Genomic DNA, 57671 nt, shown 5'->3' with positions numbered 1-57671 from the left:
ATCCTTTATGATGGCACCGCCTATACCCGTTCCAATCACGATAACAGCTACATCTTTTTTCCCTTTGGCAGCACCTTTCCACACTTCAGCCAAGCCTACACAATTTGCATCATTCTCTATTTCCGTTTTATAACCTGTTTCTTTTTCTATCAGATGCTTTATATTTGGACCATGGATATAGGGAATAGCGCTCCCACCTCCAACAGTACCTTCATCGGTAACTGAACCTGGCGAACTAATAGCGATACCTTCTATACTTTTATTTGAATGTTCCTGAGCTTTTTCTTTGATAAAGGATAACATGGCTTCTAATGTAGATGGTGTTTGCACAATATTTTTGTAAAGAATATCACCATCTGAATTTAATAGTCCATATTTAATATTAGTTCCACCAATGTCGAAAGCAAGAATATTTTTCATGTTCTTGTGCCACCTTTAAAATCATTCATTAGTACATTTTAAATTAGATTTAAAAGCCATTCTCTTTAGCTACATTGCTAAACCATTGGCCACTCTTCTTAAGAGATCGCTCTTGCGTTTCTAAATCTACACGGTAAAGGCCGTAACGGTTTTTATAAGCATTTAACCAGGACCAGTTATCCATAAATGTCCATACATGATACCCAAAACAATTAGACCCTTCGCTGATTCCTTTATAGAGCCATTTTAAATGTTCTTTATAAAATTCAATACGGTAATCATCTTGAATCATACCTGTTTCATCGAGAAATCTTTCCTCATTTTCAACACCCATACCATTTTCAGCCACATACCATGGTATATTTCCATAGTTATCTTTTATATTCATCGCAATATCGTAAAGGCCTTTTTCATAAATTTCCCATCCACGGTATGGATTCATACGACGTTCAGGCCATATATAAGGTACAAAGAACATTTCTGGTAAAACTTTATCTGACGTATACTCACTTTCCCTCTCTTTGACCCGTCGCGGTTGATAATAATTCACACCTAAAAAATCCACCGTATTATTTCTAATAAGTTCGATGTCTTTTTTGTCTGTTTGAGGAAGTAATTCATAGTCACGAAGGAGTTCAATTAGCTCCTCAGGATAGATCCCATGAACAGATGGATCTAAGAAGCTACGATTGAAAAGTAAGTCAGCAATCTGGCTCGCCTTCAAATCTCCTTCTGATTCACTGCGCGGATAAGATGGGGTTAAATTTAAAATAATCCCAATCTCGCCGCCTTGATTTAATTCATGATAAGCTTGAATTGTTTTTGCGCTTGCTAGCATTGAATTATAAGCGACAACTACTGCTCGTTTCATATCTACTACACAAGGATAATGAAAATGGTTTAAATAACCCATTTCCACTGGAACAATTGGTTCATTAAATGTTGTCCATTTTTTAATTTTATGTCCAAATAATTTAAAGGCAGTTTCCGCATAATATTTAAATGCTTCTACTACCTCTAGGTTTTCCCATCCACCTTTGTTTTGCATGTTTAAGGGCATATCAAAATGATACAAATTCACAATTGATTCAATGTCATTTTTTTGAAGTTCATCAAACATGTCGTTATAGAAGTCAACTGCTTCTTGATTAACATGGACCCCATCTGGGATAAGTCTAGACCAAGAAATTGATGGTCGAAATGAATTAAAATGAACATCTTTCATGCGTTTAATATCTGCTTTATAATGCTGGTAAAAAGTAGAGGTATCTTGAGGGCCTACACCTTTATGAAATCGTTCAGGTTCTATTTCATACCAATAATCCCAAATGTTTTTAGCTTTTCCACCAGAATTAGCGGCTCCTTCGGTTTGTGTTGCTGAGGCCGCTGCACCCCATTTGAAATTGTCAGGAAACATATAACTTTTTGTCATTCTCTCACACCTCAATCCTTCTAATAAACCACAATTACTTTATTAATGACCCTGTAAGTAAGCATGCTCGGTTTCTATCCACTTACTTACATTTTCTCTATACATACTAATATACTGCGAATAAATCATATCAATTAAAATAAGCAAAGGAATTTGGCCAGAAACTTGTCCTGCACCACTAGAATTTTTTATATTTGATGTTAGTAGCGTAACATCAGCTAATTCATTTATCTCCTCCGATTGATTCGAAGTAATGATAATGATGAAAACTCCCTTTTCTTTCAAGTCTTTTAATGATTGAATCACATGTTGATTTTCTCCACGTAACGACAAATAAATAAGTAAATTTTCGCCAGTTAGCAAAGAGGAAATCATTTCAATGGAATCATAATCTTGTACAACTTCTACATATTTTCCTATTCTTGTAAAACGGAACTTAAAGTCCTCTCCTGCAATAGCACTTAAACCTAAACCAAATATATGAATGATTTGATGGTCTTTGATATGTTTACAAACAGTTTTAATATCCTCTATCTCAAGCCTTTCATCTATTTCATTAATCAACTCTTTATATCGAAATTGTAAATTAGACGTGACACTACTACTGTCATCTGAATAATTTTCTAACTTTTTTCGATAAAAATACATTAATTCTTTATAGTTTTCAAAGCCTAATTTTTTACTAAATCGTGTAACAGAAGCAGAGGACACATTTATTTTTTGAGCGAGAGCCGATTGTTTAAGTGGCGGTTTGCCATTTAAAAAATAATCGGCTATCTGCTCATCTGCTGCTGTGAATTTTAATTTAGAACTTTCAATGATAAGAAAGAGATCACTGTTTATCAATGGTTATCACCCATTTACATTTCATTTCGTTTCAATAACTTCAGATCAATTAAAATTGGATAAAAATTGTCTTAATTTCTTTAGGTTTAAATTCGCCTAACTCTATGGTATTACTTTGAGTGAGGGGATTCTCATTTCTATTTTCAACCATATTTGTAAATGTCCAGCTCATTTGTTTCTGAGAATTGATTTCACCAGCATTTTGAATGTTTTCGTCAGTAGGATTGAAATATCGTATAATAAATCCTTTTCCATCTCTAGATTTGTTAAACGAGCTATAGACGACTTTTTTCACCTTCGTCCCGTCTAATAAGGATACATCATTGGGGACTTGCTCATTTAAAGGTTGCATGACGAAATACTTTAAAGTAGTTGTAAATTGGTTTAGTGATTGTTGTTGATAGAATGGGACACTTACTGCGTATTGATGATAATGATGGAAAGCGTCAGCCTTCGAGAAATCTTTACCCACTGTGATAGAAAACTTAAATTTAAGATTTTGTTGTAGTTGACTATCTGGTGCCTCAATATACTTAAATTGGTTCCCTGAAGCTACACCAGGTCTTCTCACTAAATCAGGCTTTCCTAAATAACCTACCGCACGAAACAGGGTGAGTGCAAGCTTTTTATGGTCTGTACCAATAACCTCATATTCTTTAACTCCTTTGGAAAATGCAGTAATACTTTTCTGTTCATCATGGATATTAACGAAATTCAACATTGGATAAATTCCTGTAGGTTCCTCTTTCCAACCTTTTTCCTGCCAAGTTTTTAGGTTTGGATCAACGACAGGACGATGAATCGTTCCAAACGGAGAATCTGCAATACTTTCTTCTGTTTGTATATCTCCATTAATAATAAGACGCATACGATGATCCAATGCTCTATTCTCCATATCTAAATGAACATCAATAGCTTTCTCATCCTTTTTTAAAGAAATACTACAAATATATGGAATTTCAGCATGATATTCATCATTCGTACGTTCCTCTTGATTAAATGGTACATGGAACGTACCAGTGAGATAGAAAGTGCTTTCTAGTTCCCCTTGTAGAGACTTGGTAACACCTTCGGAAAAATCTAAAGAAATAACTTTGTCTTGTAATGGTGGAGAATAATCATAGTTATCCCCATCATCTCCCGAATCTTCTACAGATAGGAAATCATTAAACCATCTATCTTCTACCTTGTCATACAGATTGATTTTTCCATTTTCATAAACTATTTTATAATAGTTATTTTCAATCTGACTTTCGGTTTCTTTTACATTTTCATCTCGTTGCTTAACAGAACCCTTTTCTCCTTCAACTATATCTATAACTTCATAACCTAGTGGAGCTAAGTCTAGTTGAACCACTATCTCTTTTTCAAAATAATAGGATTCTGATGAAGGGTCCACCGCTTTACGAATTGGATCGTTTGAATGTTTTTCGGTATTAATAATTTCATAAAATACTTCTTTTCCTTTATGGTAAATAGCAAAGTCCGGTTGTTTCAATGAAACTTTTAATCGGAAAGCCTGTTTCCGTCTTACAGGCAATGTATTAAATACGGTTATTTGATTATCCTTTATATCTTTTCTTGATTCGCTAATCTTTCTTGTTAAATAATCGACAAGTGAATAAGAAAGTTGATCCGCATCGAGTAGACGTTGCAAAATTGCCTGGTTTGTCTTATCACTATTACATGCACCAGCACTGTCATGAGCATGATTCCGTAAAGCAATTTTCCAAATCCTATCGACCAAATCTTGTTTATATGGAACACCAACTTGGTCAGCAATAGCTAACAAGGGCTCCACTTGATAGATTAATCTCCGTTCAACTTTATCGTTTAGATATTTATGATCATATCTAGAAGAATAAATAGAACGATGGATTTTGGATACTTCTGCATTGAGAAGTTCACCCTGAACCGTCGGCAAATCTTGATTTTCATTTTTAATTTCCTCAAACAAGTAATCATAATTACTTTCTATTAATCGATCATCTGTTAAGTTATTGTTATATTTATTAATTCGTTCTTTTAAATTGAAGTCAACATACCTTTGATCCCCACCTACTGGTAAAGCGATATGGGAAGCTGTCGTATCTTTTTTTATTTGGTTCATAAGTGCCTCACTATCATCTGTTTCAATAAGTTGAACCCCTACAAAATATCCATCTTTTATGTTGTAAGCTAAGACACTGCTACCATCCTCAGACTCCCAAAAAAATTCGCGTTGTTGACGCTTGTCAGATGATAGACCTCTCCAAAACACAGCTTTATCTATTCCCATTTGTGAAAATATTTTAGGCATGTCAATCGACTGTCCGAACGCGTCGGGAATATATCCTAAACGGTCTGCTCCACCTAACGAATCACCTAGTTCCAACCCGATCTGTAAATTACGGACAAGTGATTCACCTCGAATAATCATTTGATCTGATTGAGTATACCAAGGCCCTACTTTTAATCTACCTTCTTTAATGAGAGCCATAAGTCGTTCTTTTTTATCTGGATTTACTTCTAAATAATCTTCAACAATGCTCATTTGTCCATCTAGCATATAATAATCTAAAACGTTCTTTTCCAAAGCTTCAATCACTTCATCTACGTGATAACAAAGTTGTATGAATGACTCATTACTTGTAAAGTACCACTCATAGTCCCAATGTGTATGTGCGATTACATGAATCTTTTTCATTTAACACCCTACCTAAAATCATTCTCATATTTTAATTACTTAGCTTTTCTTTAATCAATTGATACATCTGTTCTTTTGATGAAGCATTTAGAATATCATTCACAAAATTTTCATCAATAAGCGCTCGAGAAATCGTACTCAATGCTCTTAGATGGTCATCATTCTTCCCTTCAGGAATCGCCAACGCAAATGCTATATGAACAGGTTTATCGTCCATTGACTCCCATTCAATTGGCTGATCAAATTTCATTAGGAATAGTGCTGGTTTTTTAACTGTTTTATTTTTACAATGCGGAATGGCTATTCCATCTTTAAAACCAGTGGTGACTTCTTTTTCTCTTTTTTTCAAGCCTTTATAATACGCTTTTGCAGATTTAACAACACTCGCTTCCTCAGCAAAAGAGGCAATGAATTGTAATGCTTCGTCTTTTGTTTTTACATCAGAATTAAACTCTATTTGACTTATATCGAAAATTTCATTTATCATTTTTTATTCCACCTTTTTCTTAGTGAATCCTATAATTAATGCCGTTACAAGAACCCCCATCAAAACACTAAAAATCCAAGTAATAAATGGTATAGGTTGCTCAATATAACCTACAAAAGTTCCTAACGGTGAACCAATTCCACCATAAAACTTAATCCCTAATCCTGCAGCAAGTCCACCAGCGACTGCTGAACCCGCAACAAATGCAGGAATCATTCGAATAGGATCTTGAGCGCCAAATGGTATTGCCCCCTCTGTTACACCAACAATGCCCATTCCAAACGCACTGTTTGCAGAGACCTTTTCTGTTGGCGAGAATTTGTTCTTAAATAAGATAGATGCTAACCAAATTCCAAGAGGTGCAACAGAAATAGCGGCTTGTGTTGCTGTTTGAGGAACAAAATTCGCCCCTTCAATTCCATATTTAGCCACCGTGTCAGTAAATACTGCCGTACCAAAGACAAGAGCTGTTTTATTAAGTGGTCCTCCTAAATCAAAACCGACCATCGCTCCTATAATAACACCAACAATAACAGGTGCTGCAGCATAATTTTCATTTAACGTCGTTAGACCTTCATACAAGAAATCCATCATAGACGCCATCGGATTTCCTATACCGTAAAACACTAATAATGTTATTATTAAGGTACTTACAAAAGGAATCAGCATTATCGGAACAATGGGTTGAATCAATTTTGGATAAGGAATCTTTTTAAGTAGGTTTACCAAATATCCTGCAGCAAAAGCAACAAGAATCGCCGCTAAAAATCCTCCTCCAGCTTCTCCACCAAGTAATTCAGCATCATTAGCAATATAGGTTCCTATCATTGCAGCGGCAATAGCCGGCTTTCCTGCAATAGAGTTTGCAACAAATCCTGCAAAAAGCGGTATCATTAATAAGAATCCAACTTGCCCAACCTCAAACAGGTTAGACATTAATCCGCCCATTGCCGTAGATGTATCAAAACCCCACTCAATAATACGTCCTGCTTCATCCCGCTGGAAAGCATATACGTTTGCGATTGCTAAGATGAGACCAGAAGCAATGACCATAGGAATCATGTAGGAGATACCTGCCATGATATGTTGGAAAAAGCCACCTTCTTTAGTGTTTCCCATCTTTGCTACTCCAGCCTTCGCACCTTTTTCACCGTAAACAGTTGCGTCATTTAAAGCGTTTTCAATCACTTCATTAGAATTTTTAATCGCTTCAGATGCCCTAACACGCATGACTCGTTTTCCGTTAAATCGAGACATATCAATATTTATTTCAACAGCTAAAATAACTACATCAGCTTCTTCAATTTCTTGGTCTGTCAAACCATTTTCAACACCGATAGAACCTTGTGTTTCTATCTTTACCTGATACCCTTTTTCTTCCGCCGCTTTCTCAAGGGATTCAGCAGCCATATAAGTGTGCGCTATTCCAGCCGAGCAGGCTGTAACCCCGACAATTTTCTTTTGTGACATAGGTAGTCCACCTTTCAAATTTTGCCTTATGATTGTTGTTTTACTGCGTATAATGCTATTAATTCTTTAATTTGTATCCTTACAAATCAACTTTTCATAAGTTTTTATAATAAATCAGCTATTCCTAATCAATTATTATTATATTCCCCTATACTTTTCTTGTAAATACTTTCATTCAAGTCGGGTTCAACTATCAATAAACCTCCTCTTTAATGAAAATAATTTCATTAACTTGGACGGAAGACTGGATTTTTATGTCAATCTATAGGACATGTTCATTCATGGCTTCCGGAAAGATAATTAAACAAGAAGGACAATCAACCACGAATGAGAAAAATAGGGATAAAGAAACTATTCTTAAATATATTAGGAAAACATATCCACAAAAAAAGAGGGATTAACACTTAAACAATTATCTGAGAAAGCAAACATCGATGACAAACACCTAGCTCATTTACTTTAAGAATTACTAATATAGATTATTCTTTTTATAGGAATTTTTAAAAACGGTTATGATAATCTTTTTCGATCATCACAACCGTTCTTTCATCGGAGACTGAATATGTCCATATTGTACAAACATATAGTGGTATAGCGGGGTTTATCCACCCAGGAGGCCAACACATGACTCTATGTTTCAAATGTTAAAATAGCGTTAATTGAGTCATCCCATTACCTCACGAAATAAAGTCTTACTCATGTTTTCTTGACTCACTCCTTAGCAAAACAAACCCCAATTAGAGCTATTTCAGTAACTCACTAATTGGGGTTTGTTTTAAGTCACTATAGATTTTTATAAGACTAGTAGATTGGGAGACTCGATGTATTTAATTAAAACACTTAAAAATTCTGCTGCGTCAGCCCCGTCTAAAATTTGATGATCGAATGTTAAACTGAACGGAATTTTCTTCTCTAAGACAACTTCTTGATCATCATTTAAGGTTAATTCTTCTTGTAATGCTCCCACTCCAAGTATGCCAGATTCAGGTGCGTTGAGTATAGGGGTAAAGTATTCTATGCCTGTTGCACCCATATTAGTTATAGTAAATGTGGAGCCTGACAATAAATCACCGCTAGCTGTACCTTCTCTTGCATGAGTGGAGACAGATTTAATATCTTTTGCAAGATTTCCTATGGTCTTTTGATGAGCATTTTTTACAACAGGGACTACAAGCCCTTCCTCTAATGAACTGGCGATCCCTAAATGGACCTCATCATATTCAATAAGTTCTCCGTCATTATAAGTAGAGTTCATCTTCTTATAATCTTGTAACGCTAGAACAGTCGCTCGAGCAATTAACACGGTAATTGTTAATCTAATATCCAAATCTGTTTCTTCAATGTCATTCCGTAATTTTTTTTGCATCGCTATTATTTTGTCAGCACTGGCTTTTCGGTGTAACGTTAACTGTGCTGAATTTGCTAAGCTCTCACGCATGTTTTTGGCAATCGCTTTACGCATAGAAGGAAGTCCTTCCCCAATTGATTCAACAGGCGTGCCATAGGCTTGGGCTGAACCCGCCGCTTGCTTTTCTTTTGCATAATCATAACCCTGGTTTTCAACCCGCTGAATATCTAACTTAGTAATCCGATTGTTTCCGCCTGACCCTTTGATCAACTCAATTTCTAAGTTTTTATCACCGGCCATTTTTCTCGCCAATGGTGTGATAAAAATTTGTTCAGCTGATGAATCTTTTGTAATTTGTTTAGATTCCGACTCATAAGATACTGTTTTTTCTTTTAGATTTGAATCCGGTTCTGCTGTATTTTCTATATTATCATCTTGATCTTCTATAGGTTCCTCAGTGGTACCCGATGGATCTTCGCCTTCCTCCCCAATGACTCCAATCACTTCACCAACTTGTGCTTCGTCTCCAGCTTTTATAACTTGGGAGAGTAAAACACCTGAACTTGGAGCCTCGACATCTTGTGTTAGTTTTTCCGAACTGATTGTTAAAACGGGATCACCTGCTTTAACAGTTTCACCAACCTCATTATGCCATTCTTCTATTGTCCCCTCTGTCATGGTCATTCCTAATTTTGGCATTACAATATTTTCACTCATAACATGGTCACCTCCTACATTAATAAACTACTTTTTCAAATCAAAAATTAACTCGTCTGCTACATCCAGAACTTTGCTGGCATCAGGGATATACGCTTGTTCAAGATTCCTTGCAAAAGGAACTGGTGTATTCGGTGCACAAACGGTTTTAATAGGACCATCTAAATAATCAAACGCCTTATCTGCAACAACTGATGCAATATCAGTTGCAGTGTTGTTATGTGGATTAGCTTCATCCATGACGACTAATCTACCAGTCTTTTTAACTGATTCGATAACAGTTTCTTGATCCCAAGGTGCCACCGTACGTAAATCAATTACTTCAACAGAAACGTTTTCTTTTTCTAATTGTTCTGCGACTTCCTCTGCTACTTGCACCATTTTGCCAATTGCAACGATCGATAAATCATGACCTTCTCTTGCTACTCTGGCTTTACCAATTTCCACCGTATAATACTCTTCAGGTACTTCTCCTTTTATTCCATAGATTGCTTTGTCTTCTGAGAATACAACGAGGTTATCTTCTTCAACTGCTGCTAACATTAATCCTTTTGCATCGTAAGGATTCGAAGGTACGACAACCTTAACACCTGGTATAGCACCGAACATCCCGTACAATGTTTGGGAATGTTGAGCTGCAGCACCCACTCCAGCCCCATGAACCGTCCGAACAGTTAAAGGTATTTTAGCCTTTCCTCCAAACATATAACGCATTTTTGCACCTTGGTTTAAAATTGGATCTAAAACAAACCCAACGAAATCATTAAACATTAATTCTGAAATGGGACGTAACCCTGTAGCTGCAGCACCAACAGCCGTACTGAAATATCCATGCTCAGCGATTGGTGTGTCAATCACTCGTTCTCTACCATATTTTCCAACTAAACCTTTCGATAATCCAAACACCCCACCAAAGGCATCTTCATGGACTCCATCATCTTGGACCAGGTGATCGACGTCCGCCCCTCCGGCAACATCCGTTCCTATTAATATTACTTTATCATCTTTATCCATAGCCATATCCATCGCTTCAGTAATGGCATTCATATAAGAGATTTTTCTCATCGTCATTCATTCCTCCTTTTTTATGCGAAAACATCTTCATGTAAAGATTCGAGATCAGGTAATGGACTAGACCCAGCAAATTCAACTGCCGTTTTTATTGTTTTAACTGCTTGTTCTTCAATTTCATCTGCTTGTTTTTTGGTTAACCAACCTTTTTCTATTGCCTTTTCTCTAAACTCTGGAATCGGATCGCGGTCTCTATTCATATCATCATCGGATTTATACTTTTCTTCATCCCCTTCGAAATGACCATAATGACGATAAGTGTCGCATTCAATCAATGTTGGGCCTTCACCTTTTTTTGCTCGCTCGATTGCTTCTCGAGTAGCATCATAAACTTCAGTCACTTTCATACCATCGACACGGACCCCGGGCATATCATAAACGACTGCTCGTTCTGAAATTGTTTCAGATGCACTCGCATAAGAATGAGGGGTTCCTTCACCAAATTGGTTATTTTCACAAACAAAGACAACTGGTAAATCAAGAATTGAAGCTAAATTTAATCCTTCATGAAACACACCTTCGTTAGCGGCTCCGTCACCGAAAAAGCAAACAGCAACATGCTCTTGCTTTAATGTTTTAATCGTCAATGCAGCACCTGAAGCAAGGCCAAAGCCACCACCGACAATCCCGTTGGCTCCTAGCATCCCTTTTTCCACGTCTGCAACGTGCATTGAACCACCTTTACCGCCGCCAAGACCATCTTTTTTCCCCATAATTTCTGCCATCATTCTTTTAATATCACACCCTTTGGCAATGGCATGTCCATGACCCCGGTGAGTACTCGTAATATAGTCACCATCATCTAACAGAGCCATAACACCCGTCGCCACTGCCTCTTCTCCTGCATATAAGTGTACAAACCCAGGGATTTCCCCTTTTGCAAAAATGCGGCGAACTTCTTCTTCAAAATGACGAATCTCATTCATTTTTTGATAAATCCACAAAGCTTTTTCTTTATTCATCATTACTCCTCCTTTTTTACATATGGATCGCTTGATCATATAATGTGTTAGCGCCTTCACCAATAATTTCGGACATGGTAGGATGGGGCCAAATGGTATTAGCAAGTTCCGTTACTGTTCCTTCAGCATGTTTCACCCCTGCAATACTGCCAATTAACTCCGTAGCATTGTCACCTACCACGACCGCTCCTAAAATTTCCTGATACTTTTTCTCGGAGATGATTTTTAGGAATCCAATCGCTTCATCATCAGCAAGTGCTTTACCATTACTACTCAAATTACTGTAAGATATTTGGACATCATAACCAGCTTCTTTAGCCGTTGTTTCATCCATTCCAATGGAAGCGATTTCAGGAAAGGTGTAGACACATCTAGGAATTTCCGTTTGATTTACGTGTTTTTTAACGCCGTCCATCGCCTGTACTGCAGCTATACCTTCTGCAATCGCTGCATGGGCCAACTGATATCCACCAATCAGATCACCTACAGCATATACATGAGAATGACTTGTCTCATAAAAATGATTAACTTTTACAAAACGATTTGATTCATCCATCGCCAAATTCATATCTTGAGCCAACTTCACAACAGGTTTTCTTCCAGTTGCAACCAACAAGGCGTCAAAAGAAACGACCTTATCACGAGCAAGCAGAATTTTCCCTTGTTTAACTTCATTAATTTCGGCACCTGAAAAGATCTCAATACCCTGTTTTATCATTTGATCTTTCACTGTTTTACGGGCTTCAGGATCTTCAGTCAGCAATATATCGTTTGCGACTTCGATAATGGTGACTTTCGTTCCTAATACAGCCATTGCAGTGGCCAGTTCAACAGATATCACACCCCCACCGATGATACATAATGTGTCAGGCTGATTCTTCATATTAAAGAATGTATCCGTTGTCATAAAATCGGTAGCTTCTAAACCTTTAATCTTAGGAACAAAAGGTTTGCTGCCTGTTGCTAACAAGATGTCGCTGCCTTTAATCTTTTTATCACCTATTTTAACTATCAAATCATCAGCGATTTCTGCTTCGCCTTGATAAAAAGTAACTTTATTTTTCTTTAAGAGAAAGTCTATTCCAGATGTTAATGTTTTAACTACATTGTTTTTTTGGCCCATTAATTGTTCAAAGTCCACTGAGATACTTGATGTTTTAAAGCCCCACTGTTGTGATTTTTTGAAAGTTTCCATCGTTTTCCCAAAGTGTAATAACGCCTTAGATGGAATACAACCTACGTTTAAGCAGGTACCTCCTGTTCTATCTTTTTCAACAATTGCAACGTTTTTTCCTAATTGCGCTGCTCTTATAGCGGAAGCATATCCGCCGGGTCCAGCACCAATGACTATGACATCATATTTCTTCAACTGACCATCCCCTTTCTTCATTCACTTGTACAGGTACCTTTCAATTATTCAGTCTATCCCTCCTTTATTCTTTCTACCATTACTCATGCAAAAAACATGCCAACTTTTAAAAGCATTAAAAAAACGATATTGACAAGGCCAATATCGTGAGAGTAAATATATGATTCTCATTTTATTGCAAAGTTTCTCAAAGTGTTTCACAAATGATATTTCTTCATTTTACGGTATAAAGTCGCCCGTGACATCCCTAATTCTTCAGCAGCAGCTGACACATTACCTGCTCGTCGAGTCAATTTCTCCTTAATTTTTTGTAATTCAAGCTGTTCTGTAAAACTATATGTCTCATCTTCACTTTGATGCTCAGAATGAGAATCTATCACAGAAGTAAGGGCTTCCAATTCTTGATAAGATGGAACCTCATTTTCATAAAGAATTTCACACCGTTTTAGAGCATTGTACAACTCCCGTACATTCCCTTTCCACTCGGCTTTTTCAAAAACCTCCTCTAGACGGTGTTGCCAATTTGGGAACCAATCATTTTTTCTGAAATAATCATGAATCATATATTTAATATCTTCCGAACGTTTCCGTAGCGGTGGAATAGTGATTGGAAAAACATAAATACGATAAAATAAGTCTTCTCGAAATTTCCCCTGTTTTACTAATTCTCGAATGTCTTGATTCGATGCTGTAATAATCCGAAAATCGAGAGGAATGGCCTTTTTACCACCTATACGAACCACAGATTTTTCTTGTAAAACACGGAGTAATTGAACCTGCATCGATTTGGGCATTTCTTCTATCTCATCTAGAAATAATGTACCACCATCCGCTAGCTCCAATTTCCCCTTGTTTCCTTGATGATTTGCTCCAGTAAATGCTCCTGCTTCATATCCAAATAATTCACTTTCCATTAAACTTTCCGGAACTGCACCACAGTTAATCGATAAAAAAGGCCCCTTCATGTGACGACTATTATCATGAATAGCATGGGCAATTACTTCTTTACCTGAGCCAGTTTCACCAAATAAATGAACAGCCGTATTTCTTGAAGCAACTTTATCCACCAAATCAAGAACATGTTGAAAAGAGGAGCTCGTACCTTTAATCCCTTTAAAATAAATTCCATTTTTCTTTTCAGGTATTTTGACGGATACTTGATATCCGATTATTCTTTTATTTTTTAAAATAGGAATATGTGGTTGTGTCTTCGTTAAATTTGTTTCACGAGATAGATTAGTGATATGACGATTTATATAATTTTTATATTCAGGAAGTAGTTTATTGGGGAGATGACAGATGATTCCATTAAACGTACATAAAATGCTATCCTCATTTTGATTAGCTTTACTTTTCTTCATAAATTCAATGTCTTGTTCAATTTGCTTTTTCCAAGACAATGATATAGATTCTGTTGCAAGCTGTACACAAGCTAAAATATAATCATAGTTAATGGAGCGATATAAACTAGAAATATTAAAAGCACCAATAACCTCATTATTCTGATCAAAGATAGGAGCTGCTGTACAATTCCATGATTGTGATGCTTTGGAATAATGTTCATAACCTTTAACGGAAATAGGTTTTTGTAAACGTAATGCAAGTCCAATGGCATTGGTACCCACATGACTTTCAACCCACTTAGCGCCCTCAGTTAGGTTAATTTTATTTGCCTCATAACTCACCGTTCTTTCACCTTGTTCAAATAAAATATACCCGTTTCTATCTGTGATTGTTGTCATATAACGCCAACCCTTTAAAAAATCCGTCAGCTGCTTAATATGTGGCTTCGCTAATTGTAATAATAATTCATTTTCCTTCAACTTTTGTTCAAAGATTGAAGTATCGAGGATTTCATTAGCAATTCCATTAAATGGGTCAACTTCTTTTTTCCTACAAAAGTGCCATGAAGCTATAATTTCCTCTTTCAAGTCATTATTCTTAGTCACCGACTCATTTTCAAGAAAATACTCCCACACCTGTTTGGAATCTACATCTTGTCTCAACACAATTCACTCCCAATCTGTTCAAATATTTTAACTTATAATTTTATTATAGATATTTGTGCTTCCTAATGTAAAGAAATTAATTTACTTAATCTGGGGCGGAGTCTTGAGACAATTTTTATCGACCAACCCTTCAATTTCACCTCCACAACGAATGGTTGCAGGATTTTCTATAGGTGAAAGAGTTTGTGTTCCTAAATAATAAGTAATCTATCAATCATACTTGCATTAGAAATCTGATATATTATACTATTTATGATATATTTATAGAATCTGGGAGGAAGTTTTAATGGAGTGTCCTTTTATTAATAGGCATACGTAAAGCAAATAACTACGAGCGAATAATAGGTGTCATTATCCAAGAAACTTTTTAAAAATTCCGTTCTTAAATGAAAAGCAAATCGTTTCTGAAACACATCCTAACGTGTCTTATGAACAACTGCCCTTACATATAGGTAGAAAAGTGGATGTTCTTTTATAACGAGAGGATCCTAAAGAAGCCCTTATAGATACATTTGTTCAATGCGGATCAATTTTTACTTTAATGGGAAGTTTTTAATTCTCTCCATAATTTACTAAGTATTGCAGTTTATGTGGTAGTTTTTTAGGTTGATTTAATAATGCACAGAATGATTCTAAGTCGTTCGTATTTTAAAATTTATGGTAAATAATTATATTTTCCAATCAGAACTTATATTAAACTTGTCCGTTTTGGAGGAGGTATACTAATTGAGTTCCAATGTTAAAGTCGACCTTAAAGATTACCTACGAATAATACAAAAATATATAAAGGATTTCTTCCCTTCATTGTTACTAATTTATAGTTATACACCGTTAGCCAACAAATCTTTCAATCCTATTACATATGTAGTTACTATTGTACTTTTGATAATCGTCTCATTCTTCCTATTCACCACTAAAAACAAAAAAAGATGGTTATATAGTTTAATCGTTTTAATTGTACTGGTTCTTACACAAGACGTTGTCATTGTTTTCCTTTATTCAATGCTGTTTATCTACTTGATATTTTTATTTATTGTTAGAAAAAGTAGTGCCAATTTAATTATCTATTTATTAGATTTATTTATCTTTATATTTTTATTAATTGTTATTACTTCTATTCTATTGAAAATCCCGTATGCAATAAAAATAGAAGGAACTATTGTAGCCGTTCTCCTTGTCACTGTTGCATTATATTTGGCTGGTTATACTTTAAAAATATCTTTGGATGTTCTAACGTACTTTTCAAACTTTTTAACTGAAGACATTGATAAAATTCAAATAGTACCTATTAAAAAACTTAATAATATTCTAAAAAATAACCTCTCAGTTGTTGTTATAATCGGTATAATATTCCTATTACTTTTACCTGATTTTATATACGCAAGTTTTATGTATGATCTTTATTTTTCGCTATTCCCAAAAGAAGAATTTAGCTTCTTAAATAAATTCTTTTATGCGTTTTCTAATCACTTTAATATCGTTTTAGATAATGTTAATCTAGCTAAAATGGACGATTTATTACTCTCCACTCAGAGTGGTAATTTCATTAAAGTAGTCCATATTGTATTATTAAAATTAATTGATACTATCATTTTGGGTGCAATTGTCGGTATGTTTCTAGAATTTTTGAAAAAATTCATTAACAAACCAAAAGCAAAATAATAAAGAGCAACATACTCCTGGCATAGGTGAATCATCTTGTTCGTGTACCCACATCTTATGTTTCCGTCTTGATGACCGTTTTATTTGTATCTTGATTGTTTTTACAGCCATGGAATGACTAACCTAAGCCAAACATACCGGACGTAACAAAAGGCAGACAGCATCCAGTCATTTAAATAGCGGGCGTTTTACCTATTTTATAAATTCCCCTTCCCGAAAACCAATATACTCTCTTGGTAATATCTTTTACTAACATGATGTGGAGAGCACCCATTGGCCATTCATTAAACTAACTTTTAAATTCAAGACTATTTAATTGAAAGCATTTTTTTATAGGAATATAATTTAGTTGTCCACGTATACAACATTTACTCAAAAGGTTGTAATAATATATGGCATAAGGAGGAATATTTTATGAGTGACTTCTCAAACAAAGTTGTTTTAATCACGGGGGCTGCTGGAGGTATTGGTATTGCTACCGCTAAATCCTTTGCTGAGCAAGGTGCAAAATTAGCATTGGTTGATCTAAACAAAGAGGATTTAGAAAAAGCAGTGACAAAAGCAGGTATTTCTGATGCCTTATTATTGACAGCAGACGTAACAAAAGAAGAAGAAGTAAAAAAATATGTTGATGACACTGTTGAAAAATATGGAAAAATTGATTCCTTTGTAAACAATGCTGGAATTAATGGTGATTTTGCAAATATTGTAGATCAAACCGTTACAAACTTAAAAAATGTATTAGATGTCAATGTTGTCGGTGTTTTCTTAGGCTTAAAATATGTCATGAAAGTCATGATAGATCAAAAACAAGGTTCAATTGTGAATGTTGCATCCAATGGTGGGTTACTTGGCGCGCCTGGAATGAGCACATATGTAGCATCTAAGCATGCTGTCATTGCTCTTAATAAAACAGCAGCTCTCGAAGGTGCAGATTTTGGTATACGTTCTGTTGCAGTCTGCCCTTCTGGTGTAGATACTCAAATGATGCGTTCTATTGAAAGGAATGCAATGCCCGATAAAGTAGATGAAGCCAAAGCCACATTTGAAGCTTCAGTACCAATGAATCGTTATGCGGAAGCATCCGAAATTGCAGACTTAATTACATTCCTAGCTTCTGAAAAAGCTTCATTTATATCAGGTTCTTATTACCGTATTGATGGTGGACAAGGTGCAACATCCGTTTGATTTAACTGTTAGATGCAGGTATTCTGTGGACTAACGCAGAATAGAATACTATCATTTTAAATATTTAGGAATCGGATTATTAAAACTCCGATTCCTTTTTTTACATCATTTTAAATCACTAACATCGTATTAATTAATGATACTCATGCAAAAACATCATTGCAATCAGTTTGAATATTCGATCTCATCAAAGACGTCTGCCTCCCGAATCCTAGAGTTAATGTAATTATATTTCCCGTAGTGAGAGTCTGCCACTTGACTCCATCACTTCCGCTCTAAATAGCATGATTCGTTTTTCTTCATTTCACTTCCACCCGTTAAACCTATTTTATTATCATCTATCCAATCAACATAATAACTATCATGATGATTTTCATCCATAAAGGTAATTTCATCATCAACCAATTTATATTCAAACTCTTTGTCATAAGCTTCAGAGTAAACGGTATCTTCGTCTTTAAACTCAAGCCCATCTATAATATAGTACAAACAATTAGGCTCTCCTGTTGGCTTTCCATCCTCGTATCCCGCAGTACCGACCCAAGTTCCACCGATTAAATCTTCCTCAACCACATCAGTACTGCATCCTATCAAAATTAGAATTAAAAAAAGATAGATTGGTAAATAATATTTCATCTCTCTCGCTCCAGGTAACATGATTCTTTCTCACGTGAACCGGTTCCTCTTAATCCAATTTCATTTTCATTGATTTTATCAATATAGTAGCTACGATAATCCTGTTCACCTGAAAAGTAAATGACTGCTTTATTCTCCCTTTTATCTAACCAAAATTCAAGATTCTCATCATAATCTTCAATGTATACTGTTCCCCCATCCTTGAATTTCAATCCTTCTGCAAAGGGCGAGTAATAGGGTTGGCCTTTTGGTTCACCATCTTTATATCCAGCGGTTCCAATCCAATAGCCCCCGATTAAGTCCTCTTGAGTGATTTCCGAATTACAACCTACCAATATTAATAACAATAAAGGAAATAAGTAAAACTTACTTTTATTCACAGTTACACCTCTCCTAATAATAAAGCACTAAGTATGATTAAGGTTAATTATTCTCCATTTGCTATTTCTTCAAATGATTTTCCATCTGTTTTCCGGTATCAACAATGTCACTGAAGTTTGCTTCATGCCAGGTAAATTCTTATTTCTGCCACACAGCTCCATCATAGCAAATATAATCACTAACTACGCTTCCATTGAAGATTCTTGATTCTATAGGTGGATGTTATGGACTCTCTAGCGGCGCTTACGATATTAATCGGACTATTGCAATATATGGATAGTTTAGGAAGCAATGTCATGCCTATTGCTGATGAAGGTGGAGAAGATTTAATGTGTATCAGAGTAAAAAATCAATATAGAGGAAGGATTTATTTTTGGCATCATGAAGAAGAAATGATAAATGAAGATGGAAACGAACAACTTTATCTTATTACAAACTCGTTCCAAGAATTTATTTTTAATTTCACGCCGCACAAGAGAGAAAGTAAAGTTAATCCAGATGATGTTAGGATATTTTTAGTGATGACTTACTTAAAGATTAATCATTACTCAATATGTAGAGCGGGGCTGACCCCACAACTCTCCGAAAATCTCTAATCACTCCTCAGTGGAAAAGTGCTTCAGAAAGTTTTCAAAGTTAGCGTTTAACAAATAAGCTTTTATGATATTATCATCAAACCGATCGGTCAAGGCTCGTTTGGCCTTTCCCTCAAAATGATTAGTCACATTATTCGATAACGTCTGATGTTCCTTCGATAGTGATTTTATGGCATAACTATGCTTAAGGTAAGCTGCAAAGAGCTGCTTATTGAGTTCGAGGTCAGCTTCTATCTGTTTTCTCAACTTTTCCTTTTGCCCCATCCTCTCCATATACTCTTTCCAAAAATCATTAGTATCCAAATCGCCGACTAGACTGTACCCTTTGTAAGTCATTGACACCCTCCTATTCCTAATATGCTAACCACTCGGCAAGTAATATATCGGTTTCTTCAAACTCATCACCCATCTGATTCATGTGAAAAGCTATTTCATCGGTATCTGTTTGCAGCTCCTTGATCACTTTGAGAATTTCTTCGTATTGGTGGATGTTAAAAATGATCGGTACGCCGTTTTCGATAGTGCCAAACTCCGAAAGTATATCATCCACATCAGTTGCCCCCAGTAAATCATACCCCTCACTGCCTGCAAGATTATAATATTTTCTTTTCATCTCTAACATGACACCCTCATAATACTCTAAGAACTGACCAAGTGCCTTTTCCGTATTTTCAACTAGATTGGCGTTATTTTCAACTTGCTTGGAAAAAGCTATCATAATAAATGTCTTGATCGCTATATTGAAGTTTTCCATACCGTCATTTTTCATCGCCAATGGAGACTTTTCTGGATGGCCGAATAACGTTTCATCAAACAGCAAGTCTGGAATAAAGTAACCATCCTTATCAAACATCTTATTTGCTGTATAATTGTTGATTCCATGATTATTAAACCATTTGATGTTACCCGCATCGCCTGGATGAGCAAGGAAATAGGTAGAACCAATTGAATTATGATCATACCAGCTTACGAGATCATCAGGATAAGCGTAGGAAATGATATTATCCTTGAAATCCCCGTTGTTCACCATCTGTTTTTGATCCTTAGTCAATAAATTATAAATATCAGGAGCAGCAAAAGAGACAGCATGCGAATCATATTTTACCGCGAAATACTCAGCAAGAGCACCACCTAACGAATGTCCGACAAAGGTAATATTTTCAGCCCCATGCTCTTCTATGTATTTATTCACGACAGGATCCGCCTCGGTAAATTGATTCTTATTCACTCTAATGAACTTCCCGTTTTCAATCTTTGCCTGGCCAGACGCTAGAAGTGCATCTTGTGACGGGCTACCACGATACTTCACAGATTTACCCTCGACTTCAGTATAGCTCGAGTCACCAAAAACAATTCCGTTGATGTCCTCTTGGATATCATTTAAGCTTTGGGTCATACCGTTCTTTGTTTGGGTTCCCTCAAAACTGATGACAATTTCATTTGTTATCTCATTTTCTAACACATAACCATGTAAACCAGTGGATTTATCTTCGATGGTTTCGATAACATTGTAGGTGACTTTTTCACCATCGGGAAGTTCGATTCTTACATTTTCAGTATTTCGTACGTAAGTTTCTGATGCAATCTTAGAGGCCCCTTGATCGGTTAAACTGGCCATATATATTCACATCCTTTTTTTGTATCATGATTTAAAGAAGTAAAGATTATGAAATTATATTTAGGATTATTTAATAATCACACGTTTTATTTTTACATTCATCTTTCAGATCTGGAAATCCTTTTTTTTCAGATATGCTTCCTATCGTGAAGTCATTTTCTTCAACTCCTGCCTCAAATCCATACTTTTTATTTACAGTACCCTCTATTCTCATTCCGCCCATTGGTCCTTTGTATACCTCGTTGATTTCAACTGATTCAATATTTTCATAATTACTTTTCAAATAACTTTCTATAGTTGCTTTAGCTTTATTTATTTCTTCCTGATTATATTCGTTGTTCTTCACAAAACAACCCCCTAACAGTATTATCATTGCAAAGCACATAATTATCTTTCTCTTCAAAAAATCACCACTTTCATTTAATCTGAACAAGAAATAGGTTTTTTGTCCCGATCCGCAATGGAGAATTACACACAAAAAAGATTGTTATCCTTCAAATAGATCTTTGCCCCTTTGGGTGACGACGTAATTTGTTTGGTTTCCCTTAAAGCTAATGACAATTTCATTTGTTATCTCATTTTCTAATACATAACCTAACATCATTTATAATAACTATTTCATTTTTATTTCTTTTATATGTTTCTTTAGCTATTGCACTAGCTTCATAATCATTCAATTTACCCAAAGACAGTCACTTCCTTTTTTTCGTACCATTAGATAATGGAATGATTTTATTGAAAATAAAGTTATCTTCGTTATTTTCCATCATTATACTATTAGGGGGTTGCTTTGTGAATAGTAATAAAGACACCCATAATGAAGAAACGATTGATAAAGCAAAGTCTGTCGCCGAAAGCTTTATTAATGCTAATTTCAAAGAAGTAACTACGGGCCAATGGGTCAGACCCCCTGAACAAGGGGATTGCCAATCTAATTTGGTTTTGGTTTAAATGAACCTCACTTTGCCATTAAAATGGATAAAAGATAACGTACTGTTTGATAAGTTCCTATATATTATGTATAATGAATTTGTAAGAAGCAAATAATAAAAAAAGCCAAGAGCGTCCACTCTTGGCTACAGTATATACCGCTTTGGCTAAACGGCCACTGTGGTTTTAACGAGTAATAACCCGACTGAGCTTAAAACTCTTCCACAAGTTAAGCAGGCGGGTTATTTTTTGTTGATTTTATCAACGATGTCTAGAAGCAATCCGATTAGGGCTACGATGAAAATCCCGGTTGTTAGTAAGATTTGTACTTCTGACATGGCCTCACCCCCGTTCACCACAGAGGTTTATGACCATCTCGCCTGCTTGTATTATACTGTAAAACTATCATATCAAACTTATTTGTAGACGGCTAGATAGCGGGGTTCAGACTCCCGGGTTTTACAGAACCTATTTAGCTATTCTCGCTCCTCAATAAACTCCCGATATTTCTCTTTCACCGGCTCGGAAAAATAGGATAATATTTTATCGGTTCGCACATATGGATTATCTTTGTTTGAAATGTATGCCTGATAGCTGCTCCAACGATACTTTTCCGGAGTATTAACCATGCTTGCTTCAAGTGAATACATTTTAGTATAACGATATTCTAACTGTACCAAATTGACTCTCTTCTTTATCATTTACGTAAAAACCAGACTTCCTTTCCCACATGTTTCTTTAAAGGATATTATGAACACTTTTATAGCAAAAAAACAGCATCATTATTTATAAAAAATCTCTTCATATAAAGTGAAAAAAATAAATAAATCCAGTACAATAGATGACGAAGTTGTACTTAATTGTAAATGTGTGCACTTATAACTATTCTTGAAAAAGAGGGTGAGATTTTGTTTGCTAAAGAAAGACAGGGAAAAATTAACGAAATGATTCGAAAAGACAAATCAGTCCGGGTAGCCAACTTGATGAAGCAATTTAACGTCTCAATAGAAACAATCAGGAGAGACTTGGAATATATGGAAAAACAGGGATACTTAACACGAGTACACGGTGGAGCTGTACTTGAGGAAGTTAATAGTAGAGAACTAACATTTACTGTGCGTGAATCAAAGTTTTTGAAAGAGAAACAAGAGATTGCTAAAAAGGCAGCAGAATTCGTTATGGAAGGGCAATCCATTGCAATGGACGTCAGCACAACGAATACGGAGTTTGCAAAAGAATTAAAAAAGAGATTTAACCGTCTAACTATATTGACGAATTCCATGACGATTGCCCATGAACTGTCAGATATGCAGGATTATACGATTATCTTTGCTGGTGGCATTATGCGCAATCAAGAGCTATGTACGGTTGGGGAATTAACGGAAAATTTTATTAGTCAGTTTCATATAGATATATTTTTTATGAGTATCAGTGGTATTTCAGTGACAAAAGGATTGACGGATTACGGTGCAGGGGAGTTGCAAGTAAAAAAGAAGATGATTGAAATAGCCCAACACCGCATCGTGTTAGCAGACAGCAGTAAATTCGATATTGTCTCTCTTCTCAATGTCTGCCCTTTTGACCAGGTGAACCGTATCATAACTGACTCTAAGATCAACGAGAATGTTCTCGAAAAATACAAAGCAAACGGAATTGATATACTCTAAAGTGACACTTTATTGGCGTTTATCGTCCTCCCCCACTTACTAATCTAAAAGTCCGCTCAATCTCGCGTGATTGCAAAGATTACAGTTTATCTTTGTTGAATTTAATGAATATTTATTCATTACTGGTAGAATCAGCAAGCAAATACAAGCATAATTTAGCTTAGACGTATTGTCTAGGCTTTTTTCATTGTTTTTCACGTAGCATTCTGAAATATGCATTTTGACATAAGATATATACGCTCTATAATATGAAACCGTAAGCACGTAATTGCACTTAAATGCAACTGAACACACAAAAAGTTCTTTATGTTGTTGTAAGAATGGGAGGGGAATTCGTGAGCGTAGTAACTATTAACAAGAATAAATATGATATTGATTGTATCTTGTCTGACAAAGACGGGACAATTATGGATTTCACTTTGTGGGTTCGTTGGGCAGAAAAGTTAGTCAATTTGATTGGCAAAACTGATCATTCCTATGATAAAAACCTATTGGCTCAAGCATTGGGCTTTTCTTATAATCAACAGACATGGGACCTGGAAGGCCCATTAGCGATTGGCTCTTTACCAGATTTGTTGACTATCCTAGCATCAGGATTGTATCAACAAAAGGTTCCGTGGAATCACGCTTATCAAGTAGTCAATGATGCCTATCAGAAATTGGAAGATAGTTTCGTTATAGAAGACCATGTGAGACCAATTAATGGGCTGACAGCTTTTTTAGAACAGGCAAAAGTCCATGATATTAATATGGGTGTCGTTACATCGGATAACTACACGTGAGAAATTCTAATTAGTAAGATTTAGGGGGAAGTATAAGTGGCGGCCATATGGGAACGGTTTTGGGCCGAGCCTTGGTTTGCCATTGCGACGATTATTCTTGCAGCGGCAATCATGATATTTATTGTTGCACCGGTGCTCGCAGTATTGCTGAAAAGCTTTGGTTTCGGCACAGGGCAATTAACGCTAGACTTTTATAAACAGTTTTTTAGTGCTTCTTATTATTGGGAAACCTTGCTGAACAGTTTACTGTCAGCAATCATTTCTACAGTTATCGTTTTATTTCTAAGTATCAATATCGCACTTTATGTCACACGCACGAACAACGCTATCTTTAATCTTTTAAAGGGATTGCGTTGCTCCCATTGGTTGCACCTCCATTTATATTCTCTTTATCATTGATTATTCTGATGTTGTAACGGATTATATCAGTAATATTTTTGGTGGACAATTTAGTATTTATGGTTTTTGGGGAGTAGTCATCGCTCAAATCATTGGCTACTTTCCTATTGGTTATATGCTTATTGAAAGCACCATGAGAAATTCAAATGCGGATTTGGAGTATGCTGCACAAGGTCTTGGTCCAATCAGTGGAAGACTCTCGGAACTGTAACACTTCCACTTCCCAAGTCTGGAATTATCAAAGCGGGACTCCTCGTTTTCGTGATGGCATTGGCAGACTTCTCCAATCCACTCATTATCGGTGGAGGAGAACGGTTCCTAGCATCAGAGGCTTACTTGCTTGTTCTCGGTCAACACAATCTAGAACTAGCAGCAGTACTTGGCGTGTTTCTGATTTTACCGAGCCTGGTCGTCTTTATTTTCCAAACGTACTTTCTCAAAGACAGTAATGTCGGCACAATCAGTGGGGAATCAGGCTCTACGAATGTCCCACTTTCAAAGTCAGCTAAAGCTTTTGTTGGTACAATTAGCACAATATTTATAGCATTCATTCTTCTCATGTTTGTGATGGTAGTGCTAGGTGCTTTTGTAAAAATAATCGGTATCAATAATACATTTACATTGGAACATTTTAATAACGAAACTGGCTGGGATTCACTCTCTATGAGTCTATTTGTCTCATTCGTCAGTGCAATACTTGCAGCAGCCATTGGGATTTTGCAAGGCTTCTTATTTGCTAGAAAACCAATACCGGGTAAGAAACTGTTGGAATTTCTAACACTATTCGGGCTTGCGGTTCCAGGTACTGTCATGGCGATTGTATTTTAATTCGGCTGGTACTAACTACCCCTTTCATGAATTTTCTGTTGATTTAAATTATTGTTTATAGTATGATTCTTTCTAATCTGTTCTTAATAAAGAACGAAATAGAGTTATAGTTTCTTATATAAAAAACTAAGCAACAAGAACTTACATAATATATTAAATTTATAACAAAAGGAGGATAGATTCTTCAACAACTATTGAATTACTTTTTTCTATTATTTTAAACAGAAGTTAACATTAATTGATACAAGGGAGGAAATGCAATGAGCATAAGGAGAAAACTTGGATTAGGTATTGCAACAGCTATATTAGGGGGGGCTCTGATTACCGGAGGAACTTTTGCCTACTTTAGCGACGAGGTAGAAACAAATAATACATTTACGTCTGGATCTTTGGATTTATCAATGAACCCTGAGGCTATCATCAATATTGATAATATAAAACCAGGTGATTCTATATTTCGTGAATTTACGTTGGCAAATGACGGAAGTTTAGACATCGATACAATCAATCTTGATACCGATTACCAAGTAGATGGTGATAGTGATGAAGACTTCGGTAAACATATTAGGGTAAATTTTCTCTGGAACTGGGATAAGGAGAATGAGCCAATATTTGAAACAACATTACATGAATTAAAAGACATGGATCCAGATGTTGTAGAAAAAAGTGTCTTTGAACCTTTAATGGAAGATGGACTTCAATCGGGAGATACCAATGATCTTTGGGTAGAATTTGAGTTTGTTGATAACGGAGAAGATCAAAATGAATTTCAAGACACTGGCCTAGAATTAACTTGGACGTTCAACGCCACACAAGGTGAAGGTGAAGAACTCTAAATCGTAATTGGAGGAGGATAAGATTATGAAATTAACCGTAAAAGTAAATAAAAAGATCTGTTCATCCATTTTAGCTTTATCCATAGGTTTTGGGGCAGCTGCCTTTAGCGTAGACAGTGTATATGCCCAAGATAATAAAATTCAGTATGATGACGAATACAAAACACCCTCTTATATTATTGAAAATTGGGAAGCGCCCCATGGAGTAAGTAAGAAGGAAGTCGCCTTATCTTACTTGGAAGAGCAGTTTGGGAATTTAAATGGAGACTTTAAAGTGATTAAAGCCGAAGAAGATGAACAAACAGGGATTTACCATTTTAAGCTTCAGCAGTTGCATATGGGTATTCCTATTTATGGAGCTGAGCAAACGTTAGCATTAGATAAAAACAATAATATCACATCATATTTTGGTACAGTAGTGCCTGGTATAGATATAAAAAGTACTAATAAAGATACCGCTTCATCAAAAAAACTAGCAATAAACAGAGCAAAACAAGCCATTGAGCATAACATTGGTAAGGTGGAAGAATACGACGGCAAAATCAATGCCGAGCCATATATCTATGAATATGAAGACAAATTCTATCAAACTTATCTCGTTACTGCTTCAACAACGGAACCTGAAGTTGGGTATTGGCATTACTTTATTGATCCATATAACGGAAGGGTCATTGACCACTTTAATGCTGCCGAGGAAGTCACAGCTTTTGGTAAAGGAGTGTTCGGTAATAAGCAAAAATTTGAGGTACTTCAAATAGATAATTTATTTGGAATGCATGATACTACACGTGGACAGGGAGTCCAAACATTCGATGCAAGCGATGATATGGCACTCGTTACAAGCGTAAGTAAAATGTTCAAAGACGGTGCTGCTGTTGATGCACATGCCAATGCACAGAAAACATATGACTACTATGAAGACACATTTGACCGTGATTCTGTCGATGATAATGGACAACCTCTACTATCTCGAGTACATGTGGGAGATAACTGGAATAATGCCTCTTGGAATGGCACGTATATGTCCTATGGTGACGGAGATGGTGAAAGGTTCCATAGTTTAGCTGGAGCACTCGATGTTGCAGCACATGAAATGACTCATGGTGTCATACAACATACATCGGGTTTAATTTATAGAAATGAGTCCGGTGCATTAAATGAATCAATTGCAGATATATTTGGCGTTATGGTTCAGCGTGAAAATTGGCTCATGGGAGAAGATATTATCGCGGACGGTACACATGCGCTTCGTTCTCTTGAAGATCCTGCCTCTCTCATTGAAAGTCGTACACAAAAACCATATCCTGATCACTATAGCAAACTATATACAGGTGACTTGGATAATGGCGGTGTTCACATTAACAGCAGCATCAACAACAAAGCTGCACACCTCATTTCTGAAGGCGGCGAACATTACGGTGTACAAGTAGAGGGAGTTGGCCGTGAAGCCACAGAGAACATTTATTACTATGCTACTAACCACTACCTAACACCAAATTCGGATTTCAGTGCTATGAGACAAGCAGCTGTTCAATCCGCAATTGAGTTATACGGTGAAAATTCCGCGGAAAAAGATGCTGTAGAACAGGCTTATAACGCTGTTGGAGTTCATTAATAATTAGAAGCACCATAAAAAAGCAGTTCCCCTGCTTCAATTGACAGGGGAACTGTTCCAATAGTTTATCCGATTATTATTGCTTCAAAGCACCGCTCTTCTCTGCGGTGTCATCCACATCAAGAGCATTCAGATTACAGTAGTATTCGAGGAAGTGTTCGACTTCTTTGTTTTGCTCTTCATCCTCTTCCATCGCTATAATATCTTTTAAGATTTACGCAATCCAAATATTTTCGAAATAACGAAACTTACCAGAATTCCACGGCATTCGATCAGGATAGTTCTTAGACCCAAACAAGTGCCTCTCTTCCTAACCAAGGAGCAGCTGCTGAAATAGCAATCGTAAAGATGATTGCCACATGTGGCGTCTTATATTTAGGGTGCAATCTTCCAAATGACTTTGGTAAAATCCTCGCGCGTGATATGGCGAATAATAAGCAGCGACTAGCCATAATAAATCCGTGCAAGCCTGTGAAAATGCCCAAGGTGCGATAGCGACGATTGAGATTATCGCTGCAAAAGCCGTCGTGTTACTTGGGAAAAGTGGTTATACATTCGACAGACCCGCGCCAGGTTGGAAACCGACTGTTATAGTTAAAATAACAACACCTGCTACTATAGCCATGGCAAATACAAATTGCATCTGACCTGTAAATCCTGCTCCTTTGATATTTAAGTATCCGAAAATGACTAAAGCTAACGTTGCGATAATAATTTCCAAGCCATATATGTCCCAGCCAGCGACCGAGTACAAATAAAAGTTCTCGATGACGATAGGAAAGACATATTTGATCATCAGCGCAAAGGCGGATGCGTTAAGCGCAACAATGCAGATATACCCTAAGGTTAGAAACCATCCGCTAATAAAAGCATGTGTCCGTCCCAAGCTGATATAAGCATAGGCACACTCTCCACCTGAGACCGGAAAACCTCTGATTAAGAAGCCGTAACTCACCGCTATGAGCATCATGAGCAATGCCCCGATACTAAACCCGATAATTACTCCTAGTGGGCCAGCCGTTTCCATCCAATCGATAGGTTGCACGAAAGCACCCCAACCGATGGCAGAGCCCAGTGCTATGGCCCAGACCCAATGCGGTTTTAGGGTTTTGTTTAAAGTCGCTCTTTTCTCCATAATAGCTCCCTTAGAATAAAGTCTATCTAGCTTAAATTAGTCTCTACAAGTAGTTAGGGTCTGCCCCCCCCCCGAACTTCCAAAAGATTGGGAAACTATTAGGCAAAAGACCAAACAGCATTTCAGTTCACATACCTTCAGTACTTTAACCCATTAACGTTGTGGGGATCTAATCCCACATTTCCCCAGATATCATTTATTCCGTTTTAGTATATTTTTTCATTTTCCCAGGGAGTTCAAAGACAAATCTTAGAAGCATTTCAGTGAAGTCTAACAATTCAATTGCATCCTCTTTGGAGATACTCGGTATTTCATGAGTAGCCTCATTGCCTTTTATTCTAATGTGATCCACCCATTCTTTACTATCTGGTGGAATAAAGTGATTTTTCTCTAAATAAGTTACATAGTAAACAAATCTCTTTCCTGGTTCGGCTCCTTTTAATACGGATATATTCATCAGTAGTTTCCTTAATATTAAAACGGCAGATGTGTACGCAGTTACCTTAACACAATTCCTAGCTTCAAGATATAATGCTTCAATACCACTAGGTAAGTTTTCTACTTCATTACCAAAAGAAGGGGCTGGCACTTGTTCGTTGGCATAGTTATTTACATATGTGGGCTTATTGCAAGTTGGACAAATGTATATGTATGCCCTATTTCCTTCCGTCTTTAAATAATAATATAGGGAAGGGCCCGCTATGTTTCCACAATGACCACAATTATAAGAGCTGCCAAGTTGATTATTACTTACGTTGTACCATCTTCCTACAAGTTTCTTCATAAACATTCCCTCCTAGTCACAATTATACAGGAACCCAAAACCAAATCTTTATTTAAACTTCGGTAATTATAATCAAATGTGCAGAATCCAGATCCCAAATAAGAAAAGCAAAGTCTATCATTTATGCCTAGGTTTCGATGCCATGATAATTTATGTATAATCTAGCAATCTATCTTTGCAAAATGGGTATATAGAACTAATCTCCACGTCCATTTTATAGCAATTCCTGCCACTGTCAACATACTTCGACTGAATGTCGAATTCCTCTGCAATTATCCCAATTATATCTCCAAAACTCCAAAAAGAAGAGGGGCTTCCTTTAAACGCATATTTAATCACTTTAATGCTTTAGCTGTAGTGGGCAGCACTTCAAACTTGGATTTTCACTCTTATTCTTCTTATTTTTCTTATTTTTATCTTTCTTAAAGATGTAGTTTTTTGTGACATGTCTCAATGAAGTTGACTATAACTGTGATAGATTCAGTAGACAACTGTTTTATTGCAAAGTCGCTGTGAGATTTACATCCTAAAATTTCTTCGTTTTTTAGTTTGACAAGTTTAATATAAAAAATTAATCATAGACAGGAAAACCTTACGCTAAAATAGAGCTTGGAAGACATTGATCATACATAGCTTCCTTATAACTAATCGTTATATTTGATTGTTCAGTAAATCCTCTCGTTCCAAAGACCCTCATCCCCTTGTCTATTTCTATATAATATTTATCAGTTATAATGTCTCGGGCATGTTGGTCTTTTTTACTACTAATAATATTCACATCTATGTTCCAAGCGTTAAAAGGATAAGTTGTAAATGTATGTACTAAGTTGTTTTCGTCATTTCCGTTATTTAATAAAGTGTATATATCTATGTTGGCATTTAGAGGTACATGAGTTAAAAAATAACGGTAAAACTGATCTTTGTTTTCATATATATAGTTATCTATTATCGTCAAATTCGTTTCAGTTTTTAGGAATCTTGATAACCAAGAACTAAGGTCATTACTTAGTTCGCGATTTTTGATTACCTTTCTTATAATAGGTAATCTAAATTCATTTAGAGGATTGTCATGATTTTTATCAATGATTTCATCAGATGATAATTTTATTATGTCATTCTGGTTAAAAGATTGTTCATTTAATTCACTTAAAAGAAGTTTATCTTCTGTTATTAAACAAACATCCTTAAGTTTATCTGGATAAGATATTCTCTCCGTATCATCTTGTGGTGAAGGCACAATTTTAAAATTACCTTCATACTGGATTATTTCCTGAAAAAAGGATTCGTACGAGTCAGCAAGATCACTTCGGTTATTCTTAAAAAAGTCTTCATACTCTTTCTGAAGCTCCTCATTTAAAACTATTTTCCTTCTATATAGCTCCTCTAATATTAAATTACCCTTAGAGTCTCTAATAAAATTATCATATGTGTCAAAGCAAGTTTCTAAAAGGGTATAACAAACTGCTATTTCTAGTTTCAATCTGTTGACCCCCTTCTATTGTTTGCACCTATAAGTTCCCTACTTAATTGGAAGCTTTTATCGAAAAATCCAGAGGGCCATCTCTCTTTAAATTGCCCTTGTTCGGTCAATTCCATTTCTTTTATTGTAGAATAGGTGGATACTTTATCGACATAGTATATAGCAATATCATTCTCTGTAATATTTACATTAGGGTCAGCAATTAAAACTTGTAATTTCCTAATGAAATGTTCACTGTGTGTTTCTATTAAAAACTTACTTTTTTTATTTTCTATAACTTTATTCACAAATAAATCAGCTAAACTGGATTGCGCAGCAGGATGTAGGTGGAGTTCGGGTTGCTCAATAATTACTATATTATTTCTATTACGTGTGAATCTGTTAATTTCTTCATCTGTTGATTTCTCATAGAAAACTTGAGTTACTATTGGCAACACCTGAGATATACCATACCCTACATCAATTATATTTTGATTAATTCTACTCCCTGGTGTCTGTACAATTAACTTATATAAATTACTATGCTCGATTTCCTCAATATCTAACTTGTAGCCCATTGAATCACTTATAAAGTTTGATACTTTCTCTAGTAAGCCGTTATTGCCTTGTTGTCCCTGTCTTAATATTTTACTGACATTTTCCCCATTTTTCCCTACATTCATAAAGCTACTCTCTGAATCCCTGTATATTCTTTCTGGATCCTTTCGAAAAGGTCCTATGTAAGATAAGGAATTAGCAAAATCTCTCATTGCTCTATATACGGATCGAGTAATATAGTTATATATTTGAAAGATAAAATGAACTTTATTTATTTCTTTTATTAAATGTTCTTCTTCCAAGCTTAAGTTTTGCTGAGCAAAATTCTTATCAGAAATATTAATGTTACCGTTCCTAACTCCCTCTGTAATTATATCTTGAAAAATCTCATTACTATTAATATAATTTTCGCAATCCATTCGATTAATTATTAAATTAATTAATTCATCACGTCCCATGTTAACTATAGGAATAAATTTCCTGAATTCAATTTCAGGATAAAAGCTTAAATTAATTTCGTCATCAGATATCCTATAGTTCTTAAAAGCTCTTAACACTAAAAATCGATATTTATTCTTTTTTTCCCTTTCTATCCTTACAACATTAATTTCGTCAAAAAATAAATCAAATTCTTTCACTATAATTTTCCTATTATATTTCATTATTGTTACTTTAATTGAAAAGGTATTTATATCTTTAATTAACTTTTTAAAATCATGCTTATTGATTTTAAAAAAGCCAAAAGGTATGCCATATTTTACGATCTCTTTTTTTTCAAAATTAAACGAGAAGCTCATTGTGTCACTTTCTTGATTATGAACTACATCCTCAAAATTACCATAATCTATTTGATTTCCAAAAAATAAAAACGGGGTAATAACGTCTTCAGAAAAAGTTTGACTTAACATAACAGGGAACCTTAAAAGACTACTCTTACCAGAACTATTTTTGCCAACAAATATATTAATAGGTTTTAATGATATTTCATCTGTATTTTTGAATGCTTTAACATTTTCTAAAGTAAATGATTTCATTTTGTCCTCCTAATACTATTAATTGTAGGATAAACTTCAACACTAATAAGCATCGTATATAAGTAAAGTTTTCAAAGACCTTCTCTTATTCATCTGTTATACCATCATCTAATATTTCCTTTTTTTCCATCTTGATTCAAAAATACTAAAGTTAGCTTGGCAATAATCTACCTACACCCATGAAATGCTATTTTACCCCATAGCTATAATCGAATTCAATAACACAACCTGTTTTGAAGTGTTTATTATTCACAAATTCCTTTATTTATCTCTCAATTAAAATAAACTATTTTATTTATTAAATGAATATTGTAGTAGTATTTAAGTTTTCAACAGTCCTTGCCCCATCCTAATGATACAGGAGACAGACGGTAATAGCGACCCTCCCTTTGCTTACAACTTTTAAAATGAAAATTAACAATTTTATTCCACCATTGTACTTCAAAGAATTGATGTTTCTATGATTAAGTTTATGCTTTAAACTATCAATTAATAATGAATGGTGGCGCTTCCACCTCTTCAACAAATTATTGGCTCGTACGAGCCAATAATTTTTAATCCCTACTAAACAAATCTCTCGTATAAACTTTCTCTATTACATCTTTTATATCATCATCCAAGCGGTTCGCGACAATAACGTCACTTACTTCTTTGAATTCATCTATACTTTTAATGACTTCTGACCATCAAACTCGTTTTCTTCGACGACAGGTTCATAGATAATAACTTCTACACCAGCCTCATACATTTGATTAATAACATCTTGAATGGCTGATTGTCTAAAGTTATCAGAGCCGGTCTTCATCGTTAGTCAATAAATCCCAACCTTCTTAGGATCACATTTTAAAATCATATCTGATACATGTCTTTTACGTGTATCGTTTGAATTCACAATCGCATTAATTAATTCGTTTGGAATATCTTTAAAATTAGCTTTCAATTGCTTTGTATCCTTTGGTAAACAATAGCCACCGTAACCAAAAGATGGATTATTATAATGTGGACCAAGGGTCGTGGCCAACACCTTCTATGATCTGCTTGATGTCAAGTCCGTTCAACTCAGCGTTTGTGTCGAGTTCATTAAAGAAAGACACTCTCATGGCTAGATAAGTGTTTGCAAATAGTTTAATAGCTTCCGCTTCGGTAGAATCAGTGAAGAGAATTGGAATATCCTCCCTGATTGCCCCTTCAGCTAAAAGATTCGCAAATTGTTTTGCTCTTTCAGATTGCTCACCTACGATAATACGTGAAGGATATAGATTGTCATATAACTCCTTGCCTTCCCTAAAAATTTCTGGTGAAAAGACAATATTATCCGTATCAAATTTCTGTCTGACTTGCTCTGTATAACCAACAGGAACAGTGGATTTAATAATCATAGTAGCTTAGAAATAGTTTTGCTCAGGATCATAATTCGTCGGTGTTGATATGATGACATATTGAGCCTCTTGAAAAGCTTCTTCGGCATCAATAGTAGCTTTCAGATTCAAATTTTTTGTTGATAAAAAGTCTTGAATTTCTGAATCCACGATTAGGGCTTGCTTGTTGAAATATATTGAATGCCATGACCTAATTGTGTTGCGCTAGAAGGACAGCATTCGCCAGTTCCACAAATATGGCGGGGGTCTGACACCGAACTCTTAGGGACCAAAATAATTCAGTAGTTTAGGTGCCTGGCAATGCTGTCTAAACCTATTTCCATAATGACTTTTTAACAGATTCACTCACTACATCTATCAATAAATTTCTTAATCCCTCTTTGACAAAATCTTTTGTTCTATTAACATGTTTTTTATACTTTGCTATTGATACTGGTGTAGTGGGAGTTTCTATTATTAAATCAAGAAATGTGCTTTTAATTATTTCTTTGTCAGCATCGCCTAAATCTTCATCCAATCCTACTATTTCTACAGCATTGTCTAATAAAGTTTGAGTCCATGGATACGGATGACCACAATCATGACAAAAACTTGGTACACTATATTTATATCCTACAGTTACAACGTTTGGACGATTATACTTTCCTCTAATTGCTGCATTACAATTCAAGCATTGAGTAACAGTTTCTTTTCCACACGTCTGACAATGTTTAGCTTGCTTTGACGGAGTTAATTCATAATTATATGTTATTGTGTGTCCATTTAAATAAATTTGCGCGCCTCCATATTCACTCGTTTCTTTTCTTCACCTCCTTAATTTCAAGTTACACTTCGTAACAATATGTAATTAATTATTGAATCTAATGATTATTTCACTTTATAATAGTCCACATACGAATCTACAAATTTCTGCAAACCTTGTTAAATAGGGGGCACAGGCTTAAAATCAACAGCTTTATGAAATAAAATGAATTAATAGGTTCAAAACTTTATTACATTCTACGTTGTGACCTAAAACATTACCGAGAGCTTGCTGCAATGTGAATGTCATTATTTTATTTTCACTGGACTATTTCTCCCAGCGTTAAATACATAATGAGGAGTATTCTCCCCCTTGAGGTAGTGTATTATCAAGGAGCACTATTAACATAGTTTAAGGAATCATCAATTATTTCCCAAAAAGAATCATCGGCTAGCAATATTTATTCACTACCAATCATATAATAGTTCTATAATTAACTCTCAAAATTCGCCACTATCCCATCCGCTATCCTTCTTGAAGCTTCACCATCACCATAAGGGTTCGAAGCCTTAGCCATCTTGTCATGTTTTGCATCATCAGACAGTAATTCATTAGCTAGATTGAAGATATTGTCTTCGTCGGTTCCGGCTAGTTTTAATGTTCCTGCTTCGATGCCTTCTGGTCGTTCAGTTGTATCTCGTAACACTAATACGGGAACGCCTAGAGATGGTGCTTCTTCTTGTACGCCTCCTGAGTCAGTCAGGATAAGATGAGCGTGGGCGGCAAAGTTATGGAAGTCGACTACATCTAATGGCTCAATTAATTTGATTCGGTCGTCATTACCTAGGATCTCATTAGCTGTTTGTTGAACAACTGGGTTTAGATGCACTGGATAAATAACTTGTATGTCGTCATGCTCCTCAACTAAGCGTTTGATGGCACGAAACATTTGGTTCATATTCTCGCCTAAATTTTCTCGACGATGGGCAGTCATAAGAACTAAACGCTTATTTCCAAGTTCATCAAGAATTGGACTCGTATATGTATCACTAACCGTTGTTTTAAGTGCATCAATGGCTGTATTCCCAGTAACTAGTATACGATCACTATGTTTGTCTTCATTTAATAGATTTTGCTTTGCTTTTTCCGTAGGTGAAAAATGTAAATCAGCCATAACACCCGTAAGCTGACGATTCATCTCTTCAGGATAAGGAGAATACTTATCACATGTACGTAACCCAGCTTCAACATGTCCAATAGTAATTTGATTATAGAAAGCAGCTAGAGATGCGGCAAAAGTCGTCGATGTATCACCATGGACTAAAACAATGTCTGGCTCTGTTTCTTTCATTATTTTATCTAAGCCTTCCAATGTCTGTGTTGTAATTTGAGCAAGGCTTTGTTTTTGTTTCATGATATTTAAATCATAATCTGGTGTAACTTCAAAAATTTCCAATACTTGATCAAGCATTTCTCTGTGCTGGGCAGTAACTGTTACAATGGATTCAAATTCCTCAAATCGTTTATTTAACTCTAATACTAACGGAGCCATTTTAATAGCCTCTGGCCTTGTTCCGAAAATGGTCATTACTTTAATACGTTTTGTCAATTTTCTCAACTCCTTGAATTCAATTATTATAAATTCAGCTCTCTATTATACTGAACCTCTTCCACCAATAACCTGCACAATTGTTCTTACTAATATCTTTAAATCCAGCCACAAACTAAATTGATCAACATAATGTATATCATACTTAATTTTTTCGCCATGATTGATATCACTCCGACCATTTGTCTGAGCCCATCCTGTAATGCCTGGTTTTACTTCTAATCTTCTCTTTTGGGTTTTGTTGTAGAAACGAGATATACTGACAATCTCTGGCCGAGGTCCTATAATACTCATATCACCTTTTAACACATTCAAAAATTGTGGCAACTCATCTAGGCTATATTTACGAATAAAATTACCTATTTTTGTAATATTCGGATTGTCTTCTGAAGCTGTTTTGAATACAAATTCATCAGGGACACCATTTTTCCAGGAATAATCATCATGAGAATTTGAGGGTACTGAAACTTGATTATTCTTCATTGAACGAAATTTGTACATCTTGAATAACTCATCATTCAATCCGCTTCTACTTTGTTTAAAAAATACGGGGCGGCCGTCTTCTTTAATAATTAATATAGCTACCATCAAAAAGAGTGGTGAAAGAATTAAGAGAATAACAGAACTGAATATAATATCAAAAACTCGTTTAATAATGTGTTGAAATGGTTTGCTCGATTTTCCGTAGTCTATCTCTGTCTGTTTTACTGAGTTGCTCATGTGCTTTCACCCCTCCTTTTCCATCAGCTATTCCTATCGATTGACTTGGTCTTTTTATATTATCGACAATTACTGTACCTTCAGCACCTATATATCCTCCTGAAACAACAGTAATACCACCGATTTTATTTTGACCATATATTTCTGAAAAGAATATTTGAATATAATCTTCATTACTTAGCATTTGGTAAGGTAAAGCGATTCTTGTATCAAGCCGTGTAATTTGTATATTGTCAGATAGCATTTGATGAATAAAATTACTGCTGAAATTATTTATTCCACCATCAATGATTATTGTATTCTTATCAATGTGTGGAAATAATGTTCCCTCTTCTGTAAATTCTCCTGATAAAAAAGAGATGATTACATCTGCACTAAAGTTATCTTCTACCTGGGTGAAAGAAACGATAGGCGCAGTATTTCGAGGTAAAAATAGATTTAGTCCGTTAATCAGTGCATTTTCTTTCTTAATCGTTCTACCCTTGATAAAGACGTTTGCTTGTCTCTCTGCTAATCTTACAGCAATTTTACTAGCAAGATTACCCGTACCAATCACAATTATATTTTTATTATACAAATCATCTTTTTGCTGTTGACGTACCAGAAAATCACAAGATTCCAAAGTAGTATCATTGGGTTTCATTGTTATTAACCGAGACTTTTTGACTACTTCTCTAGCAATTTCAAACAGGTTTAAATCTTGTTTTTGCTCAATGTCGATGTATATATTATCAATTTTTCCGTCATAAAAAGAGAGTACCTCATTCAGAATATGTTTATCATTTATCATAAAACTAGACATGGCAATATTTGAGTAAACTCTTCTTGGAAGAGGCCTAAACCTCAATCTATGTTTTGCAGTTGTACTAATTAAAATTGCCGTTTTGCTATATTGTGATAAATAATTTAATTCATTTAGAATAACTTGCTTAAAACTCACGTTAAAACATCCCTTATAGCTTTTGTATAAATTTTTTAAATATCTCTTCACGATTGTAATATTTAGTAACGTACTTTCTGTTGTTAAGGGCTTTTGTGTCGTAATACTTTTGTGATTTTCTATAGTTAGATAAACCTGCAACTAAGCTATTAGGATCATTTGATTCAAAATATATACCACATTTTAAATCACTCAAGATATCTTTTCCTTCGCCCTTAATACTCGTAATAATCGGTTTATTATTTAATAAGTAATCAAATAACTTTGACGGGATGGTCTTTTCCAAAACTGGATCATCTATTAAACTTAGAAATAAAAGATTCATACTATTAAGCTCATTGATAGTATCACTTTTAGACATTGTCCCTTTAAAAGTAATATTACTAATTCCTAACTTATTTAACTTCTGTTTAAGTGATACACGCTCTATCCCATCACCTATAATGATAAATTCAAAGTCTTTATCCTGTTCATTTTTTTCTAATATCTGAGAAGCTTCTAAGATAACATCTAAATTTTGGACTATCCCAATGTTTCCAGCATACCCTACTCTTATCTTTTCTTTTTTGACTGTAGAATTCACCACAGTGTTATAATTTCCTTCGATACTTTCTGGAGAAATGCCATTATACAGTACGTTGATATTCTCGTTTTTAGACTCTTTGTATATATAATTTCTCATCGGGTTAGACACACAGGTTATAATATCAGCTCTTTTATAAATGAATCTTTCTATTTTCTTTGTGATCTTATATAAAAGGCCATTGTATTTTACCATCCCAGCTGAAACCGCTGAATCCGGCCAAATATCTCTTATATCAATTACAAGTTTCGTTCTTTTTATTTTTGATATTACTAATCCACCTAACGCTACAAATAAAGGTGGTGAAGTCACAATAACATAGTCATACTTTTTTTTATTGAGCCTAAATACTGAGTAAAAAATGGACTTAAACATAAAACCAAAATAATTTCTTAAATAATTAATAAAAGATTTTTTATTTACTTTCTCCAACTTTATTCGATGGATATCTTCTGTATTTCTTACTTTATCGACTGCTGATTTTTGCGGATAAGCAGTCACCACAGAAACATCGAAGTTTTGCTTTTTTAAAGCTTTATATAGATCATTGATTCTAAATGAAGCCGCGTTTATATCAGGCAAGAAATACTGTGAAATTAAAAGTACTTTTTTTTGCATCTCTCCATACACCTTTCAAATCTTAAAACTAAGTTATTCTCTTCCGAAGATTTCTATTTGAGTTGTTATTTCTACAGGTAAGTCCCCAACAAATGAAACAACTATTTTTTTATTTTCTATTTCCTTTTTCCATTCCTTTGACATAAACGAATCCTCTACCGCAACATCTAATTCTATATCACTATGAAACTCAAGATGTATATTTGAGTGTTCGAATTGCAAAATACATCTATCGGCATAAACTTCAATTGATCTACATTTGTTTCCTATCTGATAGTATAATTTCCCCTTACTTGATCTACTACCTTGAACTTGATCTTTTACCAGCCATGTATCGCCTTTGTTCCATTCGATTTCTCTTGTATGGATTATCTTTTGCTTTAACCTTTTGTAGCCATCGTGGCTCGCAATTGCCTTTTCCGTTGTAGAGTTTTTATCAAATTGAACTAACTTACTATTAGCTATATAACCGACTCTAAATGGCCCCCAAAAGGTTGATTGATCTTCATCTTCGATTTCGATAGTGTTATGAGCCTTTGTACTCCTATAATAATCTCTTTTATATCCTGCTTCGTATTCATACGTTCCAGGATCAATTAATATATCTTCACCGTATGCATGGAGGAATATACTTAAGTTGTCAGCATGGGCATGACCAGCATTATGTTTTGGTCCAATCTCTCCTGCATCAAACAATAGGTATTTAGAGTTCTGGCTCCATCCATCTCTAAATATAATATAATTCGAACCTTCTAATAGTAATGACGTATTTTTGGGAGGTGAGATAGCTAATCTGAAATATTCCTTATATCCTTTGATACCACAAATTTTTAATAGGTTTTGTGGTTCAATACTCCCTGAACTAAATTTAAGCTCTTCACTTTCATAGAATATTGCCCCTAATGCAAGTAACTCATTTACATTAATAGGATAATTTTTTGCAGAATCATTTAACAGAGGTAAGCTTTTATCGGGTTTTTGTAAACTAACTAAATAATTAAACATTTTCTCAGTAATAAAATAGAACTCTTTAGGCAAATCAACATTGTTTTTTTCAGCATATATAAGAACTTCTATATAGTCTTTAGTTGTCATAAGTTGATAGCTAGTAGAGTTTTCATATTGAGATCCATCATTTCTTATCTCTTTTAATAACTGAGCATACAAAATATTAATACCTGTCTTTAAATAACTATCAGAGTATTTTATATTTGGAAAGGTTACACCTATCCAGAATAAAGCTTTTCCATTTGCTGTATAGTGGTTATTGGCTAAGTCCTTTTCAAGATTGTTGTTTAAAAACTTTACTTGTTGCTCTATTGAACCAACAAGTTTTTCTTTAAAACCATTATAAAGTTCTATATCTTCTGCTTCTAGTACTTCCCATAAATAGCTCCAATGCACTAATCTTAATGATATTGGATATGCTTCCCATGAATTTTTTTGACCAGGTTTTGTAGAATCAATCCAATTATCAATAAGTTCTTGGGCCTTAACTATATATTTTGCATCCTTAGTCATATAGTAACTTTCTATTAACACCAATAAATATTCGAAGTAATTTAAATAATACAACCATAACTTATCTAGTTCATCTGAAGACCAATTAATAAAATTTCCTTCAAATTTATGGGTGGTATTTAAAAAAGTGAACTCATTATTACAAATCTCATTTGCTGTTTTAATTAAATCTGAATTATAGTTTTGTTTTTCATTATTTATTTTTTTAAAGTCTTTCCATAAGAAAAAAGGAGTAACAACATTATTATCCTCTATCACTTTACTTTTGTTAAAAGGATATAATAGAGTTCCCCATTTCGGGTAAATAAACTTAAATTTAGTTATTTTAATAAACCGATAATAAAATTGTTTCAAAGTCATACGGGACATAAGCAAATAATAGTTGATAATTTTTTGTTTCATTATAATCACACTTCTTTTATTTACTATTAACTTTAATAGATAGGGCTAGAAGTTTTAATAGCTTTTAATTCATAGAGATTACCAAAGTTATAATAGTTGATATTTTCCGTTACGTTTTCAACACAATTTTTAGTATCCAAGACATTTACCTGCTTCATTAAGCACTTAGTTTCTTCCCAGTCTATGTTCTTAAACTCATTATGATCAGTAAGAATCAACATCACATCGGCATCGCGTAATGCTTTTTCATAATTGTAGAGTTGAAATTGAACCTGTTCTTGTTTAACATAAGGATCATAAGCTTGGACCTTATATCCTTCTGAGTATAAATGGTTTACAATTTTCAACGCAGGACTTTCACGAATATCGTCGATATTTCCTTTATAGGCTAGCCCAAAAACAGCAATTTTTGATGTCTTGCTAACTAGCTTTTTAACCTGGTCTACTACAAAAGCCGGCATTGATTCATTAACTTCTCGGGATTCAGCGATAACTTTTGCATTTTCAGGATTTTTTTCTATTATGAAATACGGATCTACTGCTAAACAATGGCCACCCACACCTGGTCCAGGTTGATGTATATTAACTCTTGGGTGTTCGTTTGCTAGAGAAATAACCTCTAAAGCATTTATGTCAAGAGCTTCAGATATCTTAGTCAGTTCATTTGCCAAAGCAATATTTACATCCCTAAAGGTATTTTCCATTAGCTTTGCCATCTCAGCACTTTCAGCACTAGTTTCTATCACTTTTCCTTCTACAAAAGTACGATAAACATCAGCAGCTTCTTTAGCTGCTAAGGTATTAGTTCCACCAACTATTCTATTGTTCTTGAATAGTTCAATTAAGATCCTCCCTGGCAAGACTCTCTCTGGGCAATATGCTAAGAATATGTCTTTTCCTGTGTCAAATCCGGATTCTTCAATTATTGGAGTTACTATGTCGGACATGGTTCGAGGTGGTATTGTTGATTCCACAATAATTTTGTTTCCTTTTTCTATAACCGGTATAATTGACCTAATAGCGTTTTTTAAAATATTTAAATCTGCGGTTAAGTCTGAGTTATGAGGAGTAGGTACAGCTATGATGAAAACATCCGCTTTTTCTGGAACCATTTTGGCAGAGAAACTTCCCTTCTCTATTACTTTACTCAATACCTTCTCCAATCCAATTTCTTTGATATGCACTTTCCCTTTATTAAGCATATCCACAACACCTGAATTGACGTCCACGCCTGTAACCTGCCAGCCTTGATTAGCAAATACAGCTGCTGTCGGTAAACCAATATATCCCAAACCTATTACACACATTTTATTATTTTCCATAAATTTACACTCCTTAGAAGCTATGAAGTATTTTTGATTATTATTGATCTTATATTAATGAGGAGTTCTGCTATCTCTCTAATCTAGCTGCGAGTTTTTTATAATCTAAAACTTCTTTAGCAAATTTATAAGCATATTTAGTTTTATTATGCAAAATAGAAGGATTTTTGCTCACATTCTCAAAAATCCTTTTCATATCATCTGAATTACTAATTATCCAAGCATGTTTACTATCTTGTAATAGATATCTATAACTTTTTAAATCAGCAACTATTACCGGTAGCCAGCAACAGGTTGCCTGTTCCATTAATACCGTATGAGATCCAGGTTGCACATAAAGATCAGAGGCGCAAAAATACTTTGTCAGTTCCTCTGTTGACTTCCATCCCAAATACTTTATTCTTTTATCTTTCTTAAGGAGTGGCATTATTTTCTCTCTGACATTATTGGTGAAGGAACCAATCAAAATAAGTTTTAAGTTCTTATTATTGACCTTGCTAAAATTATTAATTATATCAAATGTTCTCTTGCTAGCATTCATTTTACCTGCGTGAACTAGAACAATATCCTCATCAGAAAAATTTAATTCTCTTCTTTTTTCTCTACGATTTTGAATTCTTTCTTCTTCCTCTATTACCGTTCCGCCTAATGGATAAAACTCCATTTTTTCTTCTCTTACACCATAAATTTCTTCTAAAAAAAGTTTCCTTTCATAGGTGACATAAAAAAGCTTATCAATGTATTGAAGGGACTTCTTTAGTATTTTTTTATAATAAAGTTTATGCAATATATTTTTTGAAATATACCCCCTAGCACTATTACCTCTATCCGCATGATTATCTACGTAAAGCTTAGTCATTGGATTATCCTTTTTATACCTTGCAACAGTTAACAAGTCATATGACTGGGGGCCGTGGAATAATATTACGTCTGGATTTTCATTTTTCAATATCTCATATACATGTGTGTATGTTCTTATTTTACGCATCGCTCTATGTGGAAGAATCTTTCTGTAAGGAATCCTTATAACTTTAATACCGTGCTCATTTTTGTACTCCCCTGGATTTACATAACCTAATTCTTTGTTATTTACATACATTTCAGTTGAAGCAATTATGGTTACATCATGTCCATCCAGTTTGTTCTGCATTGGCAGCATATTCTCTTGATAGCCATAATTATCTGTATAATAGTTCGCTAAGCACATATGAATAATCTTCATTTCTTTCCTCCTATTTTATAGATTATAAACTTCATTTAAGGTATTAAATTACTATTTTGATATTATGTCGTGGAATTTATTCGCTGTTTTTTCCCAGGTATGAGTTTTCAAAAAGTTTTCCGCGCCCACTGGATTCCATTTAGATATACCTTTCAACACATCTGATAAATTTGTGTAGTCGCTGTCAATTATAAAACCTAGTGAATATGCAGACACAGCCTCACCTAAAAACCCTATATTTTGAGTAACCATAGGCTTCTTATAATACGCGGACTCATAAATAGTTGCTGGTATCGATAAATCCAAATACACTCTCCAATAAAAATCTATGTAATTTGAAATCTGATCCAGATTTAATTCATGATATCCATCCAAAAACAAAATATTACTATCACTATTTAATTTAATGTATAATTCATAATTATATTTTTTTAAATATGATCCTATTGGTCCTATAACAATAAATCTCAAATTATGCTTTGTTCTTCCTGATTCGTAAATTAATTTAGGAATTGCAGAGAACTGCGACGTTTTCCAATTAATATTCCCAGCAACAAACCCAAATAAATTGTTATCACTTCTATTATTATGGTAAACTACAAATTCCTTAATTATCTCTACAGTCTTTTGCGTTTTATCTCCTTTATTCCTACTTGGATAAGAGCCAAAAGTAATATAATCAATTTTAGTTTTTTGTTTAGGGAATTGCTTTTTTGCATACTTTATTAATAATGGATCGGTAACCAAAATTTTTTTAGAAAAACGCTTAAAAATCCATCTTCTAAACTTTGTTAGAAAAGGATAGTGCATATGTGATTCTCTATCAATATTATGACAAATCCAGATAATCTTAAAGTTGAGGATGAGCGCTATTATAACACCAAACACTTCAGACAACGTCCGTATAGCTGACTTAACAACACTTGGGTAGTCATTTAAATATCTATAAATTATCCCTGACGGCTTGCCGTATTTCAACAAATACAGGATAATATAGAATGGTAATATAATGGGCGAACTATTAATTGGGATTAGCTTAACCCCTTTACCTTCCAGTTTTTTCCCAATTTCTTTAATTTTAAAATCATTACTCTGTATCAGTATATATTTCATTTTTTCATCCCCCCCTTAAACAATGTCTCTTATAATGGAAAGGTATACTAACTAAAAAAACAATCATTATCCAAAAGAAATACTCATCCATTAAATCATTAAGTAAGTTTGACACAAAAAACAATACCGTTACTGTGAAAAATGAAAACAAATAGGTGTTATAGGCGTTTACATCAGCGATTCTCTTTAAGTTTTTAAAGCCTCCAAGCAAACTAATTAAAATAATGACGATTAAAGTAACTGTTGGTATTAGTCCATAACTTACAAGCATATATACGTAGCCATTATGTGTCGATAAACCATAACTGTTTATTGATGGAAATACACCAGGTCCCACACCGAAAAAAGGATTACTTTCTATATATGAAAAAGCCTCTCTTAATACACCTGTCCTTTCACTATCACCGGTACTGCCTTCCATTGTCCTATTGATAAATCTATCTATAAACCAGGTCGATAGGTGGGCATTTTTTTTAAAAAACATGAATATTACTAATGATAAAACTGGCAAAATAACAATTATTCTTTTAATGTTTTTTCTAAGTTGCTTTTTTAAAAACAGATTTAAAATAATGGTAAATAATAGTGTAACAATTAAGCCAATAAGTACTTGCCTTGAACCAGTAACTATAATCAAGATAAACAAAGATATCAGTGTGATTAAAGAAAAAATGGTATAAATTCTTTTCTTTTTTATGAGTGAAAACAAAACCAAGATATTTAACATGCCAATAACTAACAAACCATTTAGAACTCTGTTCAAGCCATTACTAGTTGTACTAAAAGTTACTCTCCACATATAGTTATCCGTTAAATTTCCTACATTAAGATAGCCCCACGTCAAATAAAATACTGAGATACATGTTCCTAACAAAATTACTGTATTTAAAAAATACTCATGAAGGTGATCATTATTTGATAGAATTATATTACTAATTAGCATTAAAACAATTGCTATTAAGATACAGGTTATTATAGGTGAAACAGATGTTTTACCTTGAAACGGAGATAATAATATAGATATAAACCCCCATATGGAAATCAAAACAAACGTTACAGAAATAATTAATATATTTTTATTGATGTGAATATGGTTATTTCTAAAAATTATTATTATATTTATTAATACCAATAAAAAGATGGCTATTCTGTTACTAGTGATAAATGGGGAAATCCCAAAATCTGAGCCATTTACCCCTAACAGGAACAATGTGAATGCTAGTCCAGATAAAACACCAATATACTTACCATTAATCATCACGTTATACCTCCTTTATTTTTCTTTTTAATAGCGGTTTTATTACGAACGGAAATACCTTTATCACCTGATTATCAGAATTTCAGCTAAATATTATACTCTTTATCTTTTTAATTAACCTTCTTCTTGTCTCAAGTAATATTCTTTTCTTATCCTTAAATATAAAATACGGTGCAAAGTATATTATTATAATGCTAATACTAAAAAACATAATACTTGTTATAAAAATCAAAAAAAAGTTATTTATAGATAATCGTTCTAATAAAACATATGAAGAATATGTTGGAAGTAAAGTAAGTACAGTAAATTTAATTGCCGGAATGTGCGCAACAAGAAAATCCTTCCACGTAAGAGAACTTAAAGATAATGCAATTTGGGCCATAAATAAATAGTTTATTGATACGGCTACCACTACCCCAATAGAAGCTCCCTTTAGACCATACAGCTGACCTATTAAGACCCCTAATATTACACAAACTCCATAGATGAATTGTCTGTTAGCCGACCTAAATACCTTTCCAAGGGATTTAGTCAAAGAATCACTAATTTTATAACTTACTCGTGGCAATAAAGCTAATATAAGGATTCCAAATGGTAAAATCGCATCAGTCCACATATTGCCAAACAACAACAATATAATACTTTTCCTTAAAATCACTAGAAAAACACTTAAAGGCAAACAGATTAACGCAGTTATAGTAATTGCAGTTTTATAGACTTCCTGTAACCTAGTTATATTACTACCTATTCTCGAAAATGAAGGAAAAAGAACCTTCTCTATTACTGTTCCCACTAAATTAACAGGCATAGCCAAAAGTTGATACGCCCTACTGTAGATTCCAAGTGAAGACGCCCCTAAAAATTTCCCAATAACGAAAGTGTCACCTTGCAGAGCCAAATGGTTATATATTATCCCAACTGAATATCCAAACCCAAATGATAACAACTCTTTAGCAAGATCATATTTTATTGTAAGTTTTTTAGAGTGCGATTGTATTTTTAAAAATAGATATGTTTTAAGTAATACATGAGTGATTTGAGCAAAAACTAAGGACCAAACACCAAACTCAAACCACGATAAGGTAATGCCTACCACTCCATAAGCCACATAAGAAACTACTTGCACAAACGCTAATTTCTTGAATTCTAACTTTCTTTGTAGGAGAGCTTCTGATACTACAGAAAAACCTTGTATTAAATGTATAAAAGCTAATACTTTTAAAACAGATTCCAACTCACCCATATCAAAAAACGAGGCAATGTAAGGAGAAGAAAACCAAACAATAGCGGTTAAAATAGTTGAAAATATTAGTGATATCGTATAACCTGTCTGAATATGTTTTACTTCAATTGTTTCCTTTTGGACTATTGACGGACCAATTCCCAATTTCGAAAATGTTGAAAGTACAGTTATAAGCGCTAGTGCTGTGGACATCACTCCGAAACTTTCTGGTTCAAGGAGCCTTGATAGTGCTATAAATACCAGAAATTGAAGTATAACTTGTACTCCAGTCCCTGTGAATGTCCAGAGAACACCGCTAATTATTTTTTTGCCGTTACTCATTACTACCCCTGCCCCACTCTAATCACTTTAAAACTTTATAATCTCCACAAAGAAATCTTTGAAGGTTTTTTAAGTATGTTTAATGAACTTTTAACATCAACAACAATACCTCTCCCATGTTTCAATACAGCATCAAACTGTTCCCATCCACTTCGAATATAGGTTTCATGAGGAACAGCATAAACCGCAGCATCAGCAGGCTTCAATTCTTCATAGGTAGTTAAATAAATCCCATATTCATCAAAAACTTCTCCGGTATCTGCATAGGGATCTGTGATCTGCACTTCAATTCCAAATTCTTCTAACTCTTTCACAATATCTATGACTCTTGTATTACGGATGTCAGGCACATTTTCTTTAAACGTAAATCCAAGAATGGTGACTTTCGAACCTTGAATAGGCATGTTTTTCTTAATCATTTGCTTAACCAGTGATGTCGCAACAAATTTACCTACATTATCATTTGTTTTACGTCCTGCTAAAATAATTTCAGGATGATGACCAATTTTTTGAGCCTTATGTGTTAAATAATATGGGTCAACGCCTATACAGTGTCCACCTACTAAGCCAGGTGTAAAGTTTAAAAAGTTCCATTTCGTTCCTGCTGCTTCTAAAACTTCTGTTGTATCGATATCTAATTTGTCAAAAATAACTGCGAGTTCATTCATTAAAGAGATATTTAAATCTCGTTGAGTATTTTCAATGACTTTAGCTGCTTCTGCTACTTTAATAGAGCTTGCTCGATGTACACCTGCTTCAACAACTGATTCGTAAACTTGAGCAACCACCTCTAGTACTTCTTCATTTTCACCAGAAACGACTTTTGTAATCGTTTTAAAAGTATGAATCTTATCTCCTGGGTTAATTCTTTCAGGTGAATAGCCAATAAAGAAATCCTTTCCACGAGTGATACCTGAAGCTTTTTCTAGTACAGGTGCACAATCTTGCTCAGTTGCACCAGGATATACCGTAGATTCATAAACAACAATTGACCCTTTTGATAGATTTTCACCGACTGTTTCAGATGCTTTAAGTAAAGGAGTTAAGTCAGGCTGCTTATTCTCATTTATTGGCGTCGGTACCGCCACAATAATAAAGTCAGCTTTTTTTAACGCTGAAGGATTAGATGTAAACTCAATAGAGGCTTGATTTAAGTCTTCACAAGTCACTTCACTCGTTATATCTATTCCATTTTTCAATTCCTCAATCCGCTTTTCATTTATATCAAATCCAATAATATCTTGTTTTTTACCAAACTCAACAGCTACAGGTAAACCAACATAGCCTAACCCAACAACTGCAATTTTTCTGTTTGTCATAATATCACCCCATAATATTCAAGGTACCAATCAATAAAGTTATTTATACCATCTTGAATGGATGTTTGTGGTTGAAACTCAATGTCTCTGTATAAATCTTCAACATTTGCATAAGTTTCTGGTACATCACCTGCTTGAAGAGGTAAATAATTTTTCTCTGCTTTCTTACCTAGTTTATTTTCAATCGCTTCTATAAAATCCATCAATTTTACTGGATTGTTATTTCCAATATTATAAACTTTATACGGTGCATAACTACTTCCTGGATCTGGATTAACACCCGACCAATCAGGATTAGGTTGTGCAGGCCTTTTCGTTAATCGGGTAATGCTTTCGATGATGTCGTCGATATATGTAAAATCACGCATCATATTTCCATGATTAAAGACATCGATTGCTTCATCATTGATAATGGCTTTTGTGAATAAAAACAGTGCCATATCTGGTCTTCCCCAAGGACCGTAAACTGTGAAGAAACGAAGCCCCGTTGTTGGCAAATCATACAAGTGACTATATGTGTGTGCCATAAGTTCATTTGACTTTTTAGTTGCAGCATATAAGCTAAGGGGGTGGTCTATATTATCACTCGTTGAAAAAGGTTTTGAAGTATTAGCGCCATACACTGAACTTGATGAAGCGTAAATTAAATGTTCTACATTATGATGACGACAAGCTTCTAAGATATTAATAAACCCTACAACATTTGAATTAATATAGGCATGTGGATTTTCAAGGCTATACCGCACCCCTGCTTGCGCAGCTAAATTAACAACAATTTCGGGTTGATATTCATCAAAAACATTATTAATTGTGTCTTGATTTTCTAAATCTGTTTTTATAAAAGTAAATTTGTCATTTCCTAAGTGTTTTATCCTATCCTTTTTTAATTTAGGGTTATAGTAATCATTAATATTATCTACCCCTATTACTCGATGGTCTTCTTTTATAAGCCTCTTCGCTAGGTGCGATCCAATAAAGCCAGCTGCACCCGTTACTAAGAATGTCTTTTTATTCATTGCTTTAACTCTCCTTCACTGCCTTCAGCGTCTTTTCCATATAAACAATTCGCATCAACGTTTCTTTTAATTCCTCAGTCTGATAAGTTTCTAGATGCTTAATCAGTCCTTTGACCATATCAAAATCTATGTCTACCGTTCTACCAACATAAATTTTCTCATAAACTTCATCCGGATGGACTTCATTTTCGTTGAGCAGTTCTTCATACATCTTTTCTCCTGGTCTGATGCCTGAGAAGTTAATTGGAATTTCTTCCTCCGTATAGCCTGAAAGTCTGATAAGATTCTTGGCTAAATCTACAATTTTCACAGGTTCACCCATATCAAGCACAAAAATTTCCCCACCATGCGCCAGCGTACTCGCTTGAATAACAAGTCTTGATGCTTCTGGAATAGTCATGAAGTATCGAGTCATCTCAGGGTGTGTGACGGTAACTGGACCGCCTCGTTCGATTTGTTTTTTGAATAACGGAATGACGCTTCCACGGCTACCGAGCACGTTTCCGAATCGGACGGCGACAAATTTCGTTTTGCTCACTTTTGCTAAGTTTTGAATGACCATTTCAGCGACTCGTTTTGTGGCGCCCATGACGTTTGTTGGGTTGACAGCTTTGTCGGATGAAATGAGTACGAATGCTCCGACGCCGAAGGTGTCAGCTGCTTCTGCGACATTTTTCGTGCCGATGACGTTATTTTTGATGGCTTCTTTTGGATTATACTCCATTAACGGCACGTGTTTATGTGCGGCTGCATGATAAATGACCGTTGGCTGGTATGTATCAATAATTTCAAAGATGCGATCACGGTCTTGCACATCGCCGATGACAGGAATAATTTCGATATTAGCTTGTCCATATGTTTGTTTTAGTTCCATATCAATTGAATAAATGCTGAACTCGCCGTGCCCGACGAGGACGATTCTTTCTGGTGTGAAACGCATCAACTGACGACAAAGTTCGGAACCAATCGAGCCTCCTGCGCCTGTGACGAGGACGGTTTTAGCCGTCACGTCTTGGGAGATGGAGTTGATGTCGAGTTCGACAGGGTCCCTCCCGAGCAAGTCCTCTACTTCGACGTTTTTTAAATGACTGACGGAAACTTTGCCTGTCATGAGGTCCTCTATCTTCGGGATCATTTTGACTTTGGCACTTGTTTCGTTGCATTTGGTCACGATTTTATTGAGTTCGCCGTTCTTGAGTGACGGGATGGCGATGACGACGTGTTCGATGTTGTGATTTTCGACAATTATTGGGATGTCTTTGATTCGTCCGAGGACGGGAACGCCGTACATTTCCATGCGTTGTTTGCTGATGTCGTCGTCTACGAATGCGACGGGTAGGAGTTCGGCGTCGTCATGGTTATTTTTAAGTTGTCTTGCGATCATGGTGCCGGCTGAGCCTGCGCCGACGATGAGTGTGCGCATTTTACCTTTGTTTGAGACGATGTAACGATCGCGGACAACGCGCCAGGCAAAGCGTGAACCTCCGATTAAAATGATATGTAAGAGCCAGGTGACGATGAGTGCTCTTCGATAGATTGTGAAGTCATTGATTAAGAATTGGACGATAGCTGCTGATATAATAGATAATGTGATAGCTTTGACGATGGCGAATAGTTCGCCGACACTGGCGTACGCCCATACTTTATTATATAATTTATATATGAATGCAAATAAGTGATGAAATGTGAGTAGGGCGAGTGCTGTGATAATTAAGATAGTGGTGTTGTAGTTATCAATGTTAGGGTAGACTATCCATGTGGCTGCGAATATTGCGAAACTCACAATCAATGAATCTAGTAATACGAGTAGGGTGAGTCGTTTTCGATATGTCATGTTTTTGGCTCCTTTCTTTGCGTATTGTTGTACTGGGTTTTCCCTTTTACGCGTCTAGTAAACTTGGATTATGTGTACAGCAGAACACTTCGGAAGAACAGGCTTCTATGTCATTACTTAGTTTGCATATACTCTTCAACCTTAATATTTTACATATAATGCTTTTTTGTCATTAAGTAATCATAGAAATAAATCTTGTTCGTTTTTGACATGTTTTGGCACTTTTCAGACGCATCTTCAATCATACTAAATAACCAGTCATAAGTTAAGTGACTTTTGGTAATTAAACCCAAGTTGTTAAAAATAACTTTTGTCTACTTTTTTGAGTAATTGATAAATGTATTCAATCGCTTCACTTCTATTATGGATACCGAGTGCTTGATAAATATTGCTGATATAGTTTTTAATTGTTCCTTCGCTCAACGAGAGTCTTTTAGCAATTTGTTCATTATTGAGGCCGAACCGAAACAAATCAGCGACGTCTAATTCTCGTGATGTTAAAAAGATATTTTCTCGCTCTAGTGCTTCATGCAGTAATTCTTTTTTATTGATGAAGAGTTTATATATTTCGTGTCTGAGTCCATTGGCTATGTCTTTGGATAGAAAAGTATCTCCTTCATTGACTGTCTTGATGGCTCTTTCAAGGCTATCTGATTCTATTTTATTATGTAAGATACCGTCAGCACCGTAAATAAGTCCTTTAATTAAATTATCTTCTTCGTATTCTGATGTGAGTAGAATCACCTTTGTTTCTGGATTAGCTTCTTTTATTTCTTTAGTGGCTTGGACACCATCTTTTTCAGTCAGATGGAAATTCATTAAGATAACGTCGGGCTGATATTGAATAACCTTTTCCACCGCTTCAATGCCATTATCCGCGGCATCCACAATGGAAATCCCTTCTTTAGCTTCTAAAGTCAATCGTAAAGCGTCTTGGAATAATAATTGGCTCTCTGCTAACAACACACGAATCATACAAGTCTCCCCCTTAATGTATGGATTCCCAGCTAGTTATTTAATACTGGTCCTCTTAAAAAACTACTATTACTATTATAGCCCAAAGGTACTACGTTTATTTGTATACCTTTTCAGATAAGCCCCCCTAGGAGTGTGTTGTATGCATGATATAGGGGTTTTTATTAAGTTTTATAAATGTTAAAATAAACCGAAGAACTTTTTCTTTTTTATTGGTTGGGGTTCAAGTTTGTTGACATTTTTCCCCTCAATAAGCAAGTGACCATTTTCCAGAAACATATAGAATGCTTCATTTCCGAACTTTTGTCCCAATTCTTGATGAGCTTCTGCCATGCAAAATCCACGTGTTGTGGTGTTGTGTGCATCTGATGCTATAAAATGAGTGAGATTAGCATCGATTAATTGGTGAGTGAATTTTTGTGCGTCTTTGCCGAACTTCCCAATCATACTGGCCGCTGTCACTTGTGTTAGAACACCTTTACGGACAAAATCATATAATTTATTTGGATGCTCTTGAAGTTCACTGTTTCGCTCTGGATGAACAATAATAGGGACATAGCCTTCTAACTGCAAACCATAAAAGAGTTGTTCAGCGTAGCGTGGCACTTCTCTAAATGGAAATTCTACATGAACATATTTTGTTTCATTTAATGATAGTATTTCGCCGTTTTGAAGTCCTTCAACCATTTCGCCATAAATCCGAGTCTCTTGGCCCGGAAGGAGTGTTAGTGGAATGTCGTGCCGTGCGAATAATTGTCGAAGAATTTCAACTTGTAAATAGATGGTGCTCCCTTCATTGTTGAAGTGACCATTTTTATGGTGTGGTGTAGCAATAATTGTGTGAATTCCTTCTGCTACCGCCGCTCTCGCCATTTTCAGACTCTCTTCTTCCGTTTTTGCGCCATCATCAATTCCTGGTAAGATATGACTATGGATATCGATCAATAGATTCACTTCCTAACTAAATACTTTTCATAAGGAATTGGCAAATTCCCCCGATAACATTACCCTACCTTAAGAGACGCAATATTTCAAAAAAATAAATCGATAGTTGACTTTCCATTTCAAAATAGGACTTTATACCCTTATTATAGCATGTTTTATTAAATAAAGGCTGATATTTTTACCATTATTTTAAAACTTGCGTGACTAGGTAAGATACCATGTTGGATTTAGTGTATTATTTTATTTTTTTCATAAAAATAGTTACTGAAGTTGAAGAGGGTTTAATCTCTTCAAATCAGTAACCATTAAGTTTTTTATGAGTTATGAGCCGAAATCCACTATGAGATCATGGACTTTCTCCACTTCCTCGTCATCGACAATTAAGTAATAGATACCATCTATTTTTTGACCTTCGCCTTTCATTTGGTAATCGACAAATTTCTTACGTGCTCCGCGATAGTCGGATAAAAGGCTTTTCATGTCAGAGAATTTCATATTGCTACCCATGTTTTTTCCTAAAACATCGATGAGAGAATTTAACTTTGTGACTGAAGCTGCTGAAGCACCTTTATTAACTATTCCTTCAATCACTTGGCGTTGACGTTTAGTGCGTCCAAAATCCCCGTCCGGATCTTGTTTACGCATGCGGACGAAAGCCATTGTTTTTTCTCCGTCCATCTCGGTTGGCCCAAAGTTGAAATCATACTCTCCGTCACTCCACTCGACGTCATTATTCACTGTGATGGTCCCCAACTCATCAACGAGCTGCTTGAAGCCAGCCATATTGATACGGACGTAATAATCGAGTTCAATATCTAGAAAATTCTCTACTGTATCTACTGCCATGTCGCTGCCGCCGAACGCATAGGCGTGGTTTATTTTATCTTCTACGCCTTTACCGGCAATCTCAGTTCGCGTATCACGAGGGATGCTGACAAGTTGCATTTGCTCATCATTTGGATCAAGTGTTAGGACCATGAGTGCATCGGAACGTCCTCCCTCAGTTGAATCAGAGTCAATTCCCATAAGTAATATATTCAGTGGTTCGGTATTTTTCATTTTACCTCTCGTTTTACCAGTATCTATAGAAGAAACTGGTTCATGAATTCTACTATCCACTGTTTTTTTAGCGTTATGATAGACTGAGTATGCGTAGCCACCTACTGCTAGAAATACTACTAATATAATGGCTAGCGGAATCTTCAACCAAAGCTTTCTCGACTTTCCTTTTTTACTTTTCCCCATATTCTTTCACCTCATATTAAATGAACGTTTTGGTTTTATTTTTTTGGTGTTTTTACTTTCGTATTGAATGATGTTGTTAGTTACTGATTACTTTAATGAATGGTTTAGTGATATAAGCTTACATAAATACAGTTTAGGTTGCTCGTTCACTATGTGACATTATACCACCCTTTTCTGGTAAAAAACAGTCTCTTTATGACTTTTTTACTAGAAACCTGATAGATATTTGTTGAAGTGGGGGATTGCGAGAGTGAGCAGGAGTGGCCGAGTAGAGGTGGGCGCGGACCGAGTGAGCGGGAGTATCAACCGAATGGCAGAGAGATGCACTGCTCGAGTTGACGTGGCTGGTGCTCGACCTGAGGCGGTTCCTGCGCGAGTTGAGGGTGAGGCCGCGCGACCTGAGGCGGATCCCGCGCGAGTTGAGGGTGAAGCCGCGCGACCGGGGGGAGTTCCCGCGCGAATGAGTGGTGGGGTTTTGACTTAAAATTAATGAAGGGAAAGGGTTTCCCCTTTCCCTACGTTTGTGATTTTATTTTTAGTTTTGGCGGACTTTGTGATATAGGGACATGATGAGCCATATGGCGGTTGGAAAGGCGACGGCTCCGATGATGGTGGATGATAGGACGCTTATGATTAGGCCTTTGTCTCCACCAAGCGCGAGTGTCGTGGTCGCAATGATGAGCAGTAAATATGGCACTGCCCGCGTGAAATTGACGCGTCCTTTCTTTTCTTCTACTTTCCATTTGTTGTTATAAGTAGCGATCACTGTCCATGTGGTCGGGATGGCTAAAACGGTTAGAATAAGGGCTATGGTCAGGAATACTGTATGTGAGATGCCTGACGTGAGCACCGTTCCGAGCCACATCAATACTGTCATTATGATAAGCGGAATGGCGAGCTTATTCATGAAGCGACTGGAATTTTCATATTTAGACACCGTTGTGTCGCGGTCTGTATAAATAGGTTTCGTGCCTGGATGGGCCCTAAATAAATGAATATCGCCTTCCGAGGTGACGTTTGTCCAACCCGCGGAGGAGAAAAAATCATAGTAATCGTCGTCTTCGCCTTTATTCAAGGAGCGGTAATCTATGCTGTAGATATAGTCGGTGCTCTCCCCTTTTTCAAGTGTGTATCCCATAAATTTAAATTTTTTCACATGCCATCCTTTTAAAGAATATCGGCGGAGTTTTTCCATATCTTTTTGCTCGGAAAAAGCTAATCCACCGGACGTAATGTACTTACGTTTTGTCATACTTCCTCCCCCTTTAATCCTTTTTCAGCTAATTGAATGAGTCGTTTTCTCACTTTGAAATCTTCTTCTAAAACCCTTCTGCCTTTATCCGTCAGTTGATATACTTTTCGCCGTGCGCCGGAACTATCATGTAGATAAATCCATTCTTGTTTGAGTAGTTTTTTTATAATGGTATACATTGAGGCTGGGCCGATGGTGACGACTCCCTCCGTCGTCTTTTCAATCAAACTCATAATCGCGTACCCATGCCTCGGCTTCGTTAATGCAGCCATGATGTAGAACATCGTATCCGTTAATTGCTCAGTTTTTCCCAATCCATCACCTTCTGTATTCATCTTGATCATATCGTAAAGTGATATATGTGTTTAATAAAAATATATCATAATGCGATACAACTGTCTAGCTGTAAAAAGAATAAAACACACTCCTCTTATTTTAGGAAAGCATTAGTCTAAAAGTATCAATTTAAGCTGCTTCCTTCTTTATTAATCTTTTTCCTTAATTGGTATGATAATATAAGGAAAAAACACCAATATAGGAGGAGTTTCTCCTTGATGAAAAAGATTTTATATTTATTTGTAAGTGGCGGTATTATTTTAATTGGCGGTTGTGGATTCATGGAAAAGAACGTTGCGGATATGGATCCGAAAGACTTGCCTGATGTCAGTGCTTTTCAAGATGATTTCACCAGAGAATTTATGACATCCACCGAGCCTGTTGAAGACGGTTATTACGAATTTGAATCGAAGACGGGTGGATATACGATGAATTTTCCGGAGAATGCATTAATGAGTAAAGGGTTTTATGAAAGGAAAAAGGATACATTTGAGCGCTTTAGTTTTGGAGAAGAAATAAACCAAGAGAACAGCAATATTCCCTACTATGTTATTGCTACCTATGATAACTTCCATAAAGAAAAAGATAGCAGTCGACTATTAAATTTATTGTCGAGAGCAGTAAATTTTGAGGGGGAATACGAAGAGTTTACACATGAAAACCATACCATTTTCTTTGCTACATCTGAGTCTACCACACGGAATGAAGAAACAACCTGGTATGAATTTTTTGGAACAGTTATATCGAATAAGAGTAATCAATCGCTGGAATATATTTATAGTGTTAAATGCGAAGAACCAAATGGAGACTGTTCTTATGATTTAGATGCTA

At 35.3% G+C, this 57671-nt stretch carries 53 protein-coding genes and 2 pseudogenes (2 of these 55 cut by a window edge); 12 read left to right on the top strand and 43 right to left on the bottom strand.

All coding sequences use genetic code 11. The features are described from left to right. The 11 genes from KQI49_RS01845 to KQI49_RS01795 all read right to left on the bottom strand — a co-directional run. Window positions 1–420, bottom strand: partial view of an ROK family protein gene (locus tag KQI49_RS01845; protein ID WP_216486252.1) — the beginning only. The gene continues 480 nt to the left of window position 1, outside the view; 420 of the gene's 900 nt are visible here — the first part of the coding sequence; it begins with the start codon at window positions 418–420; its stop codon lies off the left edge, out of view. 49 nt (window positions 421–469) lie between these two features. Further along, window positions 470–1852 (bottom strand): glycoside hydrolase family 1 protein, encoded by a 1383-nt coding sequence (locus tag KQI49_RS01840; RefSeq protein WP_216486249.1) that lies wholly within the window; start codon window positions 1850–1852, stop codon window positions 470–472. Between the two features lie 42 nt (window positions 1853–1894). Continuing rightward, window positions 1895–2698, bottom strand: a complete 804-nt coding sequence (locus KQI49_RS01835) for a MurR/RpiR family transcriptional regulator (protein ID WP_216486246.1) — start codon at window positions 2696–2698, stop codon at window positions 1895–1897. Between the two features lie 49 nt (window positions 2699–2747). Continuing rightward, on the bottom strand, window positions 2748–5384 hold the full coding sequence (locus KQI49_RS01830) for a glycoside hydrolase family 38 N-terminal domain-containing protein (protein WP_216486243.1): 2637 nt from the start codon (window positions 5382–5384) through the stop codon (window positions 2748–2750). Window positions 5385–5415: 31 nt separating this feature from the next. Beyond that, entirely contained in the window at window positions 5416–5871 is a 456-nt protein-coding gene (locus KQI49_RS01825) for a PTS sugar transporter subunit IIA (protein ID WP_216486240.1), read from the bottom strand. A 3-nt stretch (window positions 5872–5874) separates the two neighbouring features. After that, entirely contained in the window at window positions 5875–7341 is a 1467-nt protein-coding gene (locus KQI49_RS01820; RefSeq protein WP_216486237.1) for a PTS fructose transporter subunit IIC, read from the bottom strand. 793 nt (window positions 7342–8134) lie between these two features. Further along, window positions 8135–9406 carry a dihydrolipoamide acetyltransferase family protein gene (locus KQI49_RS01815; protein WP_216486234.1) on the bottom strand — a complete coding sequence of 424 codons (1272 nt, stop codon included), beginning with the start codon at window positions 9404–9406 and terminating at the stop codon, window positions 8135–8137. 27 nt (window positions 9407–9433) lie between these two features. Beyond that, window positions 9434–10477, bottom strand: coding sequence for an alpha-ketoacid dehydrogenase subunit beta (locus KQI49_RS01810; RefSeq protein WP_216486231.1), 1044 nt, complete (start codon window positions 10475–10477; stop codon window positions 9434–9436). 14 nt (window positions 10478–10491) lie between these two features. After that, window positions 10492–11439: a thiamine pyrophosphate-dependent dehydrogenase E1 component subunit alpha gene (locus KQI49_RS01805; protein ID WP_305852311.1), complete on the bottom strand. Its 948-nt coding sequence runs from the start codon at window positions 11437–11439 to the stop codon at window positions 10492–10494. Window positions 11440–11455: 16 nt separating this feature from the next. After that, window positions 11456–12829, bottom strand: a complete 1374-nt coding sequence (gene lpdA / locus KQI49_RS01800) for a dihydrolipoyl dehydrogenase (protein ID WP_216486226.1) — start codon at window positions 12827–12829, stop codon at window positions 11456–11458. Window positions 12830–13005: 176 nt separating this feature from the next. Beyond that, window positions 13006–14814, bottom strand: a complete 1809-nt coding sequence (locus KQI49_RS01795) for a sigma-54-dependent Fis family transcriptional regulator (protein WP_216486223.1) — start codon at window positions 14812–14814, stop codon at window positions 13006–13008. Between the two features lie 729 nt (window positions 14815–15543). Here KQI49_RS01795 and KQI49_RS01790 point away from each other — a divergent pair. Further along, window positions 15544–16479, top strand: a complete 936-nt coding sequence (locus tag KQI49_RS01790) for a hypothetical protein (protein ID WP_216486222.1) — start codon at window positions 15544–15546, stop codon at window positions 16477–16479. 414 nt (window positions 16480–16893) lie between these two features. After that, window positions 16894–17667, top strand: a complete 774-nt coding sequence (locus KQI49_RS01785; protein WP_216486220.1) for an SDR family NAD(P)-dependent oxidoreductase — start codon at window positions 16894–16896, stop codon at window positions 17665–17667. A gap of 264 nt (window positions 17668–17931) precedes the next feature. On the opposite strand, the gene KQI49_RS01780 is transcribed toward KQI49_RS01785, so the two are convergent. Both KQI49_RS01780 and KQI49_RS01775 read right to left on the bottom strand, forming a co-directional pair. Then, window positions 17932–18303 carry a hypothetical protein gene (locus tag KQI49_RS01780; protein ID WP_216486217.1) on the bottom strand — a complete coding sequence of 124 codons (372 nt, stop codon included), beginning with the start codon at window positions 18301–18303 and terminating at the stop codon, window positions 17932–17934. Continuing rightward, window positions 18300–18683: a hypothetical protein gene (locus KQI49_RS01775; protein WP_216486215.1), complete on the bottom strand. Its 384-nt coding sequence runs from the start codon at window positions 18681–18683 to the stop codon at window positions 18300–18302. The genes KQI49_RS01780 and KQI49_RS01775 overlap by 4 nt, the downstream gene beginning before the upstream one ends. A gap of 225 nt (window positions 18684–18908) precedes the next feature. Between KQI49_RS01775 and KQI49_RS01770 the strand changes: the two genes are divergently transcribed. Further along, window positions 18909–19280, top strand: a complete 372-nt coding sequence (locus KQI49_RS01770) for an SMI1/KNR4 family protein (RefSeq protein ID WP_216486213.1) — start codon at window positions 18909–18911, stop codon at window positions 19278–19280. On the opposite strand, the gene KQI49_RS01765 is transcribed toward KQI49_RS01770, so the two are convergent. The 3 genes from KQI49_RS01765 to KQI49_RS01755 all read right to left on the bottom strand — a co-directional run bounded on the left by KQI49_RS01765 (window position 19281) and on the right by KQI49_RS01755 (window position 21244). Then, entirely contained in the window at window positions 19281–19616 is a 336-nt protein-coding gene (locus tag KQI49_RS01765) for a hypothetical protein (RefSeq protein ID WP_216486211.1), read from the bottom strand. Between the two features lie 16 nt (window positions 19617–19632). Further along, the gene (locus KQI49_RS01760) at window positions 19633–20898 is read right to left on the bottom strand and encodes a YqiA/YcfP family alpha/beta fold hydrolase (RefSeq protein ID WP_216486209.1); all 1266 of its coding nucleotides are present in this window, start codon (window positions 20896–20898) and stop codon (window positions 19633–19635) included. A gap of 70 nt (window positions 20899–20968) precedes the next feature. Continuing rightward, window positions 20969–21244 (bottom strand): DUF1433 domain-containing protein, encoded by a 276-nt coding sequence (locus KQI49_RS01755; protein WP_216486206.1) that lies wholly within the window; start codon window positions 21242–21244, stop codon window positions 20969–20971. Window positions 21245–21690: 446 nt separating this feature from the next. Between KQI49_RS01755 and KQI49_RS01750 the strand changes: the two genes are divergently transcribed. After that, a complete protein-coding gene (locus KQI49_RS01750; protein WP_216486204.1) occupies window positions 21691–21849 on the top strand; it encodes a hypothetical protein in 159 nt (52 codons plus the stop codon). A gap of 221 nt (window positions 21850–22070) precedes the next feature. On the opposite strand, the gene KQI49_RS18845 is transcribed toward KQI49_RS01750, so the two are convergent. Then, window positions 22071–22166 carry a putative holin-like toxin gene (locus KQI49_RS18845; RefSeq protein WP_371817495.1) on the bottom strand — a complete coding sequence of 32 codons (96 nt, stop codon included), beginning with the start codon at window positions 22164–22166 and terminating at the stop codon, window positions 22071–22073. Between the two features lie 138 nt (window positions 22167–22304). Continuing rightward, window positions 22305–22508 carry a hypothetical protein gene (locus KQI49_RS01745; RefSeq protein WP_216486201.1) on the bottom strand — a complete coding sequence of 68 codons (204 nt, stop codon included), beginning with the start codon at window positions 22506–22508 and terminating at the stop codon, window positions 22305–22307. Between the two features lie 228 nt (window positions 22509–22736). Here KQI49_RS01745 and KQI49_RS01740 point away from each other — a divergent pair, with 228 nt between their 5' ends. The 6 genes from KQI49_RS01740 to KQI49_RS01715 all read left to right on the top strand — a co-directional run bounded on the left by KQI49_RS01740 (window position 22737) and on the right by KQI49_RS01715 (window position 27955). Next, window positions 22737–23495, top strand: a complete 759-nt coding sequence (locus tag KQI49_RS01740) for a DeoR/GlpR family DNA-binding transcription regulator (protein WP_216486198.1) — start codon at window positions 22737–22739, stop codon at window positions 23493–23495. Between the two features lie 335 nt (window positions 23496–23830). Further along, window positions 23831–24277, top strand: coding sequence for an HAD family hydrolase (locus KQI49_RS01735; protein ID WP_216486196.1), 447 nt, complete (start codon window positions 23831–23833; stop codon window positions 24275–24277). Between the two features lie 36 nt (window positions 24278–24313). Continuing rightward, entirely contained in the window at window positions 24314–24676 is a 363-nt protein-coding gene (locus KQI49_RS01730; protein WP_216486193.1) for a hypothetical protein, read from the top strand. Between the two features lie 261 nt (window positions 24677–24937). Beyond that, complete coding sequence (locus KQI49_RS01725; RefSeq protein WP_216486190.1) at window positions 24938–25504, top strand: ABC transporter permease; 567 nt, start codon at window positions 24938–24940, stop codon at window positions 25502–25504. Window positions 25505–25764: 260 nt separating this feature from the next. Further along, window positions 25765–26340 (top strand): TasA family protein, encoded by a 576-nt coding sequence (locus KQI49_RS01720; RefSeq protein WP_216486187.1) that lies wholly within the window; start codon window positions 25765–25767, stop codon window positions 26338–26340. Between the two features lie 25 nt (window positions 26341–26365). Beyond that, a complete protein-coding gene (locus KQI49_RS01715; protein WP_216486184.1) occupies window positions 26366–27955 on the top strand; it encodes a M4 family metallopeptidase in 1590 nt (529 codons plus the stop codon). 284 nt (window positions 27956–28239) lie between these two features. Here the strand turns inward: KQI49_RS01715 and KQI49_RS18480 are convergent, their stop codons facing one another. The 23 genes and pseudogenes from KQI49_RS18480 to KQI49_RS01605 form a co-directional block, all read right to left on the bottom strand. Further along, entirely contained in the window at window positions 28240–28407 is a 168-nt protein-coding gene (locus KQI49_RS18480; protein ID WP_253286605.1) for a hypothetical protein, read from the bottom strand. 95 nt (window positions 28408–28502) lie between these two features. Beyond that, window positions 28503–29090: an amino acid permease gene (locus KQI49_RS01710; protein WP_253286604.1), complete on the bottom strand. Its 588-nt coding sequence runs from the start codon at window positions 29088–29090 to the stop codon at window positions 28503–28505. Window positions 29091–29286: 196 nt separating this feature from the next. Further along, entirely contained in the window at window positions 29287–29874 is a 588-nt protein-coding gene (locus KQI49_RS01705) for a DUF4145 domain-containing protein (RefSeq protein WP_216486181.1), read from the bottom strand. A gap of 592 nt (window positions 29875–30466) precedes the next feature. Continuing rightward, window positions 30467–31354 (bottom strand): hypothetical protein, encoded by an 888-nt coding sequence (locus KQI49_RS01700; protein ID WP_216486179.1) that lies wholly within the window; start codon window positions 31352–31354, stop codon window positions 30467–30469. Next, entirely contained in the window at window positions 31351–32925 is a 1575-nt protein-coding gene (locus KQI49_RS01695; protein WP_216486176.1) for a DUF3696 domain-containing protein, read from the bottom strand. The genes KQI49_RS01700 and KQI49_RS01695 overlap by 4 nt, the downstream gene beginning before the upstream one ends. A 554-nt stretch (window positions 32926–33479) precedes the next feature. Continuing rightward, window positions 33480–34542: pseudogene (locus KQI49_RS01690) on the bottom strand (nucleotide sugar dehydrogenase). Window positions 34543–34617: 75 nt separating this feature from the next. Next, window positions 34618–35079: pseudogene (locus KQI49_RS01685) on the bottom strand (DUF2321 domain-containing protein); the annotation flags it as partial. Between the two features lie 460 nt (window positions 35080–35539). Then, window positions 35540–36655 carry a non-hydrolyzing UDP-N-acetylglucosamine 2-epimerase gene (gene wecB / locus KQI49_RS01680; RefSeq protein ID WP_305852310.1) on the bottom strand — a complete coding sequence of 372 codons (1116 nt, stop codon included), beginning with the start codon at window positions 36653–36655 and terminating at the stop codon, window positions 35540–35542. Window positions 36656–36700: 45 nt separating this feature from the next. After that, entirely contained in the window at window positions 36701–37375 is a 675-nt protein-coding gene (locus KQI49_RS01675; protein WP_216486173.1) for a sugar transferase, read from the bottom strand. Continuing rightward, complete coding sequence (locus KQI49_RS01670) at window positions 37305–38315, bottom strand: Rossmann-fold NAD(P)-binding domain-containing protein (protein ID WP_216486170.1); 1011 nt, start codon at window positions 38313–38315, stop codon at window positions 37305–37307. The genes KQI49_RS01675 and KQI49_RS01670 overlap by 71 nt, the downstream gene beginning before the upstream one ends. 13 nt (window positions 38316–38328) lie before the next feature. Beyond that, window positions 38329–39516 (bottom strand): glycosyltransferase family 4 protein, encoded by a 1188-nt coding sequence (locus tag KQI49_RS01665; protein WP_216486168.1) that lies wholly within the window; start codon window positions 39514–39516, stop codon window positions 38329–38331. A gap of 33 nt (window positions 39517–39549) precedes the next feature. After that, window positions 39550–41439 (bottom strand): alginate lyase family protein, encoded by a 1890-nt coding sequence (locus KQI49_RS01660; RefSeq protein ID WP_216486166.1) that lies wholly within the window; start codon window positions 41437–41439, stop codon window positions 39550–39552. Between the two features lie 32 nt (window positions 41440–41471). Then, a complete protein-coding gene (locus KQI49_RS01655; protein ID WP_216486164.1) occupies window positions 41472–42761 on the bottom strand; it encodes a nucleotide sugar dehydrogenase in 1290 nt (429 codons plus the stop codon). A gap of 70 nt (window positions 42762–42831) precedes the next feature. After that, on the bottom strand, window positions 42832–43983 hold the full coding sequence (locus KQI49_RS01650) for a glycosyltransferase family 4 protein (protein WP_216486163.1): 1152 nt from the start codon (window positions 43981–43983) through the stop codon (window positions 42832–42834). 51 nt (window positions 43984–44034) lie between these two features. Next, complete coding sequence (locus KQI49_RS01645; RefSeq protein WP_216486162.1) at window positions 44035–45096, bottom strand: glycosyltransferase family protein; 1062 nt, start codon at window positions 45094–45096, stop codon at window positions 44035–44037. Window positions 45097–45100: 4 nt separating this feature from the next. After that, on the bottom strand, window positions 45101–46354 hold the full coding sequence (locus KQI49_RS01640; protein ID WP_216486161.1) for an O-antigen ligase family protein: 1254 nt from the start codon (window positions 46352–46354) through the stop codon (window positions 45101–45103). Window positions 46355–46436: 82 nt separating this feature from the next. Beyond that, window positions 46437–47918 (bottom strand): lipopolysaccharide biosynthesis protein, encoded by a 1482-nt coding sequence (locus KQI49_RS01635; RefSeq protein WP_216486160.1) that lies wholly within the window; start codon window positions 47916–47918, stop codon window positions 46437–46439. 35 nt (window positions 47919–47953) lie between these two features. After that, on the bottom strand, window positions 47954–49237 hold the full coding sequence (locus KQI49_RS01630; protein WP_216486159.1) for a nucleotide sugar dehydrogenase: 1284 nt from the start codon (window positions 49235–49237) through the stop codon (window positions 47954–47956). After that, on the bottom strand, window positions 49234–50253 hold the full coding sequence (locus KQI49_RS01625) for an NAD-dependent epimerase (RefSeq protein ID WP_216486157.1): 1020 nt from the start codon (window positions 50251–50253) through the stop codon (window positions 49234–49236). Before KQI49_RS01625 ends, KQI49_RS01630 begins: the two co-directional genes overlap by 4 nt. Window positions 50254–50257: 4 nt before the next feature. Next, window positions 50258–52087: a polysaccharide biosynthesis protein gene (locus tag KQI49_RS01620; RefSeq protein ID WP_216486154.1), complete on the bottom strand. Its 1830-nt coding sequence runs from the start codon at window positions 52085–52087 to the stop codon at window positions 50258–50260. A 297-nt stretch (window positions 52088–52384) separates the two neighbouring features. Continuing rightward, on the bottom strand, window positions 52385–53062 hold the full coding sequence (locus tag KQI49_RS01615; RefSeq protein ID WP_216486151.1) for a response regulator transcription factor: 678 nt from the start codon (window positions 53060–53062) through the stop codon (window positions 52385–52387). Window positions 53063–53242: 180 nt separating this feature from the next. Further along, entirely contained in the window at window positions 53243–54007 is a 765-nt protein-coding gene (locus tag KQI49_RS18475; protein ID WP_253286603.1) for a tyrosine-protein phosphatase, read from the bottom strand. A 321-nt stretch (window positions 54008–54328) separates the two neighbouring features. Next, complete coding sequence (locus KQI49_RS01605; protein ID WP_216486145.1) at window positions 54329–55252, bottom strand: LCP family glycopolymer transferase; 924 nt, start codon at window positions 55250–55252, stop codon at window positions 54329–54331. 310 nt (window positions 55253–55562) lie between these two features. Here KQI49_RS01605 and KQI49_RS01600 point away from each other — a divergent pair, with 310 nt between their 5' ends. After that, window positions 55563–55736: a hypothetical protein gene (locus KQI49_RS01600; RefSeq protein WP_216486141.1), complete on the top strand. Its 174-nt coding sequence runs from the start codon at window positions 55563–55565 to the stop codon at window positions 55734–55736. Between the two features lie 51 nt (window positions 55737–55787). Here the strand turns inward: KQI49_RS01600 and KQI49_RS01595 are convergent, their stop codons facing one another. Both KQI49_RS01595 and KQI49_RS01590 read right to left on the bottom strand, forming a co-directional pair. After that, window positions 55788–56504, bottom strand: coding sequence for a DUF2812 domain-containing protein (locus tag KQI49_RS01595; protein WP_216486139.1), 717 nt, complete (start codon window positions 56502–56504; stop codon window positions 55788–55790). Further along, on the bottom strand, window positions 56501–56839 hold the full coding sequence (locus tag KQI49_RS01590; protein WP_371817494.1) for a PadR family transcriptional regulator: 339 nt from the start codon (window positions 56837–56839) through the stop codon (window positions 56501–56503). Before KQI49_RS01590 ends, KQI49_RS01595 begins: the two co-directional genes overlap by 4 nt. Before the next feature lie 219 nt (window positions 56840–57058). Here KQI49_RS01590 and KQI49_RS01585 point away from each other — a divergent pair, with 219 nt between their 5' ends. Next, window positions 57059–57671 carry the 5' portion of a hypothetical protein gene (locus tag KQI49_RS01585; protein WP_216486136.1) on the top strand. 74 nt of this gene lie beyond the right edge of the window, so the window shows 613 of its 687 coding nt (coding positions 1–613); the start codon lies at window positions 57059–57061; the stop codon falls past the right edge of the window.

Origin of the sequence: Virgibacillus sp. MSJ-26, from assembly GCF_018918075.1 — a bacterium.
In the GTDB taxonomy this organism is placed as follows: Bacteria; Bacillota; Bacilli; order Bacillales; family Amphibacillaceae; genus MSJ-26.
The sequence above is the reverse complement of the archived record's forward strand: the minus strand, read 5'-3'. Positions and strand labels throughout refer to the sequence as shown.

Bases quoted from the DNA above. Each gene is read 5' to 3' on its own strand.
- KQI49_RS01840 (WP_216486249.1), bottom strand. From the start codon at position 1,852: ATGACAAAAAGTTATATGTTTCCTGACAATTTCAAATGGGGTGCAGCG.
- KQI49_RS01830 (WP_216486243.1), bottom strand. From the start codon at position 5,384: ATGAAAAAGATTCATGTAATCGCACATACACATTGGGACTATGAGTGG.
- KQI49_RS01825 (WP_216486240.1), bottom strand. From the start codon at position 5,871: ATGATAAATGAAATTTTCGATATAAGTCAAATAGAGTTTAATTCTGAT.
- KQI49_RS01820 (WP_216486237.1), bottom strand. From the start codon at position 7,341: ATGTCACAAAAGAAAATTGTCGGGGTTACAGCCTGCTCGGCTGGAATA.
- KQI49_RS01815 (WP_216486234.1), bottom strand. From the start codon at position 9,406: ATGAGTGAAAATATTGTAATGCCAAAATTAGGAATGACCATGACAGAG.
- KQI49_RS01810 (WP_216486231.1), bottom strand. From the start codon at position 10,477: ATGACGATGAGAAAAATCTCTTATATGAATGCCATTACTGAAGCGATG.
- KQI49_RS01805 (WP_305852311.1), bottom strand. From the start codon at position 11,439: ATGAATAAAGAAAAAGCTTTGTGGATTTATCAAAAAATGAATGAGATT.
- lpdA (WP_216486226.1), bottom strand. From the start codon at position 12,829: ATGAAGAAAGGGGATGGTCAGTTGAAGAAATATGATGTCATAGTCATT.
- KQI49_RS01785 (WP_216486220.1), top strand. From the start codon at position 16,894: ATGAGTGACTTCTCAAACAAAGTTGTTTTAATCACGGGGGCTGCTGGA.
- KQI49_RS01780 (WP_216486217.1), bottom strand. From the start codon at position 18,303: ATGAAATATTATTTACCAATCTATCTTTTTTTAATTCTAATTTTGATA.
- KQI49_RS01770 (WP_216486213.1), top strand. From the start codon at position 18,909: ATGGACTCTCTAGCGGCGCTTACGATATTAATCGGACTATTGCAATAT.
- KQI49_RS01765 (WP_216486211.1), bottom strand. From the start codon at position 19,616: ATGACTTACAAAGGGTACAGTCTAGTCGGCGATTTGGATACTAATGAT.
- KQI49_RS01760 (WP_216486209.1), bottom strand. From the start codon at position 20,898: ATGGCCAGTTTAACCGATCAAGGGGCCTCTAAGATTGCATCAGAAACT.
- KQI49_RS18845 (WP_371817495.1), bottom strand. From the start codon at position 22,166: ATGTCAGAAGTACAAATCTTACTAACAACCGGGATTTTCATCGTAGCC.
- KQI49_RS01720 (WP_216486187.1), top strand. From the start codon at position 25,765: ATGAGCATAAGGAGAAAACTTGGATTAGGTATTGCAACAGCTATATTA.
- KQI49_RS01715 (WP_216486184.1), top strand. From the start codon at position 26,366: ATGAAATTAACCGTAAAAGTAAATAAAAAGATCTGTTCATCCATTTTA.
- KQI49_RS18480 (WP_253286605.1), bottom strand. From the start codon at position 28,407: ATGGCTAGTCGCTGCTTATTATTCGCCATATCACGCGCGAGGATTTTA.
- KQI49_RS01710 (WP_253286604.1), bottom strand. From the start codon at position 29,090: ATGGAGAAAAGAGCGACTTTAAACAAAACCCTAAAACCGCATTGGGTC.
- KQI49_RS01705 (WP_216486181.1), bottom strand. From the start codon at position 29,874: ATGAAGAAACTTGTAGGAAGATGGTACAACGTAAGTAATAATCAACTT.
- KQI49_RS01695 (WP_216486176.1), bottom strand. From the start codon at position 32,925: ATGAAATCATTTACTTTAGAAAATGTTAAAGCATTCAAAAATACAGAT.
- KQI49_RS01675 (WP_216486173.1), bottom strand. From the start codon at position 37,375: ATGAGCAACTCAGTAAAACAGACAGAGATAGACTACGGAAAATCGAGC.
- KQI49_RS01665 (WP_216486168.1), bottom strand. From the start codon at position 39,516: ATGCAAAAAAAAGTACTTTTAATTTCACAGTATTTCTTGCCTGATATA.
- KQI49_RS01660 (WP_216486166.1), bottom strand. From the start codon at position 41,439: ATGAAACAAAAAATTATCAACTATTATTTGCTTATGTCCCGTATGACT.
- KQI49_RS01655 (WP_216486164.1), bottom strand. From the start codon at position 42,761: ATGGAAAATAATAAAATGTGTGTAATAGGTTTGGGATATATTGGTTTA.
- KQI49_RS01650 (WP_216486163.1), bottom strand. From the start codon at position 43,983: ATGAAGATTATTCATATGTGCTTAGCGAACTATTATACAGATAATTAT.
- KQI49_RS01645 (WP_216486162.1), bottom strand. From the start codon at position 45,096: ATGAAATATATACTGATACAGAGTAATGATTTTAAAATTAAAGAAATT.
- KQI49_RS01640 (WP_216486161.1), bottom strand. From the start codon at position 46,354: ATGATTAATGGTAAGTATATTGGTGTTTTATCTGGACTAGCATTCACA.
- KQI49_RS01635 (WP_216486160.1), bottom strand. From the start codon at position 47,918: ATGAGTAACGGCAAAAAAATAATTAGCGGTGTTCTCTGGACATTCACA.
- KQI49_RS01630 (WP_216486159.1), bottom strand. From the start codon at position 49,237: ATGACAAACAGAAAAATTGCAGTTGTTGGGTTAGGCTATGTTGGTTTA.
- KQI49_RS01625 (WP_216486157.1), bottom strand. From the start codon at position 50,253: ATGAATAAAAAGACATTCTTAGTAACGGGTGCAGCTGGCTTTATTGGA.
- KQI49_RS01620 (WP_216486154.1), bottom strand. From the start codon at position 52,087: ATGACATATCGAAAACGACTCACCCTACTCGTATTACTAGATTCATTG.
- KQI49_RS01615 (WP_216486151.1), bottom strand. From the start codon at position 53,062: ATGATTCGTGTGTTGTTAGCAGAGAGCCAATTATTATTCCAAGACGCT.
- KQI49_RS01605 (WP_216486145.1), bottom strand. From the start codon at position 55,252: ATGGGGAAAAGTAAAAAAGGAAAGTCGAGAAAGCTTTGGTTGAAGATT.
- KQI49_RS01600 (WP_216486141.1), top strand. From the start codon at position 55,563: ATGGCAGAGAGATGCACTGCTCGAGTTGACGTGGCTGGTGCTCGACCT.
- KQI49_RS01595 (WP_216486139.1), bottom strand. From the start codon at position 56,504: ATGACAAAACGTAAGTACATTACGTCCGGTGGATTAGCTTTTTCCGAG.
- KQI49_RS01590 (WP_371817494.1), bottom strand. From the start codon at position 56,839: ATGAATACAGAAGGTGATGGATTGGGAAAAACTGAGCAATTAACGGAT.